This window comes from Reyranella sp., assembly GCF_004297405.1.
In the GTDB taxonomy this organism is placed as follows: Bacteria; Pseudomonadota; Alphaproteobacteria; order Reyranellales; family Reyranellaceae; genus Reyranella.
Map to the genome: position 1 here is coordinate 1 of NZ_SCVC01000011.1, position 54,677 is coordinate 54,677.

56 protein-coding genes (1 of these 56 running past the window's edge) are annotated in these 54,677 nt (G+C 65.3%); 27 read left to right on the forward strand and 29 right to left on the reverse strand.

Annotated elements, in window-relative coordinates; translation table 11 throughout:
- Positions 1–211, forward strand: a 211-nt coding sequence (locus EPO50_RS07860) for an OmpA family protein (RefSeq protein WP_296342704.1), incomplete at its 5' end; no start/stop codon positions are given.
- 85 nt (positions 212–296) lie between these two features.
- Here EPO50_RS07860 and EPO50_RS07865 read toward each other — a convergent pair.
- Positions 297–923: a hypothetical protein gene (locus tag EPO50_RS07865; RefSeq protein ID WP_296342705.1), complete on the reverse strand. Its 627-nt coding sequence runs from the start codon at positions 921–923 to the stop codon at positions 297–299.
- A 47-nt stretch (positions 924–970) separates the two neighbouring features.
- Between EPO50_RS07865 and EPO50_RS07870 the strand changes: the two genes are divergently transcribed.
- Positions 971–1,576: a glutathione S-transferase family protein gene (locus EPO50_RS07870; protein WP_296342707.1), complete on the forward strand. Its 606-nt coding sequence runs from the start codon at positions 971–973 to the stop codon at positions 1,574–1,576.
- A 2-nt stretch (positions 1,577–1,578) separates the two neighbouring features.
- On the opposite strand, the gene ybaL is transcribed toward EPO50_RS07870, so the two are convergent.
- The gene (ybaL, locus tag EPO50_RS07875) at positions 1,579–3,279 is read right to left on the reverse strand and encodes a YbaL family putative K(+) efflux transporter (protein ID WP_296342709.1); all 1,701 of its coding nucleotides are present in this window, start codon (positions 3,277–3,279) and stop codon (positions 1,579–1,581) included.
- Between the two features lie 117 nt (positions 3,280–3,396).
- On the opposite strand from ybaL, the gene EPO50_RS07880 reads away from it, so the two are divergent.
- Positions 3,397–4,362 carry a tripartite tricarboxylate transporter substrate binding protein gene (locus EPO50_RS07880; RefSeq protein ID WP_296342711.1) on the forward strand — a complete coding sequence of 322 codons (966 nt, stop codon included), beginning with the start codon at positions 3,397–3,399 and terminating at the stop codon, positions 4,360–4,362.
- Between the two features lie 21 nt (positions 4,363–4,383).
- The gene (locus EPO50_RS07885) at positions 4,384–4,515 is read left to right on the forward strand and encodes a hypothetical protein (protein ID WP_296342713.1); all 132 of its coding nucleotides are present in this window, start codon (positions 4,384–4,386) and stop codon (positions 4,513–4,515) included.
- Between the two features lie 15 nt (positions 4,516–4,530).
- On the opposite strand, the gene EPO50_RS07890 is transcribed toward EPO50_RS07885, so the two are convergent.
- From EPO50_RS07890 to EPO50_RS07915, 6 genes are all read right to left on the reverse strand, one after another.
- The gene (locus EPO50_RS07890; protein ID WP_296342715.1) at positions 4,531–5,700 is read right to left on the reverse strand and encodes a mandelate racemase/muconate lactonizing enzyme family protein; all 1,170 of its coding nucleotides are present in this window, start codon (positions 5,698–5,700) and stop codon (positions 4,531–4,533) included.
- A gap of 9 nt (positions 5,701–5,709) precedes the next feature.
- On the reverse strand, positions 5,710–6,915 hold the full coding sequence (locus EPO50_RS07895; RefSeq protein ID WP_296342717.1) for an MFS transporter: 1,206 nt from the start codon (positions 6,913–6,915) through the stop codon (positions 5,710–5,712).
- 26 nt (positions 6,916–6,941) lie between these two features.
- The gene (locus tag EPO50_RS07900) at positions 6,942–7,892 is read right to left on the reverse strand and encodes an SMP-30/gluconolactonase/LRE family protein (RefSeq protein WP_296342719.1); all 951 of its coding nucleotides are present in this window, start codon (positions 7,890–7,892) and stop codon (positions 6,942–6,944) included.
- 87 nt (positions 7,893–7,979) lie between these two features.
- A complete protein-coding gene (locus EPO50_RS07905; RefSeq protein WP_296342721.1) occupies positions 7,980–9,638 on the reverse strand; it encodes a hydantoinase B/oxoprolinase family protein in 1,659 nt (552 codons plus the stop codon).
- Complete coding sequence (locus tag EPO50_RS07910; protein ID WP_296342723.1) at positions 9,635–11,701, reverse strand: hydantoinase/oxoprolinase family protein; 2,067 nt, start codon at positions 11,699–11,701, stop codon at positions 9,635–9,637. The genes EPO50_RS07905 and EPO50_RS07910 overlap by 4 nt, the downstream gene beginning before the upstream one ends.
- Complete coding sequence (locus EPO50_RS07915) at positions 11,701–12,666, reverse strand: tripartite tricarboxylate transporter substrate binding protein (RefSeq protein ID WP_296342725.1); 966 nt, start codon at positions 12,664–12,666, stop codon at positions 11,701–11,703. Before EPO50_RS07915 ends, EPO50_RS07910 begins: the two co-directional genes overlap by 1 nt.
- 99 nt (positions 12,667–12,765) lie before the next feature.
- On the opposite strand from EPO50_RS07915, the gene EPO50_RS07920 reads away from it, so the two are divergent.
- Positions 12,766–13,170 carry a GFA family protein gene (locus EPO50_RS07920; protein WP_296342726.1) on the forward strand — a complete coding sequence of 135 codons (405 nt, stop codon included), beginning with the start codon at positions 12,766–12,768 and terminating at the stop codon, positions 13,168–13,170.
- Between the two features lies 1 nt (position 13,171).
- Here the strand turns inward: EPO50_RS07920 and EPO50_RS07925 are convergent, their stop codons facing one another.
- Positions 13,172–14,320, reverse strand: coding sequence for an aminotransferase class V-fold PLP-dependent enzyme (locus EPO50_RS07925; protein WP_296342729.1), 1,149 nt, complete (start codon positions 14,318–14,320; stop codon positions 13,172–13,174).
- 123 nt (positions 14,321–14,443) lie between these two features.
- Here EPO50_RS07925 and EPO50_RS07930 point away from each other — a divergent pair, with 123 nt between their 5' ends.
- The 4 genes from EPO50_RS07930 to EPO50_RS07945 all read left to right on the forward strand — a co-directional run bounded on the left by EPO50_RS07930 (position 14,444) and on the right by EPO50_RS07945 (position 18,809).
- Positions 14,444–14,689: a DUF1127 domain-containing protein gene (locus tag EPO50_RS07930; RefSeq protein ID WP_296342731.1), complete on the forward strand. Its 246-nt coding sequence runs from the start codon at positions 14,444–14,446 to the stop codon at positions 14,687–14,689.
- Between the two features lie 207 nt (positions 14,690–14,896).
- Positions 14,897–15,631, forward strand: coding sequence for a trehalose-phosphatase (gene otsB / locus EPO50_RS07935; RefSeq protein ID WP_296342733.1), 735 nt, complete (start codon positions 14,897–14,899; stop codon positions 15,629–15,631).
- Positions 15,628–17,427 carry a glycoside hydrolase family 15 protein gene (locus EPO50_RS07940; protein WP_296342735.1) on the forward strand — a complete coding sequence of 600 codons (1,800 nt, stop codon included), beginning with the start codon at positions 15,628–15,630 and terminating at the stop codon, positions 17,425–17,427. The genes otsB and EPO50_RS07940 overlap by 4 nt, the downstream gene beginning before the upstream one ends.
- Positions 17,412–18,809 (forward strand): trehalose-6-phosphate synthase, encoded by a 1,398-nt coding sequence (locus tag EPO50_RS07945; protein WP_296342737.1) that lies wholly within the window; start codon positions 17,412–17,414, stop codon positions 18,807–18,809. Before EPO50_RS07940 ends, EPO50_RS07945 begins: the two co-directional genes overlap by 16 nt.
- On the opposite strand, the gene EPO50_RS07950 is transcribed toward EPO50_RS07945, so the two are convergent.
- Genes EPO50_RS07950 through EPO50_RS07965 form a run of 4 tightly spaced genes read right to left on the reverse strand, consistent with a single transcriptional unit; the run spans position 18,806 to position 22,027 of the window.
- Positions 18,806–19,336 (reverse strand): GNAT family N-acetyltransferase, encoded by a 531-nt coding sequence (locus EPO50_RS07950; RefSeq protein ID WP_296342738.1) that lies wholly within the window; start codon positions 19,334–19,336, stop codon positions 18,806–18,808. The genes EPO50_RS07945 and EPO50_RS07950 overlap by 4 nt on opposite strands.
- Positions 19,303–19,917: a pyridoxamine 5'-phosphate oxidase family protein gene (locus tag EPO50_RS07955; protein WP_296342740.1), complete on the reverse strand. Its 615-nt coding sequence runs from the start codon at positions 19,915–19,917 to the stop codon at positions 19,303–19,305. Before EPO50_RS07955 ends, EPO50_RS07950 begins: the two co-directional genes overlap by 34 nt.
- A gap of 4 nt (positions 19,918–19,921) precedes the next feature.
- A complete protein-coding gene (locus EPO50_RS07960) occupies positions 19,922–21,301 on the reverse strand; it encodes a CoA transferase (protein WP_296342741.1) in 1,380 nt (459 codons plus the stop codon).
- Between the two features lie 12 nt (positions 21,302–21,313).
- Complete coding sequence (locus EPO50_RS07965; protein WP_296342742.1) at positions 21,314–22,027, reverse strand: alpha/beta hydrolase; 714 nt, start codon at positions 22,025–22,027, stop codon at positions 21,314–21,316.
- A 59-nt stretch (positions 22,028–22,086) separates the two neighbouring features.
- Between EPO50_RS07965 and EPO50_RS07970 the strand changes: the two genes are divergently transcribed.
- The 3 genes from EPO50_RS07970 to EPO50_RS07980 are packed head-to-tail and all read left to right on the forward strand — an operon-like array spanning position 22,087 to position 25,534.
- Complete coding sequence (locus EPO50_RS07970) at positions 22,087–22,359, forward strand: FeoA family protein (RefSeq protein WP_296342743.1); 273 nt, start codon at positions 22,087–22,089, stop codon at positions 22,357–22,359.
- 3 nt (positions 22,360–22,362) lie between these two features.
- The gene (feoB, locus tag EPO50_RS07975) at positions 22,363–24,246 is read left to right on the forward strand and encodes a ferrous iron transport protein B (protein ID WP_296342744.1); all 1,884 of its coding nucleotides are present in this window, start codon (positions 22,363–22,365) and stop codon (positions 24,244–24,246) included.
- A gap of 4 nt (positions 24,247–24,250) precedes the next feature.
- On the forward strand, positions 24,251–25,534 hold the full coding sequence (locus EPO50_RS07980; protein ID WP_296342745.1) for a PepSY domain-containing protein: 1,284 nt from the start codon (positions 24,251–24,253) through the stop codon (positions 25,532–25,534).
- Here the strand turns inward: EPO50_RS07980 and EPO50_RS07985 are convergent.
- The 4 genes from EPO50_RS07985 to EPO50_RS08000 form a co-directional block, all read right to left on the reverse strand.
- Complete coding sequence (locus EPO50_RS07985) at positions 25,531–27,270, reverse strand: glycosyltransferase family 39 protein (RefSeq protein WP_296342746.1); 1,740 nt, start codon at positions 27,268–27,270, stop codon at positions 25,531–25,533. The two genes, EPO50_RS07980 and EPO50_RS07985, sit on opposite strands and share 4 nt — an antisense overlap.
- 91 nt (positions 27,271–27,361) lie before the next feature.
- Positions 27,362–27,721: a DMT family protein gene (locus tag EPO50_RS07990; RefSeq protein WP_296342747.1), complete on the reverse strand. Its 360-nt coding sequence runs from the start codon at positions 27,719–27,721 to the stop codon at positions 27,362–27,364.
- Between the two features lie 9 nt (positions 27,722–27,730).
- A complete protein-coding gene (locus EPO50_RS07995) occupies positions 27,731–28,696 on the reverse strand; it encodes a tripartite tricarboxylate transporter substrate binding protein (RefSeq protein WP_296342748.1) in 966 nt (321 codons plus the stop codon).
- A gap of 98 nt (positions 28,697–28,794) precedes the next feature.
- Entirely contained in the window at positions 28,795–30,225 is a 1,431-nt protein-coding gene (locus tag EPO50_RS08000; RefSeq protein WP_296342749.1) for an amidase, read from the reverse strand.
- Here EPO50_RS08000 and EPO50_RS08005 point away from each other — a divergent pair.
- Genes EPO50_RS08005 through EPO50_RS08020 form a run of 4 tightly spaced genes read left to right on the forward strand, consistent with a single transcriptional unit; the run spans position 30,224 to position 33,054 of the window.
- Positions 30,224–31,039, forward strand: a complete 816-nt coding sequence (locus EPO50_RS08005) for a TSUP family transporter (protein WP_296342750.1) — start codon at positions 30,224–30,226, stop codon at positions 31,037–31,039. The two genes, EPO50_RS08000 and EPO50_RS08005, sit on opposite strands and share 2 nt — an antisense overlap.
- Complete coding sequence (locus EPO50_RS08010; protein WP_296342751.1) at positions 31,036–31,251, forward strand: hypothetical protein; 216 nt, start codon at positions 31,036–31,038, stop codon at positions 31,249–31,251. The genes EPO50_RS08005 and EPO50_RS08010 overlap by 4 nt, the downstream gene beginning before the upstream one ends.
- A complete protein-coding gene (locus tag EPO50_RS08015; protein ID WP_296342752.1) occupies positions 31,248–32,045 on the forward strand; it encodes a crotonase/enoyl-CoA hydratase family protein in 798 nt (265 codons plus the stop codon). Before EPO50_RS08010 ends, EPO50_RS08015 begins: the two co-directional genes overlap by 4 nt.
- 19 nt (positions 32,046–32,064) lie before the next feature.
- A complete protein-coding gene (locus EPO50_RS08020) occupies positions 32,065–33,054 on the forward strand; it encodes an NADP-dependent oxidoreductase (protein ID WP_296342753.1) in 990 nt (329 codons plus the stop codon).
- A 7-nt stretch (positions 33,055–33,061) separates the two neighbouring features.
- Here the strand turns inward: EPO50_RS08020 and EPO50_RS08025 are convergent, their stop codons facing one another.
- On the reverse strand, positions 33,062–33,874 hold the full coding sequence (locus tag EPO50_RS08025) for an enoyl-CoA hydratase-related protein (protein ID WP_296342754.1): 813 nt from the start codon (positions 33,872–33,874) through the stop codon (positions 33,062–33,064).
- A 134-nt stretch (positions 33,875–34,008) separates the two neighbouring features.
- On the opposite strand from EPO50_RS08025, the gene EPO50_RS08030 reads away from it, so the two are divergent.
- Positions 34,009–35,034: an alpha/beta hydrolase gene (locus EPO50_RS08030; protein ID WP_296342755.1), complete on the forward strand. Its 1,026-nt coding sequence runs from the start codon at positions 34,009–34,011 to the stop codon at positions 35,032–35,034.
- Positions 35,035–35,038: 4 nt separating this feature from the next.
- Here EPO50_RS08030 and EPO50_RS08035 read toward each other — a convergent pair whose 3' ends face one another.
- From EPO50_RS08035 to araD, 3 genes are read right to left on the reverse strand one after another with little or no spacing between them, the layout of a single operon-like run.
- Positions 35,039–36,004, reverse strand: coding sequence for a tripartite tricarboxylate transporter substrate binding protein (locus EPO50_RS08035; protein WP_296342756.1), 966 nt, complete (start codon positions 36,002–36,004; stop codon positions 35,039–35,041).
- 58 nt (positions 36,005–36,062) lie between these two features.
- Positions 36,063–36,782, reverse strand: a complete 720-nt coding sequence (locus EPO50_RS08040) for a ribonuclease activity regulator RraA (protein WP_296343389.1) — start codon at positions 36,780–36,782, stop codon at positions 36,063–36,065.
- Positions 36,783–36,789: 7 nt separating this feature from the next.
- Positions 36,790–38,544, reverse strand: coding sequence for an L-arabinonate dehydratase (araD, locus tag EPO50_RS08045; protein ID WP_296342757.1), 1,755 nt, complete (start codon positions 38,542–38,544; stop codon positions 36,790–36,792).
- A gap of 51 nt (positions 38,545–38,595) precedes the next feature.
- On the opposite strand from araD, the gene EPO50_RS08050 reads away from it, so the two are divergent.
- The gene (locus EPO50_RS08050; protein ID WP_296342758.1) at positions 38,596–39,288 is read left to right on the forward strand and encodes a GntR family transcriptional regulator; all 693 of its coding nucleotides are present in this window, start codon (positions 38,596–38,598) and stop codon (positions 39,286–39,288) included.
- Here EPO50_RS08050 and EPO50_RS08055 read toward each other — a convergent pair.
- Complete coding sequence (locus EPO50_RS08055) at positions 39,285–39,776, reverse strand: GFA family protein (RefSeq protein ID WP_296342759.1); 492 nt, start codon at positions 39,774–39,776, stop codon at positions 39,285–39,287. The two genes, EPO50_RS08050 and EPO50_RS08055, sit on opposite strands and share 4 nt — an antisense overlap.
- Before the next feature lie 13 nt (positions 39,777–39,789).
- Complete coding sequence (locus tag EPO50_RS08060) at positions 39,790–40,155, reverse strand: hypothetical protein (RefSeq protein ID WP_296342760.1); 366 nt, start codon at positions 40,153–40,155, stop codon at positions 39,790–39,792.
- 46 nt (positions 40,156–40,201) lie between these two features.
- Between EPO50_RS08060 and EPO50_RS08065 the strand changes: the two genes are divergently transcribed.
- Positions 40,202–40,990 (forward strand): SDR family NAD(P)-dependent oxidoreductase, encoded by a 789-nt coding sequence (locus EPO50_RS08065; RefSeq protein WP_296342761.1) that lies wholly within the window; start codon positions 40,202–40,204, stop codon positions 40,988–40,990.
- Between the two features lie 67 nt (positions 40,991–41,057).
- On the forward strand, positions 41,058–41,558 hold the full coding sequence (locus EPO50_RS08070) for a hypothetical protein (RefSeq protein ID WP_296342762.1): 501 nt from the start codon (positions 41,058–41,060) through the stop codon (positions 41,556–41,558).
- Between the two features lie 12 nt (positions 41,559–41,570).
- Here EPO50_RS08070 and EPO50_RS08075 read toward each other — a convergent pair whose 3' ends face one another.
- From EPO50_RS08075 to EPO50_RS08085, 3 genes are read right to left on the reverse strand one after another with little or no spacing between them, the layout of a single operon-like run.
- Complete coding sequence (locus EPO50_RS08075) at positions 41,571–42,455, reverse strand: DMT family transporter (RefSeq protein ID WP_296342763.1); 885 nt, start codon at positions 42,453–42,455, stop codon at positions 41,571–41,573.
- Complete coding sequence (locus EPO50_RS08080; protein WP_296342764.1) at positions 42,452–43,525, reverse strand: LLM class flavin-dependent oxidoreductase; 1,074 nt, start codon at positions 43,523–43,525, stop codon at positions 42,452–42,454. The genes EPO50_RS08075 and EPO50_RS08080 overlap by 4 nt, the downstream gene beginning before the upstream one ends.
- Before the next feature lie 18 nt (positions 43,526–43,543).
- Positions 43,544–44,521, reverse strand: a complete 978-nt coding sequence (locus tag EPO50_RS08085) for a tripartite tricarboxylate transporter substrate binding protein (protein ID WP_296342765.1) — start codon at positions 44,519–44,521, stop codon at positions 43,544–43,546.
- 127 nt (positions 44,522–44,648) lie between these two features.
- Between EPO50_RS08085 and EPO50_RS08090 the strand changes: the two genes are divergently transcribed.
- Both EPO50_RS08090 and EPO50_RS08095 read left to right on the forward strand, forming a co-directional pair.
- Positions 44,649–46,340 carry an amidohydrolase family protein gene (locus EPO50_RS08090; RefSeq protein WP_296342766.1) on the forward strand — a complete coding sequence of 564 codons (1,692 nt, stop codon included), beginning with the start codon at positions 44,649–44,651 and terminating at the stop codon, positions 46,338–46,340.
- Positions 46,341–46,611: 271 nt separating this feature from the next.
- A complete protein-coding gene (locus EPO50_RS08095) occupies positions 46,612–48,495 on the forward strand; it encodes a DEAD/DEAH box helicase (protein WP_296342767.1) in 1,884 nt (627 codons plus the stop codon).
- Here the strand turns inward: EPO50_RS08095 and EPO50_RS08100 are convergent.
- Entirely contained in the window at positions 48,492–49,421 is a 930-nt protein-coding gene (locus EPO50_RS08100) for a 3-hydroxyacyl-CoA dehydrogenase family protein (protein WP_296342768.1), read from the reverse strand. The two genes, EPO50_RS08095 and EPO50_RS08100, sit on opposite strands and share 4 nt — an antisense overlap.
- A 79-nt stretch (positions 49,422–49,500) precedes the next feature.
- Here EPO50_RS08100 and EPO50_RS08105 point away from each other — a divergent pair, with 79 nt between their 5' ends.
- The 3 genes from EPO50_RS08105 to EPO50_RS08115 are packed head-to-tail and all read left to right on the forward strand — an operon-like array spanning position 49,501 to position 51,501.
- Positions 49,501–50,277, forward strand: a complete 777-nt coding sequence (locus EPO50_RS08105) for an enoyl-CoA hydratase/isomerase family protein (RefSeq protein ID WP_296342769.1) — start codon at positions 49,501–49,503, stop codon at positions 50,275–50,277.
- A 4-nt stretch (positions 50,278–50,281) separates the two neighbouring features.
- A complete protein-coding gene (locus EPO50_RS08110) occupies positions 50,282–51,088 on the forward strand; it encodes an SDR family NAD(P)-dependent oxidoreductase (RefSeq protein ID WP_296343392.1) in 807 nt (268 codons plus the stop codon).
- Between the two features lie 17 nt (positions 51,089–51,105).
- Positions 51,106–51,501: a DUF423 domain-containing protein gene (locus tag EPO50_RS08115; protein ID WP_296342770.1), complete on the forward strand. Its 396-nt coding sequence runs from the start codon at positions 51,106–51,108 to the stop codon at positions 51,499–51,501.
- Between the two features lie 2 nt (positions 51,502–51,503).
- Here EPO50_RS08115 and EPO50_RS08120 read toward each other — a convergent pair whose 3' ends face one another.
- Both EPO50_RS08120 and EPO50_RS08125 read right to left on the reverse strand, forming a co-directional pair.
- The gene (locus EPO50_RS08120) at positions 51,504–51,986 is read right to left on the reverse strand and encodes a CinA family protein (protein ID WP_296342771.1); all 483 of its coding nucleotides are present in this window, start codon (positions 51,984–51,986) and stop codon (positions 51,504–51,506) included.
- Between the two features lie 4 nt (positions 51,987–51,990).
- Positions 51,991–52,335, reverse strand: a complete 345-nt coding sequence (locus tag EPO50_RS08125; protein ID WP_296342772.1) for a DOPA 4,5-dioxygenase family protein — start codon at positions 52,333–52,335, stop codon at positions 51,991–51,993.
- An 85-nt stretch (positions 52,336–52,420) separates the two neighbouring features.
- Between EPO50_RS08125 and EPO50_RS08130 the strand changes: the two genes are divergently transcribed.
- Entirely contained in the window at positions 52,421–53,545 is a 1,125-nt protein-coding gene (locus tag EPO50_RS08130; RefSeq protein WP_296342773.1) for an acyl-CoA dehydrogenase family protein, read from the forward strand.
- Positions 53,546–53,554: 9 nt separating this feature from the next.
- Positions 53,555–54,677 carry the 5' portion of an acyl-CoA dehydrogenase family protein gene (locus EPO50_RS08135; RefSeq protein WP_296342775.1) on the forward strand. The gene runs 101 nt beyond the window's last position, so only the first 1,123 of its 1,224 coding nucleotides appear in the window; its start codon is at positions 53,555–53,557; its stop codon lies beyond the right edge, outside the window.

Consider the following 54,677-nt stretch of genomic DNA (forward strand, 5'->3'; position numbering starts at 1 on the left):
GACGGGCCACACCGATACGTCGGGCTCGGAGCAGTACAACATGGCGCTGTCGCTGCGTCGTGCGAACGCTGTGAAGGACGCTCTGGTGCGTGAAGGCGTGCCGGCGACGGCCATCGCGGTGATCGGCCGTGGCGAGCAGGGCCTGCTGGTTCAGACCGGCCCGAACGTCCGCGAGCCGCAGAACCGCCGCGTCGAGATCGTTGTCCAGTAACCTGGATCGTATTGGAACATGAACGAGGCGGCCCTCACGGGCCGCCTTTTTCTTTGCCGGCGTCCAGGATTACTCGCATCGCCGCTCATTGCTCCCAGTTGAGCACCATCTCGACCACCACCGGGTTCACTTGGCGCATGGCGGCGTCGGTCGACAAAAATTCGACGTCGCCATTCACCTTTTCGAGTGCACCGGGCGGCGCGTCCGGCCCGTGATCAAAGCCGAGGGACAGCATGCAACCACCGATCGGGTGAGCCAGCTTGCCGTCATGCCAGCCGACGGCACGGCCGCCGAGGTCCCAGCCGAATCCGGTGATGCTGAACGGCTTGCCGTTCATGGCCTCGATCTCTTCCAGAGTGGCGCCGAGAGCGACCGGTTTGTCGGGTAGTCCGACAATGGCGATACGCCAGGTCGAGCCAGCACGGAAGAACACCGTGGCCGGCTGGGCGCGTGCCACAGCGTCGCGCCAGAGAATGTCGATGCGCTTGGCATCGTCACCGGCAAAAACCACGGTCCCCGGTTCGGTGTAGCCTTCGCCAATCGGGATGTCCGCACGAGTGACATTGGCAGCGCCGAAGGCGGCGGCGACGGTGTTCTCATCGGCATCACGGGCAAATGGCCCAGTGCAATCAAGTGCTGGCAGTGCTTGCGCCGCAACTGGCGTCACGGCAACGACACAGAGGAGGCTGGCAAGAAACGACAATCGGGACATATCTCTTTCCAAGCGCCATATTTGCGGCGGCCGCAGGGAGGTACAGCATGACCGACGAAATCGTCTTCTATCACAATCCGCGCTCGCGGGCGCAGATGGTGCACTGGATGCTCGAGGAAGCCGGCGCGCCCTATCGCATCGTGCCCATCGACTTCGAAAAAGGTGAGCACAAGACGCCGTCCTTCCTGGCGCTGAACCCGATGGGCAAGCTGCCGACCATCGTGCATCGCGACACGGTCGTGACCGAGACAGCGGCGATCATCGCCTATCTCGCGGATACGTTCCCTAAAGCTGGTCTGGCGCCGGCGTTGAGCGATCCGTCTCGCGGCACTTACTATCGCTGGCTGTTCTTCGGAGCCGGCTGCTTCGAACCGGCTCTGCTCGACGAGATGATGAAGCGGCCAGCGCCGCCGCAGAAGACGGCCGTCGGCTGGGGCAGCTATGGCGAGGTCGTGGCCGCTTTCAAGACGGCCCTGGCTAAAGGACCTTATCTGCTCGGCGACAAGTTCAGCGCTGCCGACGTATATGTCGGATCGCAGATTCGCTGGGCCATGATGTTCGGCGCGCCGGGGCTGAAGGGCGAGAAGGTCTTCGACGACTACGTCGCGCGGCTCAACGCCCGGCCCGCCTTGCAACGTGTGAGCGGCCAGTAGAGTTAAGCTGACGTCTTTTCGACGACGTCTCCGCGAGGCCGTTCGAGCATGCGGTGGGCGATCTCGGTCTCGCCCAGCACGACGAGATTGGCGCCCAGTCGATCGAGGTGCTCCACGGCGGCGTCGGTATGCGCCCGCGCCAGGATATCGATCGTCGGGTTGGCGAGGCGCGCCTGCTGGATTACCTGGCCGGCCTCGAAGGGTTCGGGAATCGTGACATAGAGACGTCGGGCGCCGGCAAGATTTGCTGCGGCGAGGACGGCCGGGTCAGCCGCGTTGCCGCGACTGATTTCGGCGCCGTCGTTGCGGGCCCTGGTCGACGCAGTTTCACCTGCCTCGATGACCAGCACCTTTGCGCCATCGCGGACGAGGCCGGCGCCGACCAGAGACCCGACCCGCCCATAACCGATGACGACGTCATGTCCGGAGAGGGTGGTCATGACCGGCGTGCTCTCGGCCTCGGCCTCGTCGGTGGCAGTCGGCGGTTCGGGCGAGGCCGAGGTGCCAGAGGCCCCCTTCTTGTCGCGCTCCCACTTCTCCAGCACGGCAAAGACGAGAGGGTTCAACATGATCGAGATGATGGCGCCCGCCAGCACGAGGTCGCGCGCTTCTTTAGGTACCATCTTCAGATCGATGCCGAGTCCGATCAGGATGAAGGAGAACTCGCCGATCTGCGCCAGGCTGGCAGACACGGTGAGTGCCGTCGACGTCGGATAGCGAAAGGCGCGCACGATCAGATAGGCGGCGGCCGATTTGCCGACGATGATGATCGCCACGGTCGCCAGCATGGCGAACGGCGCGTCGATGAACACGGCCGGATTGAGCAGCATGCCGACCGAGACAAAGAACAGGACGGCGAAGGCGTCGCGCAGCGGGATCGCCTCCTCGGCAGCCTGCTGGCTGAGGTCGCTTTCGCCCAGCACCATGCCGGCAAAGAAGGCACCCAGCGCGAAGGACACGCCGAACAGCTTGGCCGCGCCATAGGCGACGCCGAGCGCGATGGCATAGACGGCGAGCCGGAACAGCTCGCGCGATCCAGTGTGCGCCGTGTGGTGCATCAGCCAAGGAATGACCCTCCGCCCGACGATTAGCATCACGGCCACGAAGATCGAGACCTTTGCCAGAGTGACCAGCAGGGAGAAGAGGATGCGGGTCGCGGGCACGTCCTCGCCTGCGGTGACGACCGCGACCGCCGGCAGCAACACCAGCGCCAGCACCATGGCGAGGTCTTCGACAACGAGCCAGCCGACGGCGATGCGACCGCGGGTACTGTCGAGGATGTGACGGTCCTGCAACGCCCGGATCAGGACCACGGTGCTGGCCACCGACAAGGTCAACCCGAAGACGAAGCCCGCCTGCAGGCCCCAGCCGAGCGCCCAGGAGAGGCAGGCGCCCATCAGGGTGGCGACGGCAATCTGCCCGACGGCGCCAGGCACCGCGATACGCGCCACCGACAGCAGGTCCTTCAGCGAGAAATGCAGCCCGACACCGAACATCAGGAGGATGACGCCGATCTCGGCCAGCTCGGCTGCGAGTGCTGGATCGGCCGTGAAACCTGGCGTGTAGGGGCCGACCATGACGCCGGCCAGCAGGTAGCCGACCAGGGGCTGGATGCGCAGCCGTTGAGCGATGAGACCAAAGATGAAGGCGAGCATCAGACCCGCAGCGATCGTGGCGATAAGCGGCGTCTGGTGCTCTGGCATCCCGGTTTCTCTCCTCGATGGGTGGGCCTTATTCCGATGTGGCGCGATAAGACGAAAATTGCAATCAGTCTGAAGGGGCGAGCGAAACGCGCGCGGAACTGTGGGAGGAAAATCGAGATGACGACCCTGTTACGTCGTGCGCTGCTGGGCGGGGCAATGGCATTGCCGTGCCTGCCCGCGTGGTCCCAGAATTTTCCCAGCAAACCGATCCGGTGGATCGCGCCGTTCGCCGCCGGCGGCAATTACGACCTGACTTCACGACTGGTGGGCGAGGCGATGGGGCGTCGGCTTGGCCAGACCGTGATCGTCGACAATCGTCCTGGCGCGGGTGGCATCGTCGGCGCCGAGGCCGCGGCCAATGCCCCGGCGGACGGCTACACGGTGGTGATGGGCAGCTTCAGCGTGCTCTTCGTCGCGCCCTATCTCGCGGGCAAGCCGTCGATGGTGCCTCTGTTCACGCCGATTTCTCTGCTGAGCACGGTGCCCATGATCATCGTAGGCAAGCCCGGTGGCCGCTTCGCGAACATCCGTGCCGCACTCGCCGAGGCCAAAGCTAAGCCGGGCACGGTCAGCATCGGCCACGCCGGCAACGGCACGACCAATCACATCGCCATCCTGCGCCTCCAGGTGAATGAAGGCGTGCAGTTCAACATCATTCCCTACAAGGGGTCGGGACCGGGCCTCAACGACCTGATGGCCGGCCAGATCGACCTCTACATGGATCAGCTCACGACATCGCTGCCGCACATCAAGTCGGGCAAGCTGATCGGCATGCTGGCGATGAGCCCCGATCGCGTGCCGCAGCTCCCTGACATGCCGTCGCTGAAGGACATCGGCAGCAAGCCGTTCGACGGCGGCACGACGGCAGGCCTTCTGACCCGGGCCGAAACGCCGAAGCCGATCCTGGAGACGCTGAATGGCGCCGTCGTCGGTGCGCTCAAGGAAAAGGCCGTGGCCGACAAGCTTGCCGAACTCGGCGGTGTCCCCCGGCCGACGACGATGGCCGAGTTTGCCGCCTACATGAAGGACCAGGAAGCAAGCGTTAGCGAACTTGTGAAGTCGGGCCTGTTGAAGCCCGAATGAGCGGGTGCCATCGTCGATGGCATGAATCGCGTTCGTTCCTTCTTGTCCTTTGCGGTCGCGTTGCTGGTGCTGGCCGTGGGTGGTTGCACGCTCGACACGAAGCAGCCGAGTGGTTGGCAGGGCGGCGGCGGCTGGGACAACTTCCGCGCCTGACCGCAGCCTGATCGTTCAGCTGGCGGGCAACAGTTCTTTCATCACCGACCACAGCTCGGCCTTGCGCTCGAAGCCGATGCCTGGCGCGTCGGGCATCGTCACGCGGCCATCGACAACCGGACAATCGTCGGCAAAGCCGCCGAACGGCGCGAAAACCTGCGGATAGGATTCGTTGCCGCCACACTGCAGGCCGACCGCGATGTTGAGGGCGAACTGGTGGCCGCCATGCGGCACGCAGCGGCGCGGCGACCAGCCGTTGGCCTTCAGCATCTCGATCGTGCGCAGATACTCGACCAGGCCGTAGGAGAGGGCGGGATCGAACTGCAGGATATCGCGGTCGGGCCGCAGGCCGCCGTGGCGGATCAGGTTCCGCGCATCCTGCATCGAGAAGAGGTTTTCACCAGTGGCCAGCGGCGGCGCGTACTGCGTCGCGAGTGCGGCGTGTGCCAGGTAGTCGAGCGGATCGAGGGGCTCTTCGTACCAGCGCAGGCCCATGTCCTGGATGGCACGGCCGAATGCGATGGCGGTCGGCAGGTCAAACTTGCCGTTGACGTCGACCGCCAGCCTGTCGCCGCTGCCGACGAGCTTCAGCACCGCCTCGATACGCTTCAGGTCCTCGGCGAGCGGCACACCGCCCACCTTCATCTTCACGCAGGAATAGCCGAGGCCGAGATAGTGTTTCATCTCGTCCCTCAGCCCGTCGAGGTCCTTGCCAGGATAGTAGTAGCCACCGGCGGCATAGACCCAGGCCTTCTCATCGGCCTGACCGCCATTGTAGCGATCGGCCAGCAGCTTCCAGAGCGGCACGCGCTTGGCCTTGGCGACGGCATCCCACAGCGCCATGTCGAGCACGCCGACCGCGACCGAGCGTTCGCCGTGCCCGCCGGGCTTTTCGTTGGCCATCATCGCGGCCCAGCACTTGGTGGGATCGAGCAGGCCTTCGGCATCGACCAGTGAGTCGGGCTTGGCCTGGTTCAGCCGCGGGATGAAGCGTTCACCCAACAGCCCATGCTGGGCATAGCGGCCGTTGGAGTTGAAGCCGAAACCCACCACCGGCTTGCCGTCGACTTTCACGTCGGTGACCACCGCCACGACCGAGGCCGTCATCTGGCTGAAGTCGATATAGGCGTTGGCGATGTTGGAGCGGATGGGCGAGACGATGTCGTGGATGGCGACGATACGCATGATGGCTCCTCAGGCGTAGACGTTGCGGCGATTTTGCCGGAACAGCAGCCACCAGGCGACGACACCGTTCAGCAGGTTCCAGGCGATACCGTTGAGGAAGGCGGCGCGGTAGGAGCCGGTCATGTCGAACAGCACGCCGCCCATCCAGCCACCCAGGGCCATGCCGACCAGCGTTGACGATACCGCGAGACCTACCCGGAAGCCTGCTTCCTTGGGCGGAAAGTACTCGCGCACGATGATGGCGTAGGACGGCACGATGCCACCCTGGAACAGGCCGAACAGGGCGGAGGCGACGTAGAGCGAGTTGAGCGAATCGTCGATCAGGTAGAAGACCAGCGCCACGCATTGCAGGGTCGAGCCCAGCAACAGGGTCTTGATGCCGCCGACCCGGTCGGCGATCCAGCCCGAGGCGATGCGGCTGATGATGCCGAAGCCTAGCATCAGCGACAGCATCTCCGCGCCGCGCGCCACGCCGTAGCCCAGGTCGGCGCAGTAGGCGACGATATGGACCTGTGGCATCGACATGGCGACGCAACAGCCGATGCCGGCGACGATCAGCACCGCCTGCAAAGCGTTGGGCGAGAGGCCGAGCGAACGAGGCGAATGGGCGGCGACGCCGGCGCTGCCGTCGGCGGCATGCTGCAGAGGTGGCGGGCGACGCAGCACGAAGGCCAGCGGGACCATCACCAGCAGGCAGATCGCAGCAGCCATCCAATAGGCGGCGCGCCAGCCATGGTCTCGGATCAGGAATTCGATGATCGGCGGCCAGATCGTGCCGGCCAGATAGTTACCCGAGGCGGCGATGGCAACGGCCATGCCGCGGCGTTTCTCGAACCAGTGCGAGACGTCGGCGACCAGTGGCGCAAAGGTCGCTGCACCGCTGAAGCCGATGAGTATCTGCGCGGTGGCGAAGAGGGGGAGCGACGTGGCTGCAGGCGCCACGGCAAAGCCCACCGACAGGCCGATTGCGCTCAGCACGGCAGTGATGACGATGCCACGCTTGTCGACCAGCTTGCCCATGACGACACCGCCGACGAAGAAGCCGAGCGTGTTCAGCGTGTAGGCAAAGGAGATGTCGGCGCGCGATACGCCGAGATCCTGCTGCACCGAGGGCAGGGCGACGACCAGGCACCACATGCCGATGCCGCCGACCGTACTCAGCGTGACGCTGGCGACAAGACGCCACCAGGCGTAACTCGAATCTACTCCGGACATGGATCTACTGACGCTCCCGAAACCGATTAACCACCCAGCGCGCCCTGGGTGTTGACGTAGAGCGCGTAGAGCGAGTGGCTCGCGGCCATGAACAGACGGTTGCGATAGCGTCCGCCGAAGCAGAGGTTGGCGCAGCGTTCCGGCAGATCGATATGGCCGATCGGCTTGCCATTGGCATTGAAGACACGTACGCCGTCGAGTTCGGGCGAGCCCATGCCCCAGCCACACCACAGGTTGCCGTCGACATCGACGCGGAACCCGTCGGGCGAGCCGCCCGGGCCGGCATCGATCAGCACCGAGCCCTTGCCGAGCTTGGTCTCGTTGCCGTCGCCCAGCACGTCATAGGTCAGGATGGTGCGATGCGGTTCGGCGCGTGACGCCACGACATGGAGCTTCTTCTCGTCGGGCGAGAAGGCGAGGCCATTGGGGCCGGCAATGTCATCGGCCATCACGGTGAGCTTGCCGGTTGTGGGATCGAGACGATAGACGGCCGGCTTGTTCTCGCTCTCGGCCTTGTGGCCCTCGTAGTAACCCAGGATGCCGAACGTCGGATCGGTGAACCAGATGGAGCCGTCGGACTTCACGACGACGTCGTTCGGCGAGTTCAACGGCTTGCCGTTGTAGGAGTCGGCCAGCACCGTGATGGCGCCGTCATACTCGAAGCGTACGACGCGCCGGGCATCGTGCTCACAGGCGATCAGCCGGCCGCGGCGGTCGCGCGTGTGGCCGTTGGCGTTGTTCGACGGCTTGCGGAAGATCGAGACGGCACCCGTTTCCTCGTCCCAGCGCAGCACGCGGTTGTTGGGAATGTCGCTCCACAGGAGGTAGCGGCCGTCACCGAAATAGACCGGTCCCTCGGCCCAGCGGCAGCCGGTGTAGAGACGCTCGACCGACGCCAGCACCAGCCGATACTGGTTGAACGACGGATCGAGCACGCGCACCGCCGGATCGGGGTAGCGCTCGCTGGGCTGCCACATCTGGGTTTCCTCTTTTCCCTTTGAGGGGAAAGACTACAACCTCAGCGTCACAGCGAGGGACAAATTTTTCTGGCAGCGGCCCCTACGTCAGTCGTTCTCGATGCCGTAGGCCGTCTTTGCTTGCTCCGTGCTGACGAGACCCAGCTTCACGTCGCGCTTCACGGCCTCACGGTCGCGTTTCTTCGGATCGCCGAAGCCACCACCGCCCGGCATCTCGACGACCAGGCGTTCGCCCGCCGGAATGGTCTGGAAGCCCTTGGCCTTGAGTTCCTGGCCTGAAGCCAGGGAGAGACGGCCGTTGCCGCCCGATTGGCCGCCATCGCGGCCACGCGCCGGATGCTTCACGCGCTCGAACGTGGCGAAGATGCCGAAGGGTGCGCCCTCGCGATGCTCGACTTCCATCACCTGGCCGAGGCCGCCGCGCTGCTGACCCGCGCCGCCGGAATCCTGGCGGTACTCCTTCTTCCAGACGACCACCGGCGCGATGGTTTCGGTGATCTCGACCGGCACGTTGCGCACGCCGGACGGAAAGGGCGTTGCCGACAGTCCGTCGAGTGTGGGGCGCGCACCGGCGCCGCCGGAATGGAAGGTCGTCACCATGAAGGGGCGGCTGTTGCCGATCGTGCCGGTCATGCCGTGGCCGGCGCCGAGCTTCAGGTTCCAGAGATTGCTGGTGCCCTCGGCTGGCACCTGGCCTGGAATCACCTGATGCAGCGCATCGAAGCAGACGTCGGGCAGCATATGGCCAATCGTGCTGCGCGCGTTCACGGCGGCTGGGAACAGCGCGTTGACGATGGTGTTCTCCGGCGCCGTGACGAGGATCGAGTCGAGCGTGCCGGCATTGTTGGGAATGGTCGGCGCCACAACGCATTTGATGCCGAAGGCCGTGTACGCCTCCGTGTAGCACATGGGCGAGTTGATGCCGTAGATCGACGAGCCCGAGGTGCCGGCATAGTCGACCGAGATATGGTCGGCATGGATGGTGACGGCAGCGTGCAGGTCGATCGGCGCATCGTAGCCGTCGATCCGCATATGGCCCTTCCAGGTGCCGCGCGGCAGCCTGGCGATGGCCGCCACCATGCCGGCCCGACTCTTGTCGATGATGTGCGCGCCGAGTTCGTCGAGATCGGCGATGCCGTGCTCAGCCATCATGTGCGAAAGCCGTTGCTCGCCGATGACGTTGCAGCCGATCAGCGCGTGGATGTCGCCCTCGACCTGCACCGGCTCGCGCACGTTGGCGCGCACAATGCGCATCACGCTCTCGTCGATCCGGCCTTCGCGCATCAGCGGCAGCAGCGGCAGGAACAGGCCCTCGTGGAACACCTGCCGGCCGTCGGGCGACTGGCCGAGGCCGCCGATATCGACGACGTGCGTCGTGCAGGAGAAGAGGGCGACCAGCTTGCCGTTGTGGAAGGCCGGCGAGGTGACGACGATGTCGTAGAGATGGCCGGTGCCCTTCCACGGATCGTTGGTTACGTAGGCGTCCCCCGGCTTCATGGTCTCGACCGGGAATTCGCGGATGAAATGGATGACGCTGCGCGCCATCGAATTCACATGGCCTGGCGTGCCAGTGACGGCCTGGGCCAGCATGCGGCCTTCCAGGTCGAACACGCCGGCCGAGATGTCGCCGGCCTCGCGGGCGCTGGTCGAGAATGCGGTGCGTACTAGAGCACGCGCTTGCTCCTCGACGACGGAGAGGAGGCGGTTCCACATCACCTGCAGGCGGATATCCGTTGGAGTGCTCATGCGCGATCCTCCAGTACGATCTGGCTCACGGCGTTGAGGCGGGCCGTGAAGCCCTTGGGCACAACGGTCGTCGTGCCATCCTCGACAATCAGTGCCGGCCCGTCGAGCGTCATGCCGGGCTTCAGCGCGTGCCGCTCATGGATCGCGGCCTGCTCGCGCACACCACTGGCCGGATCCAGCACCTCGCGATGGCCCGATGGCGTCGGCGCGGCAAGGACGGCGATTGCCTTCGCCGGCGCCGGCAACGGCCGGTCGGTGGCGAGCGACAAGGTCCAGGTCAGCGCTTCGACCTCGAGCTTTGGAATGGCACGGCCGAACACGGTTTCGTAGGTCGCCTCGAAGCGTCGACGCAGGTCGCGCACTGCGTCGGCGCCGAAGGCTTCGTTGGGAAGCGGTACGGCGATCTCGTGTCCCTGTCCGCGATAGCGCATGAACGCCTGCCGATGCTCGACCAGCTTTTCACCCGGCGCCGCAGGCTGCACCACGGCTTCGGCCTCCAGGCGCATGGCGGCGAAGAGCTCGTTCAGCATCTTGGCGTCGAACATGTCCAGGCGCACATGGCGCGTGCGCACCACCTCATAGGCGATCGGCGCGCGCAGGAAGCCGAAAGCCGAGCCGACACCGGCACCGACTGGCACGATCACTCGCTTCATGCCGAGCTTGCGGGCCAGCCGCGCGGCGTGCAGCGGCGCGGCGCCACCGAAGGCGATCAGGTCGCGATCAGCAGTGTCCTTGCCGTTTTCGACGGCGTGCACGCGAGCAGCGCTCGCCATCGTCTCGTCGACGATTTCCGCGACGCCGGCCGCCGCGCCCTGCGCATCGGTCTTGAGCGGGCCGGCCAGCGACTGCAACGCCGCCTCGGCCTTGTCGCGATGCAGGGGAATGGCGCCGCCCGCGAAGCGCTTGGGATCGAGACGACCGAGCGCAGTATCGGCATCGGTAACGGTGGGCTCGGTCCCGCCGCGGCCGTAGCTCGCCGGGCCGGGCACACTGCCGGCGGAGTCGGGGCCGACCTGGAGGCGTCCAAGTGCATCCAAGCGCGCGATCGAGCCGCCACCGGCGCCAATCTCGACCAACTCGATGACGGGGATACGCACCGGCAGGCCGGAGCCTTGAATGAAGCGGTAGGCGCGCGCGACCTCGAACTGGCGCGAGCGCTGCAGTTCGAGGTCGTCGAGCAGGGTGAGCTTGGCGGTCGTGCCGCCCATGTCGAAGGCAACCGCTTTGCGGGCATCATTCTCGGCCGCGACGGTACGCGCCAGGATGGCGCCGCCGGCAGGGCCGGACTCGACGAGCCGCACCGGATAGCGCCGCGCCGTCTCGACGGTGGTGATGCCGCCCGAGGACATCATGAGCAGCAGCGGTCCGGCGATGCCCTCGCGCTTCAGGTCGGTTTCGAGCTGGCCGAGATAGCCTGCCATGCGCGGCAGCACATAGGCATTGGCGATCGTGGTCGATGTGCGTTCGTATTCGCGGATCTCGGGACAGACTTCGCAGGACAGTGAGATCGCGACGCCCGGCAACTCTTCGGCCAGGATTGCGCCGGTGCGGCGCTCGTGCGCTTCGTTAGTGAAGCTGTGCAGGAAGCAGACGGCGACAGCTTCGACCTTCTCCTTCCGGAGTTCGGCGGCAACGGCGCGTACGGCCTTCTCGTCGAGGGCGAGCAAGACGGCGCCATCGGCAGCGACGCGTTCGGGCACACCGAAGCGCAGGTCGCGCGAGACCAGCGGCTCGGGCCGCTCCATGTAGATGTCGTACTGCTCAAAACGATGTTCCCAGGCCATCTCGAGCGAATCGCGAAAGCCCGCCGTCGTCACGAGTGCCGTACGTGCACCTTTGCGCTCGATCAGCGCATTGGTGGCGAGCGTCGTGCCATGCACGACCAGGGTGACATCGCCCGGCCGGCATTTCGCTTCCGCGAGGATGGCGCGCACGCCCTCCAGCACGGCACGTTCCGGCGCGTCGGGCGTGGTCAGGATCTTGGTGGCATGGGCTGCTGTGCCGGTTTCCAGCACGACATCGGTGAAAGTGCCGCCGATATCGACGGCCAAACGCGCGGACATTATTCGTCGAGCTTGATGTTGCCCTTGCGCACCACGTCGCCCCATGTGACGGAGTCGCGCTTCAGGAAGGCCACGTAATCGGCCGGGGAGAGTACGGCTGGGGTAAGGCCGTTCTCGTCGTACTTCTTCTTCACGTCGGGCTCGGCCAGCACCTTGGCGATGGCGGCATTGAGCCGGTCGACGATCGGCTTGGGCGTGCCGGGAGGCGCTGCGAGGCCGTACCAGTTTTCAGCCTGATAGCCCTTCACCGCTTCGGCCATGGCCGGCGTGTCGGGCAACACGGGCCAGCGCTCGGGCGAGGTGACGGCCATGGCGCGTGCCTTGCCGCTGCGGATCAGGCCCAGGGTTGCAGGATCGCCGAAATAAGCATCGACGATGCCGGCCGCGAGATCGTTCAGTGCGGGCCCCGTGCCGCGATAAGGCACATGCACCATCTTGAGCCCGGACATCTGCGTGAAGAGTTCACCCGCGAGGTGCTGGCTGGTGCCGATGCCGCCGGAGGCCCAGCGCAGCTCCTGGCGTTTCGCCAGCTCCATGAACTCCGGAAGCGTCTTCGCCGGCAGCTCGTTGCGCACCGCCACGATGAAGGGCATGCGCACCAGCCGCGTGATTTGCGTCAGCGCCTGCGGATCGTAAGGCATCTTCGCCCGCAGATGCGGGCCTGCGGTGAGCGTGCCGGCACCTGTGAGCGAGAGCGTGTAGCCGTCGGGCGGGCTGTGCGACATCGCCTCGACGCCGATGATGCCGCCGGCGCCACCCTTGTTCTCGATCACGATGGTCTGGCCGAGTTCCTTGGACAGCGGCTCCATCATGAGCCGTGCCGTCAGATCGACGCCGCCACCGGGCGGGAAGGGGACGATGATCTTGATCGGGCGTTCGGGATACTTGCCCTGTGCAACAGCGCTGCGCGCAACGAACGGTGCCGCGAATGCCGCGGCCAGCACCTGTCGACGAGAACTACGCATAGCGATCCCTTCCTGCGCCCCGTCACGAGCTTGACAGGCAGGCATTGTTACTTCAACACTTTACCAGATGGTTAACTATATATCGGAAGGCCAAACCCCATGGCGAAAGCATATGCAGGTGGCTGCCATTGCGGCGCCGTACGCTTCGAGTGTGACCTCGATCCTGCTGCCGAGACCAGCCGCTGCAGCTGTTCAATCTGCGCCAAGGGTCGATTCTGGAAAACAATTGCAAAGAAGGATGCTTTTCGCCTCGTGAAGGGCGCTGACATGGTGACGGAGTACGGCTTCGGTAGCGGCATCATCCGTCACTGTTTCTGCCGGCGATGCGGCATTAAGCCCTTCGGCCGCGGCAACATGGAAGTGCTGGGAGGCGTCTTCTATGCCGTCAACGTAGCTTGCCTAGACGGTGACGCACCGCTGCAGTTCGCGGCGCGCGAGATCGTCTTCCAGGACGGCGCGAACAACGACTGGTCGCAGTCACCCGCGGAGACGCGCCACCTCTGAGCTAGAGCGCCACCTTCTTGAACACTTCGACGAAGCGGTCGACATCCTGCTCGTCGTTGTAGACGTGCGGGCTGATCCTGAGACGGCCGAGCCGTGGCGCGGCGTAGACATTCTCGGCCGCGAGCTTTTGCGGCAGATCCGGCGCCATGCCTTTGGGGAACTGCAGGCTGAGCACATGCGGTGCCCGCAGCTTCTTGTCGATCACATGCACGCCCGTGTTGGCGAGCCCGTCGGCCAGCCGGTCGGTGAGCATGGAAAGCCGCGCCGTGATCGGCTCGTTACCCCAGCCCGCCATCATTTCCATACCGAGGGCCGCCATCTCCATGGAAATGAAATGGTCGCGCTCGCCCATGTCGTAGCGCCGTGCACCGTCGGCATAGGCAAGGTCGCGGAAGTAGATCGTGTCTTCGGCGGCGACCGCCTTGCGCGCCGGCGCGGTCTGTTCCAGCGGCACGCCGTTCTGATGTCGTTTGGCGACGTACATGAAGGCGCGGCCATAAGGCCCCAACACCCACTTGTAGGTCGGGAAGATCAGGAAGTCGGGATCGAGCGCCTTTACGTCGATGCGGCGGATGCCGACATCGTGCGTTGCGTCGACCAGCAACGCAGAACCCTTGGCCTTCGCGGCCTTGGCAACGCGCGGCATGTCGAGGGCGCCACCATCCGACCAATGCACCGAGGAGATCGAGACTAAGCCGAGCGGCGCGGCGTCCTTGCGCTCGATCGCTTCGAGTACAGCCGAGGTCCAGTCGCCGTCGGCTGGTTGCTGCACGGTCTCCACGGTGAAACCGGCGGCTTCCGCCCGGCTCATCCATTCCAAGACAGGTGACGTGTGGTCGTCCTGCAGCACCAGCACGCGGCTGCCGCGCGGGACCGACATCACCTTGCCCGCGGTCGAGACGCCGTACCCGACGGAAGGGATGAGTGCGACATCGACGGGATCGGCGCCGATCAGAGCTGCGGCCGCTTTGCGCGCCCGCTCGTACTGCTGGCTCTGGAAGGTGCCCGCGAGTTTCCAGGGCTGTCCCTTGCGTCCAACGGCGGCGCGTCCCGCATCCTGCACGGCGATGGGCAGCGGACTCCACGAGGCGGCATTGAAGAAACAAACGTCGCGCGGGATGTCGAACAGGGTGCGTTGGCAGGGAAGCATGGACCAAGTCTCCGATGGTTCGCAGAAGGTGAGACTAGCGCGGCTTTCTCATTACCTTCCATGTAATTGAGAGCACGGCTTGCGGCGCGCATCTTTGCCTCATGAGACCCAAGGAGGGTTCAGATGAGCGTCCAGTCCCGCAACAGCTTCGTCCATCAGCCACACAGTCTCGCCACGCCGGCCACACCGCGGTCGACCCTGACCATGCGCATGGTAACGATGTTCGCACTATGGCGCGGACGGATCGAGGCACGGCGCTACTTGGCCGAACTCGATGCACGTAGCTTGCGCGATGCCGGCATCTCGCCCGCAGCGGCAGCCTATGAATGCGGCAAGCCGTTCTGGCAGAAGATGGGAACACTTCGCTAACCATTCTCGCCGTTCGCCACAATCTCGCCACACGACCGCTGCTTTTTCGGGAACTACCCCCGTCCTGAGACGTTGATCACCTGCGCTTAAGGCGCGGCTGCTCACTCGGGACGGCCCCCGAACCCGGCGTGCAGTGGTCAAAGGCCCTTCGCGCCCCAAAAGACAATCCGGCGCAGAGGGGTTTTGATGGCACCTGATTTCGACCGTATGACTGCATTGTTCCTCGATCTCGACGGCACGCTCCTTGAGATTGCGGCGACGCCTGAGACGGTCGTGGTGCCTCCCGCGCTTCCGGTCCTGCTGGACCATCTTCGTGCCTTGCTGGGCGGCGCGCTGGCGATCGTCAGCGGCCGGTCGATCGTCACCATCGATCAACTCCTGAAGCCATTCAAAAGTGCGGCCGCCGGCGAGCACGGCGTTGGATTACGTTTCGATGACGGAACCACCGAGGAGATGCCGGCTGGTCTTGCTGTGCCGGAAGCCTGGCGCGATTCGCTTCGAACGTTGGCGGAGCGGTGGCCGGGTATCCTCATTGAACCCAAGCAGCATGGATGTGCAGTCCATTACCGCCTCGCGCCAGAACGCCACGACGATGTGTGGAAGGCCGTGCGCGCCCTCGTGCCGGACGATCATCCTTTGTTCAGGCTCATCCCGGCGCGCGAGGCTGTCGAAATCGGTCCGCGTGCGACCTCGAAAGGTTTTGCGGTCGAGCGCCTCATGGCAGGCAGTCCGTTCCGTGGCCGTCGTCCGATCTTCGTCGGCGACGACTTCACCGATGAAGCCGGCATGAGCGCGGCCCGCCGCTTCGGTGGCGAAGGCTTGCGAGTCGCGGAGATGTTCAAGGGCGATCCGGCTTTGGTGCGTGGCTGGCTCGCCAATAATGCTGAGCGCCTGGGCGGTCGTCCTCTGCCTCAGCGGATGTCAGCTGGAGCTTCGGCATGAGCAGTCTCGATCTTGGTGTCATCGGCAACTGCTCCATTGCGAGCCTGATCGACCGCAACGGCCGCCATGTCTGGCACGGGCTGGGTCGGCTCGACGGCGATCCGGTGTTCAACGCCTTGTTGGGCGGCAACGATCCGCAGACCGGTTTCATGGACGCCGTTGTCGAAGGTGCCAAGGAAAGCCGTCAGCGTTATGTGCCCAACACAGCGATCCTGGAGACCACCATCGACGGGGCTGGTGGTTCGATGCGCATTCTGGACTTCGCGCCGCGCTTCCGTCGCTTTGGCCGCATGTTCCGGCCGCCGATGCTGATCCGGCGTCTCGAGCCGGTGGCCGGGCGGCCGCGCGTGACGTTGCGTCTGCGGCCGAGCTTCGACTATGGCGCACAGAAAGCGCAAGTCACGGTCGGCAGCAATCATATCCGCTTCTATGGCGATACGGCGGTGCAACGCCTCACGACCGATGCATCACTGAGCTACATCCTGCACGAGACGGAATTCTCCCTCGATCGGCCGATGACCCTGATTGTCGGCGCCGACGAGAGTATCACCGACAATGTCGACGCGCTGTCGCGCTCGTTCCTCAGCGAGACCGAGGTCTACTGGCAGACCTGGGTACGTGACCTCAACATCCCGTTCGACTGGCAGGTCGCGGTGATCCGCGCGGCAATCACCTTGAAGCTCTGCAGCTACGAGGATACCGGCGCGGTGCTGGCGGCGCTCACCACCTCCGTGCCCGAGGCGGCCGGCACGGTGCGTAACTGGGATTATCGCTTCACCTGGTTGCGCGACGCTTTCTTCACCGTGACGGCCCTCAACCGGCTTTCGGCTACGCGCACCATGGAAAGCTACGTGCGCTTCATCGTCGACGTCGTCGAGGCCGGCAGCACGCGCGGCGAGGTGCACAACGTTGCGCCGCTGTTCCCGATCGCACCCGGCACGGACACCACGGAGCGGCTGGTCAAGACGTTGCCGGGCTACCGAAACTACGGGCCGGTGCGCATCGGCAATGCCGCGGTGGGTCAGAAGCAGAACGATGTCTACGGCTCGATGGTGTTGACGGCGGCGCAGATGTTCTGGGACGAGCGCCTACCGCGTCAGGGCGATGTCGAGCTCTATCGTCAGCTCTGCGCCGTCGGCAACGAAGCCCATCGTGCCGCGCTGACGCCTGACGCGGGCCTCTGGGAATATCGCGAACGCGAGGAGGTGCACACCTTCTCGGCGGCCATGTGCTGGGCCGCCCAGCACCGTCTCGGCCTGATCGCCCGCCGCGTCGGGCTCGACGGGGAGTCGCGCGAATGGCTCGCCAAGGCGGGTGTGCTGCGCCAGGAGATCCTGCAGCGCGCCACGACACAGGAAGGCTGGTTGTCGGGCGTGCTCGACCGCGACATGGCCGATGCTTCGAGCCTGGTGTTTCCCGAGATCGGTCTGGTGCGTTCCGACGATCCCCGCTTCCACGCCACGCTCGACATGGTGAGCCGCAAGCTGATGCGAAACGGCTTTTTGATGCGCTACGTCGAGGCCGACGACTTCGGTCAACCGTCCAACGCCTTCCTGCTCTGTACCTTCTGGTACATCGACGCGCTGGCGAGCGTTGGCCGACGCGAGGAGGCACTCGAACTGTTCAACAACCTTTTGGCCCGGCGTAACCACGTCGGGCTTCTGTCGGAGGATGTCGATCCGCGGACCGGCGAGCTGTGGGGCAACTTCCCGCAGACTTACTCGCAGGTCGGGCTGATCCTGTCGGCAATGCGGCTCTCGAGGAGCTGGGAGGAGGGGCTATGGCACGCCTCGTAATCGTCTCCAATCGCGTTCCCATTCCCAAGGCACGGGGCGCTACGGCGGGCGGCCTCGCGGTCGCCCTGCGCGATCTGCTGACGCCCGGCACCATGTGGTTCGGCTGGAGCGGGCGGCTTTCGGCCGATCCATCGCTGCAGCCGGCGATCGTCGAGGCGCGCGGTGTGACCTATGCCACCGTCGACCTCACGGCCGAGGCGCATCGCGGCTTCTACGTTGGCTTCGCCAATGGTGCGCTGTGGCCCTTGCTGCATTTCAGGCTGGGCCTGATGCATTTCCGTCGCGAGGATTATGAGGGCTATCTCGCTGTCAATCGCGCCTTCGCGACTTCATTGGCGTCGGTCCTGCAGCCCGACGACACGGTGTGGGCGCACGACTATCACCTGATCCCCTTTGCCCGCCTGTTGCGCGAGCAGGGCTTCAACGGCCGGCTGGGCTTCTTCCTGCATGTGCCGTTCGCACCACCGTCGATGCTGGAGGCGATGCCGGTGGCGCGCGAGCTGGTGGCGGATCTCTGCGCCTACGATCTCGTGGGCTTCCAGACCGAGGAACATGCGCGCGACTTCCGAGACTGCGCGCAACGCATGCTGGGGGCAGCGGTCGAGGGTGAATGGATCCGGCTGAACGGCCGGCGGCTGCGCGTCTTCGCCGATCCTATTGGCATCGACGCCCAGTCGTTCGCCCAGGAGGCAGAACGATCTGCTGGCGACAAGCTCGTGCAGCGCGTGTTCGGCAGCTTGTCCGGGCGCGCGCTCGCCATCGGCGTCGATCGCATGGACTATTCCAAGGGGTTGCCGCATCGCTTCGAGGCGTTCGGACGGCTGCTTGAAAAGCACCCCGAGCACAAACGCAAGATCCACTTTCTGCAAATTTGCCCGCGCTCGCGCGAAGAGGTTGACGAATATCGCAAGCTGCGCGTCGAACTCGACCGGCTGGCCGGGCGGATCAACGGCCGGCATTCGGACTTCGACTGGACGCCGTTGCGTTATTCCACGCGCACCGCGCCGCGTGCGACCCTGGCGGGCCTATATCGCATCGGTCGCATTGGCGTCGTGACGCCGTTGCGCGACGGCATGAACCTGGTGGCCAAGGAGTTTGTGGCGGCCCAATCTGATGAAGATCCGGGCGTGCTGGTGCTGTCGCAGTTCGCCGGCGCCGCGCAGGAGCTCACGGAGGCGTTGATCGTGAACCCGTTCGATCCCGATGCCATCGCTGACGCCATGAACATGGCGCTCATCATGCCACTGTCCGAGCGCAAGGAGCGCCATGTCGCGTTGAAGGAAAAGGTGATGCGCACGACGGCGGAGGCTTATTGCCGGCGCTTCATCGATGCTCTCGAGGCACGGCCGGTCGCACGAACGGCAGCGGTTGCTGCAGCCTAGGCGTCGATGTCGAAAGCTCGCGGATAGACGACCCGTCCGTCTGCGCCGGACAGGGCGCCGGGCACCAACTCCAGCGCCATGAAGGCGTCACCCGAATAAGGCGCGGCAAGCGGCTTGGTGACCGCCGCGGAAAAGCCGAAGCGTGGATAGTAGTCGGGATGGCCGAGCACGATCACCGCCCACCATTCGCGCTGACGAGCGAGGGCAAGCCCATGATGGATCAGCTCGCTGCCGATGCCGCGCCGTTGCCGACCGGGAAGAACGGCCATCGGTGCGAGAGCGAGGGAAGGGATCATCTCCGCGCCGATCGTGACCTTGAGCGCGCTGAACAGGATGTGTCCGACAATCTCGTCCGCTTCGACGGCGACGAGTTCGATGGTCGCCAGCCTTGCCTTGCGCAGGTCCTCGACGATCTTCGCTTCGATGGGGCCGCCGAAGGCCGTGTCGTTCAGGCGGCGGATTGCTTCGTCGTCGGCTGGTTTGCGTTCGCGGATCACCACATCGTGGCCGCAGCCCGGCCCGGCCATTCGCGGTCGTACTTCTCGCCGCCGACCCTGTCCTGGCTGAGTGCCGCCAGAATCTGGCCGGCGCTGGGCAGCGACTTGGGATCGACATGACGCTCGGGGTTCCAGAGTTCAGAGCGCACCAATGCGCGGGCGCACTGGAAGTAGACGGCTTCGACCTCGATCACGGTGACCGAGCGCGGCGCTTTCTCATCGACGGCGAAGGATTCGAGCAGCCCGGGCTCGACACTGAGATGGGCGCGGCCGTTCACGCGCAGTGTGTTGCCGATCCCCGGGATCATGAACAGCAGCGCCACCCTGGGATCGCGCACGATGTTGCGCAGCGAGTCGATCCGGTTGTTGCCGCGCCGGTCGGGCAGCATCAGCGTCTTCTCGTCGTGCACGCGGACGAAGCCGGGCTTGTCGCCGCGCGGCGAGCAGTCGAGCCCCTCGGCGCCGGAGGTCGCCAGTGCAGCATACGGCGAGGCTTCGATATAGGCGCGGTAATGCGGTGTGATCCAATTCACTTCCTTGACGGTCGCGGCTTCGGCTGGCTTGCCGTAGATCGCTTCGAGTTGGGCTTCTGTCTTCAGAATGTCGGACATGGGGTCATGAACTCCACTGTGCAGATGATGAGCCGAGTGGCTCGGCGGGCCTCGCGAAGTAAGCGGGCGTGGTGCCGAGCTGGACGACGGGCTTCAGGTGGCGCAGTCGGCCCAACGGTCCAACGCTTTCTGTGAGGAGAGGCAGCAGGTCGCCGTCGGGCAGTTCGGCGACACCTTTTGTGGCGTCGACCGTGCCGAGGTTCGCGAGCCAGTGCGCGACCTGGACCAGCGACACGCGCACCAGCCAGGAGCCGCCCTGTTCGACGCGGCGGGCCAGCGCAACCATTGCGCCCAGAGCACCGAGGTAACCGGCGATATAGTCCAGCGCCTGCACGGGCATGTTGCGCGGCTTGTCGAGCGAGCCCTGCGTGGCGGCGAGGCCGGTGACGTTCTGCACGATCGAGTCGAAACCGCGCCGCGACGCCCACGGGCCTTCGTGACCATAGGCGCAGAGACTGACGCAGACGATACCGGGCTTGAGAGCCGCGACCTGTTCCGGCGAAAAGCCGCGGCCGGCCAGCGTGCCGGGGCGATAGCCTTGCGTGAAGATGTCGGCCTCGCGGAGCAGCACTTTCATGGTCTCGACGCCGGCCGGCGTCAGAAGGTCGATCCAGGCACAACGCTTGCCGTGGCCGGTGTCCATCAGCAACTCGGACTGATAGGGCAGGTGGGGCGCTGCGACATGCAGCACGTCGGCGCCATTCTCTGCCAGCACGCGGCCGCTGGTCGGGCCGGCCAGCACGCGCGTCAGATCGAAGGCGCGCACGCCGGAAAGCGGACGATCGCCCTGCGGCAAGGGACGCGCCGGCGCTTCGCCGATCTTCACGATGTCGATCAGCGGTAGCTTGGAAATCGCGATGCCGTGCGGATGGGCGTTCCATTCCTCGCGGCTGCGCGTCAGGCCGCCGACGCAGCCGCCCTCTGCAATCGCTTCCTCGATCGCCAGTCCTTCCCACTGGGCGACGGCCTCGGCCAGCGCCTCGCGTGTATCATCCTTCGCGCCGGCGATTCGCAAGGCGCCTGCGCGGTGATGCGGATGGTTCGTGTGGATGAACATGTGCCGGCCGTCGCGTGTCGGGTAATGGCCGGTGAGCGGATCCCACGACACGGGCTTCTCGCCATTACGCAACACATAGGTGTTGGAGCGCAGTGACGCGGCGGCGGCGTGCGTATCGACGCTCACCGACTGCGGCATGCCGGTCTTCAGCCTCCAGAGATCGGAGATGGCAAGACCGACCGCGCCGAGCGCGGCCGATCCTGCCTGGCCGATCCGCCAGGGCGTGACGAATATCGGATCGCCACTGCCGGTGATCGAGAGCCGATCGTCGCTACGCTTCTCACGGCCGAGTTGGCGCAGGATCGAGTAGGCGAGATCGGCGCTCATGTGACAGTCCCCTTACGCAGACGCCATGATCTTAGTCAGCAGCGTCATCAGCTCCTGCGGGCAGGTGATGTGTGGATTGTGGCTGGCGTCCATCTCGTCGCAGGTCCAGCCGGCCTCGCTGCGGGCGCGATCGGCGAACTGGCGGAACGCATCGCCCGGCATGTTGCGCTTGGCATAGATGAAGTGACGCGGTGGTGAAGCCTCCGTCGATTCGAGCTTGATCTTCTGTTCGAAGGTCTTGATCGGCTGCGGCCGACGACGCGGGCTGGCCCAGGCGACATCCTCGGGCGCGGTGTCGGGCGGCATCGGATTGACGGTAAGCTTCCAGCCGTCGCCGTCTTTCTCGGCACCTTTGCGCATGTTGCCCTCGGCCTTGGGACCGACGAGGTCGAACAGGCTCTGGCCGTCCTTCGGCACGAACGCATCCAGATACACGACGCGTGCAATACGGCTGCGTGCCTTGTCGACGACGCCCGTCGCGACCATGCCGCCATAGGAATGGCCAAGCAGGACCACGTCTTTCAGGTCCTCGAATTCAAGAACACCGACAACGTCCTGGATGTGTGTCGAGAGGTCGACGGTCGGCGCTGCGAGGTGGGCACGGGCGCCGAGGCCAGTATAGGTCGGCGAAAAGAACTCATGCCCGGCGGCGCGCAACAGGGGGCGCATCTTCTTCCACGCCCATGCCGCCGACCAGGCGCCATGCGCCAGAACGATGTTTGCCATGCTTCTACTACCTCCTGCTGGCGAGCCAACTTCTTCAATGCTATTACGACTTACTCGCAATGAATACTCATCCAACCATAGCACTTGGCGCTGCCCGCGTGGGCTTCCGTGGCCGCATACATGCGATCGACGCAGAGCGTGGCGGCGCTGGCCTGCCGGCTGCCGAACTCGAACGTCGTCTGATCGAATTGGGCTTCGTCGAAGGCGCCGCCGTCGAGCTGCTGCATCAGGGCTTGTTCGGCGGTGATCCCATCGCCGTACGTATTGCCCACACGACCATCGGGCTGCGCCGTCGCGAGGCGATGGCGATTCTCGTGAGTGCGGAGATTTAAGTCTTGTCCGATGTTTCGCCTGCGCTTCCGTCGCCCGTCATCGCTCTGGTCGGCAATCCCAACTGTGGCAAGACGGCGCTGTTCAATGCCCTGACGGGCAGTCGCCAGAAGGTCGCCAATTATCCCGGCGTGACGGTCGAGAAGAAGGTCGGGCCGCTCGTCACGCCGGCCGGCCGTACCGTGCGCATTGTCGACTTGCCTGGCACCTATTCGTTGCGCGCCCGTTCGCCTGACGAGGAGATCACGCGCGACGTCGTGTTGGGCCACGCGCAGAAGGACGTGACGCCCGACCTGATCGTCTGCGTGGGCGATGCTTCGAACCTTCGATTGGCGTTACGGCTGGCGCTCGAACTGAAGCAGGTCGGCCGTCCCGTCATGTTGTCGCTCAACATGATGGATATTGCACGCCGCCGCGGCATCGAGATCGACGCCGACCGCCTGTCGCGCGAGCTGGGCGTGCCCGTCGTGAGCTCGGTCGCGGTGCGCCGCAGCGGCACGGACGCGCTCCTGGCCGAGATCGACCGTCAGATTTCAAAGCAGCAAGCAGCCGGGACATCCGAGTGGCGTGCTCCGGATGCCGGCGCTCTGCGTGGCGCCCAGCGCGAGGCCGATCGCATCCTGGCCGCAGTGGTGCGCGGTCCCGGTAATCCCGACAGCCTCACCAGCCGCGTCGACAAGATTCTTCTGCATCCCGTCGCCGGGCTGATCATCCTGCTCGCGATCCTCTTCGTGATGTTCCAGGCCGTGTTCGCCTGGGCCGAACCCGGCATGGATGCGATCGAGGCTGGCTTCCAGTGGCTCGGTGGCCTCGTCGAGCACTTGCCACTGCCTGACTTGGTGAAGAGCTTCCTCAAGGACGGGCTGATCGGCGGCGTCGGCAGCGTGATCGTCTTCCTGCCGCAGATCGTCATCCTGTTCTTCTTCATCCTCGTGCTCGAAGATCTGGGCTACATGGCGCGCGCGGCGTTCCTGATGGACCGCATCATGGGCGGCGCCGGCCTGCATGGCCGCGCCTTCATCCCGTTGCTTTCGTCCTTCGCCTGCGCCATTCCCGGCATCATGTCGACGCGCGTCATCGACGATCGTCGCGATCGCCTGACGACCATCCTGGTGGCGCCGTTGATGACCTGCTCGGCGCGCATCCCGGTCTATACGCTGATCATTGGCGCCTTCATTCCCGCCCGCGAGGTCTGGGGCTTCGTCGGCCTGCAGGGATTGGTGATGTTCGGGCTCTATACGCTCGGCATCGTCGGCGCACTCACCGTGTCGTTCGTGATCAAGCGCTTGATCTGGCAGGGCAAGCCGGGCGAGCCGTTCATGCTCGAACTTCCCGACTACAAGATGCCGCAGGCGAGAAGCCTCGCCATTGGCCTGTGGACGCGGGCGATGATCTTCCTGAAGCGCGCCGGCACGATTATCCTGTCCATGATGGTGCTGATCTGGGTGCTCGCTTCCTTTCCGCAGCCACCGGAAGGCGCGACCGACCCGGCCATCGACTACAGCTTTGCGGCAATGATCGGCTCGGCGATCCAGCCGCTCACGGCGCCACTCGGCTTCAACTGGCAGATCAACGTTGCGCTGATCCCCGGCATGGCGGCACGTGAGGTCGCTGTCGGCTCGCTAGGTACTATCTATGCCATCAGCGGCGGTGAGGAGGCTGCGGACCAGATCGGCCAGGCGCTGAGCAGCCAATGGAGCCTTGCCACCGCCCTCGCATTCCTCGCCTGGTACGTATTCGCGCCACAATGCGCTTCGACCCTGGCCGTCATCCGTCGAGAAACCGGCGGCTGGAAATGGATGTGGGTCACCTTCTTCTACATGCTGGCGCTGGCCTACGTCGCCGCGCTGGTGACCTATCAGGTTTCCCGAGCTCTGGGGGCGGGATAGGGCAATGGCCGCCGCTCCGAAACCGCAACGCCGCACGTTTCGGTATTGGCTGCAACAGATTCATCTCTGGGTCGGGCTCATCCTGCTGCTGCCGCTCGTCATGATGGGCGTGACGGGCGCTGTGCTGGTCTATGCGCACGATATCGAGCATCTGTTGGGGCAGGGCGAGCCCGATGCTAAGACCGTAGGCGAATGGCGCTCGCCGGCCGAGCTGATCGAAGCGGCTAAGGCCGCGACCACCGATCCCGGCCGCATCCCGATCGCCGTGCGCTGGCCGACGGAGTTCGGTGAACCTGCGGCCGTTCGGCTGTCGCGTCCCGGCATGGCGAACGAGCGGCCACAGTTCCGTGGCCAGCAAGGCGGTGGCCAGCAGCAGGGAGCGCAGGCGCAAGGCCGTGTGCCGACGCAGAGCCCGTTCGCCGGCAGCCTCCAGATCCTGATCGATCCGGTATCGCTACAGATCATTGAGACGCAGCAGGCGATGACCGGCTGGGTTCGCTTCTTCCACGACCTGCATGGCCATCTCCTTATTCCGGGCGGGCTGGGCCGTGAACTGGTCGGCTGGCTGGGCGTGGCGCTTCTCCTGCTGGGCTGCTCCGGTCTCTATCTCTGGTGGCCGCGGCCGGGCCAGTGGAAGGCGGCCTTCATGGTGCGTCGCAAGGCCAAGGGGCTGCGCCTCAACCGCGAGCTTCACGGTGCCGTGGGCATCTGGACTCTCGTGATCTTCATGCTGGTGAACTTCACCGGCGTCTATCTCGCCTTCCCGCAGCAGATCTCGGCCGTCGTGAACAGCGTCTGGCCGGGCCGCGACATGCGTGCGGCGATGTTCCAGGCGCGGGTCGAGCCGATGCGCGGCACGCCGGCAATGGGCGTCAACGAGGCGGTCGAACTGGCCAAGTCCCGCGTGCCCGATGCACGCTTCCTGAATGCGTTCCTGTCGATCCGCCCCGATCAGGCGATGCGTATCGGTTTCGTCCGGCCGGGCCATGAGACAGGTGCGCCGGTCATCACGGTGATCATCGATCCCTATCGCAAGGCAGTGATCGACGTCTTCGATCCCAAGACCATGTCGACCGGCGAGACCATCGTGGCCTGGCAGCGGGGGCTGCACTACGGCCTCGGCCTCGGTGGGATCTACAAGTTCCTGGTGTTCGTGTCGGGTGTGATCATCCCGATCTTCGGCGTCACAGGGTTCCTGATGTGGTGGATCAAGCGTCGCAACCGCCGCGCCGGCGAGAAGGCGAAGCAAGCAATCCTGGCGGCGGCTGCGGCCAAGGCAGCCGACTAGCGTGGGCGCGGCTGCGGCGCCAGATCGTAGAGCGTCAACAGGCGGCGCGGATCCGGTGGCAGGGAACGCCATAGTGTGGAGTCGACCAACGTGCCGTGGCGAATCACCCAGGCTTCGAAATCGGCAGGCCGTCGCGCCGTTCCCAGCAGAACGTACCGCACCTCGCCACGCTGTACGCGCGCAGCAAACGCCTCGACGGTCATGATCGGATCGTTGCCGAGATAACCGCCGAATGGCAGCACCGGCTCGCCGGTGCGGATGATGAGCGGCGCGGCCAACAGAGCTGTCGGCGTGGCGGCGAGAAAGCGCGCCGTGCCGCGACGCTCCTTCAGGAAGGCGATCAGCTTGGGGTCGTCGGTCAGGGTTCGATAAGTGCGTGACAGGATCGGGCCGCGGCCGTCGTCCAGGCCAAGCCAGCGCGGCAGGCTGGCCGAGGGCAGGATGAGATTGCCCGGCGCGAAGATCGGGCTGAGCGCCCAGAAGACTGGGAGGATCGACAGGGCGATGGCACCGATGACGGCCGGCGGCCGTTTGCCCCGGAAGAGAGTCCCAGCGGCAGCGAGCAGCGCCACAGCGGGAAAGCCCATCCAGGGGCTGAGCCAGCTCAACGTTCCGCCGGTGATATAGGCCTGCCAGAGCGCGGTCGCCGCCAGGCCCAGGGCAAGAAAGCGCGGCCCTCGGCGCCACAGCTCGTAGCAGCCGACGCCGGCAAGGGCGGCAAGCGGCGGCGCCAGGGTGACGAGATAGTAGATGTGAAAGATACCGCCGGCAGCGCTGTAGACGATGCCGTAGGTCAACGCCCAGACCGACCATAGCGCGACGGCCGCACGCCGACGGCGCCATGTCAGGATCGCACCCAGGACGGCGAGTGGCAGAGCCCAGGCGAACTGGCCTGCGAGCATGGGCTCGGCCAGTCGCAGAGGGCCGACGGGAACGGCGTCGTAGGCCACGAAGCGTCGAGGCTGTGCTGCCTCAGGTCTTTCGGGAGCTGTACGCACAAAGCGCTCGAGTCCGTTGTGCCGAACGATCAGCTCGAGCATCGAATTGCTCTTGCTGCTGCCGGCGACCGGCCGGTGCTCCGCTGGCGTCAGGTCGAAGGCAATGGCCCACGACAGGGCGACGACGGCGAAAGTGGCGGCACCGGCCGCCAGCCAACCCAATCGCTGTCGCCAGTCGAGCGTGCCGTCGAGCCACCAGCCGGCCAGGAGAGCGGGGCCACAGATCAAGGCAGCCAGCATCTTGACGTTGAAGGCCAGGCCAAGTGTCGCCATGGCGAAGACGAAGGAGAGGCCGCGGCCACGTAAGGCGAGCCACGCCGCCAGCAGCAGGAAGAGCACCAGCCAGGAGTCGGTGTTGTTTGATCGGTCCGTTGCAACGGCGATAGGCGTTAGGGCGAGCAGGAAGGCGGCGAGGAAAGCCGCGGCTCGGCCGAAGCGGCGCACCAGCGCGTAGAGCAGAGCCATCGAGGCGATACCGGCCAGTGCCTGCGGTAGATGGAGTGCCCAGCCGTCGTAGCCCAGCAGGCGCGCCGACACGGTCTGGATCCAAAAGGCGAGCGGTGGCTTGTCGAGGGAAACGAGACCGGCCGGGTCGAAGGCGTTGTAGAAGAAGAGGTGCAGCCCCTGCAGCATGCTGCGCACGCCGGCGGCGTAGTACTCGTTGCCGAAGCCGTTGGTTTCGAGCCGCCACAGCCGCAGGATCGCCGCGAGCACGAGGATGGCGGCCAGCGTCGCCATCTCTGTTCGTCGCCCGATCCTCATCATCTCCGCATCATCACCATCGTTGTTGTCCGAAACGGTTTACGCAGAAGGAGGTGCGATCATCCTCTTACGTCGGCAGCGGGCCTTTGAAGACGAAGAAGGCGCCGGCACAGATCAGCGCGAAGCCCACCATGTGATTGAGCGTGAATCGTTCGCCGAGATAGAGCACCGAGAAGACGGCGAACACGCTGAGCGTGATCACCTCCTGCATGGTCTTTAGCTCGGCGGCCGAATAGGCCGCGTGTCCCCAGCGATTGGCCGGCACGGCGAAACAATACTCGACGAAGGCAATGCCCCAACTCGCCACTACCACCAGCCACAACGGCCTGTCGGTGAACTTCAGATGTCCGTACCAGGCAAACGTCATGAAGACGTTGGAGATCAGCAACAGGACGATCGGGGCGATGGCAGGGGGGAGCCAGGTCATTGCTTTGCGTTACTCCGCTTTGATGCCGAGTTTCTTGATCAGAGGGACGACAGTCTTGTCCTCGGCATCGAACATGGTCGCTGTTTCCTGCGGCGTGGTGGGATAGGCTTCGGCCGTGAGCTCGGCGAAACGCTGCACGACGGCCGGATCCTTCAGCACCTTGACCATCGCATCGTTGAGCTTAGCCACGACGTCGGGCGGCATCTTGGCCGGACCGAACAGGCCGGTGAAGGTCGAGAAGGTGAAGTTCTCGAGACCCTTTACGCCGCTTTCCTTCATGGTCGGCACGTCGGGAAGCTGCGGCACGCGCTTGTCGGATGAAACAGCGATGGCGCGCAACTTGCCGGCCTTGATATGGCCGATGGCGGCGTTGAGCTGGTCGACCTGGGCCGTGACCTGGCCCGCGATCACGTCCAGCGAGGCTGCTCCGCTGCCCTTGTAGTGCACGATCGTGTACTTGCCGCCGGTCGCCTCGCCGATAAGTTCGATCGCGAGATGGTTGGTCGTGCCGACACCAGAATCAGCGACGGCAAACTTGCCGTCGCGACCCAAGGCGATGAAATCCGCCATGGTCTTGATCGGCGAATTCGGCGTCACGACTAGGACGGCCGGCACGCGCTGAATATGGCTGATCGGCGTGAAGGCAGTGCGCCAATCGTAAGGCGCGTTGCCATAGATCGCCGGAACGGCGACCAGGGAATTGGCCGAGACCAGCAGGGTCGTGCCGTCGGGGGCGGAGCGGGCAACGACATCGCTGCCGATCATGCCGCTGGCGCCAGCCTTGTTTTCAACGAGGACGGTGACACCCAACACTTCGCGCAGCTTATCGGCGATGATGCGCGCCGTGACGTCGATGTTTCCGCCCGGCGCATAGGGCGCCATGATCTTGATGGGCTTGTCGGAGACTTGGGCGTGGGCCGGCATGGAGCCGACGGCCAGGCCGAACAAAGCTAAGGCGATTGCGACCAGACGCATGAGTTTCCTCCCGGTTTCTTTGCGCCGAGCCTAGAAGAAGGCTCACTGTGGCGCAAAGACCGATGGAGGTCGTGGCTATTCCGACCAGTGGCTGGAGATCACATCGACGGCCGGTGCTGTGCCCAGGGCTGCGCGTCTTCGAAGAGTGCGCCGAGCCGCAGGACGTCGGTCTCCGCGCCCCACTTGCCGACGATCTGGACCGAGGTCGGCAGCCCGTCGGCGCCGAAGCCCGAGGGCAGCGCCAGCGCGGGATGGCCGGTGAGGTTGAACGGGTACTGGTAGGAGGTCCAACCCTGCCGGGTGATGCCGCACTTCACGCCGTCGATGATGACTTCGTCGTTGGCGGCGTCGTGCGTCACGTCGAGGGCGGTGCGTGCGTTGGTCGGCGTTACCAGGAAGTCGTAGCGCGCCAACAGCGACTGGATCTTGCGGAACAGTGCTGTGCGCGCGAACTGGGCATTGCGGAAGTCGGCCAGCGTAAACTGGCGACCGCGATCCATGAACGCCAAAGTCACAGGGTCCATCTGGTTCTGCCACTTGGGCAGATACTGCGCGCAGAACACGGCGAAGTTCGCCTGGTAGAGGACGCGGCCCTCGTACTCGATCCAGTCGATCTTTTCGGTCACTTCCTCGACCACCGCGCCCATCGCCTCCCAGGCCGCGAGCGAGGCACGCGTGTTGGTCCGCACGTCGGCAGCGATCCGCGGGTTGGCCGTGAGCTCGATGTAGCCGATACGCACACCCGAGAGATCGCGGCCGGCGAGCTTGGGCGACAGCGGCTGTTGCGACGGGCCGGAGAGCGACCAGGGGTCCTTGTCGCTGGGGCCAACCAGCACGGAATGCATGATCGCGGCATCGGTGATCGTGCGCGAGAGCGGCCCGGCAAAGACATTGTTGCCGAAAGCATCGCGTGTGGTGTCGGCTGGCACGGCGCCGAGTGTCGGCTTCAATCCCACGAGGCCGCTGCACGAGGCGGGGCCGCGGATCGAGCCTGCACCGTCGGTGCCGAGCGAGATCGGGCCGAGGCCCGCGGCAACGGCCGCCGCGCCACCACCACTGGAACCACCCGACGTGCGGTCGAGGTTCCAGGGGTTGCGCGTGATGCCGAAAGAGGGGCCGTCGGTCAGGCCCTTCACGCCGAACTCCGGCGTCGTGGCCTTGCCGACCACGATGGCGCCGGCGGCGCGCAGGCGCTGCACCAGCACGTCGTCGGCCTGGGCGACGTTATCTTCGAAGATCGCGGAGCCGTGGCGGGTGGGCACGCCTTTGACGTCGACCAAGTCCTTGATGCTCACCGGAATGCCGTGCAGCGGTCCGAGCTTTTCGCCACGCGTGACGGCTTCCTCGGCCTTCTTGGCGTCGCGTCGCGCCTCCTCGGCCATCACCACGCGAAAGCAGTTGAGCTTTGGTTGGGCGCGGTCAATCGCTTTCAAGAGGACGTCGACATATTCGACGGGCGAAAGTTTGCGATCGCGGATGAGGGCGGTGGCCTTTGCGGCCGGCGTGAACAGGAGATCGGTGTCGGACATGGCGCGCACCTTATCCGGTCCTCGACACCTTCTGCCACGTGCGCTACGCCGCACGGCGATGTTTACGCTTCCCGTGCTGGCCGCTCTGGCGGTCGTGGCCGTCGTGACCTCGTTCATTTCCGGGATCTTCGGCATGGCGGGCGGGATGCTGTTGATCGGCTTCCTGCTGCTGTTCCTGCCGGTGCCGGTCGCCATGGTGTTCCACGGTGTCATCCAGATCGCGGCCAACAGCTGGCGCGCGTGGTTGTGGCGCCATCATGTGAAGTGGAGTGTCGTCCTGCAGTTCGGCGCCGGTGCCGGAGCGTCACTGATCGTCTTTTCTTTCTTCGATTTCGTGCCCGACAAGGCGCTGGTGCTGATGGCGGTCGGCCTGATGCCGTTCATTGCCTTGGCCGTGCCGCAGCGCATCGCCCCCAATATCGAGCGGGGCGGCCAGGCCTTCCTGGCGGGCGTGATCGGCGGGGCCATCCAGCTCGTGTCGGGCGTGACCGGTCCGCTGCTCGATATCTTCTACGTCCGCACGGGCATGTCGCGGCAGGTCAATGTCGCCACCAAGGCCGCGGCGCAGGTGCTGGGCCATCTCACCAAAGTCACCTATTTTGCCATGGTGATCGAAGGGCCCGCCGGTCGCGACCCCGAGCAATGGATGGTAATGGGCTATGCCGCCTGCTTCGCCATTCTGGGCACGACCCTGTCGCGCAGTTTTCTCGATCGCATGTCGGACCGGCAGTTCTATCATTGGACCCGCCGCGTCATCCTGGGGCTCGGTGCGGTTTACGTGGCGCAGGGAGTCTGGCTGATGGCGACGCGATGAGCGAAGAGAAGAAAGTCGATGTGAAGGCAGAGGTGCGGGCGTTGCTCGACCGGCTGCCCGACGATTGCAGCTATGCCGACGTGCAGCGCGGCATCGCCGTGTTGATGTGGCCCAAGCAAGGGGACGGCAGTCTCGCGCCGCCCAAGCGACTTGAACCTGAAGAAGTGAAGCGCCGTCTGCGCGAATGGCTCAAATCGGAGAACGAAAAATGAAAGACCGCGTCTCGATCGACCTGAAGGATGGCGTCGCCGACGTCCGCCTGATCCGCGCCGACAAGATGAACGCGCTGGATAACGCGATGTTCGAAGGCATCATCGAGGCCGGTACCAAGCTGGCGACCATGGAAGGCCTTCGCTGTGTCGTGCTGTCGGGCGAGGGCAAGGCCTTCTGCGCTGGTCTCGACATGGGGAGCTTCGCCGCGATGAAGCAAGACGGCGTGCCGGGCGTGCGCGACCTCGCCAAGCGCACCCATGGCATCGCCAATCGGCCGCAACAGTGTGCCTGGCTGTGGCGCGATCTGCCGGTACCGGTGATCGCGGCCGTGCATGGCGTGGCGTTCGGTGGCGGCTTCCAGATCGCGCTGGGCCCGGACATTCGCTACGCCACGCCGGATGCGCGGTTCTCCGTGATGGAAATCAAGTGGGGCCTGGTGCCCGATCTCGCCGGCACGCAGCTCATGCGCCATCTCGCGCGCGAGGACGTGGTGCGTGAGCTCACCTACACGGGCCGCATCTTCAACGGTGTCGAGGCGCAGCAGATGGGCTTCGTGACGCGCGTCGTGGACGATCCGCGGGCGGCAGCGCTGGAGACGGCAAAGGAGATCGCCTCCAAGAGTCCCGACGCGATCCGGGCCAACAAGCGCCTGTTGAATGCAGCGGTTGCCATCGATGCCGCGGCGGGCCTGATGATGGAGTCGGTCGAGCAGCAGAAGCTGATCGGCTCGCCCAACCAGGTCGAGGCCATCATGTCCAACCTTCAGAAGCGTGCTGCGAACTACAAGGACTGACGCCCGGGAGGAATAATCCATGAATCGCCAGTGGCTCTACGCCAAGCAACCGGCCGGCAAGATCGGCAAGGACACGTTTCAGTGGACCGAGACGGCCATCCCCAGCCCGCGCTCGGGCGAGGTGTTGGTGCGTACGCGCATGCTGTCGCTCGATCCCGCCAACCGCGCCTGGATGATGGGCAAGACCTATCGCGACGCGCTGGAGCCGGGGCAGGTGATGAACGGCTTCACCATCGGTGAGGTCGTCGAGTCCAACGCGCGTGAGTTCAGCAAGGGCGATATCGTCGAAGGCGACTGGGGCTGGCAGGATTACGCCGTGCGGCCGGCGCGTCGACTGACCAAGCGCACGGTCAAGGCGCCGCTGGAGATGCTGATCGGGCCGCTCAGCGTCACCGGCCTCACGGCCTATTTCGGCCTGCTCGAGGTCGGCCGGCCCAAGCCCGGTGACACGGTGCTGGTCTCAGCCGCGGCGGGTGCCGTCGGCACGATGGTGGGCCAGATCGCCAAGCTCGTGGGCTGCCGAGTCGTCGGGACGGCGGGCGGCCAGGACAAGTGCGACTGGATCGTGCGTGACCTCGGCTTCGATGCCGCGCTCGACTACAAGGCGGGCGGCGTGCGTCGCGCGCTGGCGGCGTCCTGTCCCGACGGCATCGATGTCTATTTCGACAATACCGGTGGACCGGTGCTCGACGCGGCGCTGTCGCTGATGAACCTGCGCGGTCGCATCGCCTGCTGTGGGAACGTCTCGCAATACGATGTCGAGAAGCCGGGACCGGGGCCCATGGCCGTGCCGGGGCTGGTCGTGACCAAGCGGCTGCGGATGGAAGGCTTCATCGTGATGGACTTCTACGATCAGCGCGCCGAAGCCGAGACGCGACTTGCCCGCTGGGTTGCCGACGGCAAGATCAAGGCCGTCGTCGATGTCGTCGACGGCCTCGAGAAAGCGCCCGAGGCGCTGATCGGCCTGTTCGAAGGCCGCAACAAGGGCAAGATGGCGGTGCGCGTCTAGCGACGCGTCACTTGCCTTTGAACACCGGCTTGCGCTTTTCGACGAACGCCTGCACCGCTTCCTTGTGATCGGCGGTGCGGGAAGCCGAAACGAGGCGCTCGGCCTCGCGATGGAGCGCGGTCGGGTAGTCGATGTGCAGCGCGTCGTCGAGATTGTCCTTCATGCTGCGCATGGCAACACCCGGCCCTTCGGCCAGAGACTTGGCGAAGGCGAAGGCTTCGTCCTGCAGCTTGGCATCGTCGACGATGCGGTTCACCAGCCCGATGCGCTCGCAACGCTCGGCGTCGACGCGCTCGGCGGTGAACATCAGTTCGCGCGCCCGCGAGGAGCCGATGGTCCGGGTGAGCAGCCAGGAAATGCCGTAGTCACCGGACAGACCGATCTTGGCGTAGCCAGTGCTGACGAACGCCGACTTGGCGGCGATGCGGATATCGCAGGCGAGGGCGATGGCGAGACCCGCACCGGCGGCCGCACCTGGAAGGGCGGCAATCGTCGGCTTGCGCACGGCAACCAGCGCACCAGTGAGGTGGGCCTGACGCCAGCGCAGGTCGGCGAGGCGTTCCTCGTAGCTCATCTGTCCGCGCGGGCCGCGGCCACCCATGCCCTTTACGTCGCCGCCGCTGCAGAACGCCGTGCCGGCGCCGGTGATCAACAGAGCCCCGACATTGGGGTCGTCGCCACGTTCCTTGATCTGCGTGCGCAGCGCTGGCGTCAGCTTGTCAGACATCGCATTGCGCGCTTCGGGGCGATTGAGGGTGATCAATGCCACGCCGTCGCGCACGCTGCACAGGAGTTCGGTCGTGCCGGTATCGATTTCCATGGGATCCTCTCTTTCCGCGACATTCCCGATCATCGAATACACCGTCAAGACGGCTTGGCCATTGGCAGCCGTAGCGAGGTGATTGGCAGGCGGAACTGGTTGCCGGCTCCGCGGCTTCGCAGCAGAGTTGCGCCATGACATTTCCGGTAACCGAACACACTCTCAAGACCGCCCGTCACACGACGGGCTATCTCGCCTGCGGCCGCAAGGATGCGCCGCTGCTGATCTTCGTCCATGGTTGGCCGGAGCTATCGCTGTCGTGGCGGCATCAGCTTCCGGCCTTCGCGGCCTTGGGTTTCCGCTGCATCGCGCCGGATATGCGCGGCTATGGCCGCTCCGACACCTACTCGCGGCACGAGGACTTCGCGCAGGAAGAGATCGTGGCCGACATGCTGGAGCTGCTGGCGTCGCTCGGCTGTGAGAAGGCGGTGTGGATCGGTCACGACTGGGGCAGCCCGGTCGTATGGAACCTGGCGGCGCATCACCCCGACAAGACTGTCGGCGTCGCGAGCCTTTGTGTGCCCTATCTCGCCGAGGGCTTCACCCTGGACGCGATGGTGCCGCTGATCGATCGCACACTTTATCCGGCGGAGAAGTTCCCGGCCGGGCAGTGGGACTATCAGTTCTTCTACGAAGAGAGCTTCGGCAAGGCCTGCAAGGGCTTCGAGGCCAACGTAGGCAATGTCGTGAAGGCGCTGTTCCGCAAGGGCGATCCCACCCGCGTCGGCAAGCCGGCGCCGACCTCGATGGTGCGTGTGGCTGGCGGCTGGTTCGGCGGTGGCGCGTGCCCCGATGTGCCGCGTGATGCGGATGTGCTGACCGAACAGGACATGGATGCCTATACCGCGGCGCTCACGCGCAACGGCTTCTTCGGGCCGGACTCCTGGTACATGAACCACAAGGCCAACGGCGCTTATGCGAAAAGAGCGAAGAACGGCGGCAAGCTGTCGATGCCGGTTCTCTTCCTGCACGGCGCTTACGACACGACCTGCGAGACCATGCAGTCCAAGCTCGCCGATCCGATGCGGCGCGATTGCGCCGATCTCACCGAGGTCGTGGTGCAGTCCGGCCACTGGATGGCGCAGGAGAAGCCGGTCGAGGTGAACGCGGCTCTCGCCAAATGGCTGGCAGCGAAGCTGCCGGATTACTGGAAGAGTTGACCGCCTATTCGGCGGTGATCTTCCCGGTGTCGATCACGTTCTTCCAGCGGGCGATCTCGTCCGTCAGGAACTTCTTGAACTGCTCGCCGTTCGTGGCGACGACCTCGAAGCCGATCGCCTCGAACTGCGGCTTGATGTCCGGCGCTTGGGCCGACGCGGCCAGCTCGGCTTCGAGCTTGGCGCGCACCGCCGGGGGCAGTCCCTTCGGCGCGGCGGCGGCCTGCCACGAATAGACCTCGAGGTCCTTCACGCCGCCTTCGGCCATCGTGGGGACGTCCGGCAGCGTCGGATTGCGCTGGCCGCTGGTCACGCCCAGCGCCTTCAGCTTGCCCGACTTCACGTGCGGGGCGATGGCTCCCAGGTTCTGGAACGACACATTGGCATGACCTGCGATCAGGTCGTTGATGGCCGGTCCGCCGCCCTTGTACGGCACGTGGGTGCCGGTGGTGCCGGTCTTCTGCAGGAACAGCGCCGCGGTCAGATGATCCGACGAGCCGGTGCCCGATGAGGCGAACGTTACCTTGTTGGGATTCTTCTTCAGATAATCGACCAGCTCGGCGACGGTGTTGGCGGGGAAGTTCGGGTTCGCGACCAGCACGTTGGGCGTGCGGACCGCGACGCTCAGCAGGTCGAAGTCCTGCATCGGATCGTAGCGGAGATCCTTGAAGAGGGCGGGGTTGATGGCGAACACGCCGATCGAGCCGATCAGGATCGTGTAACCGTCGGGCTTGGCCTGCTTCATTGCAGTCGCGCCGATCGAGCCGTTGGCGCCGCCCTTGTTTTCGATGACGACGGACTGGCCCACACGCTCCGCCATCTTCTTGGAGACGAGCCGCGCCGTCACATCGGAGGAACCGCCGGGAGGGAAGGGGACGATGACGGTGATGGGTTTGTCGGGATAGTCGGCGGCCTGCGCCGGCAGGCCCACAAGGGCTGCCAGGATGAAGGCCACAATGCTCAATGTTCTCATGTTCATTTGCTCCCTATGTAGATCGTTACTGTTCTTCTCTTGTGCGCCGGCCGTCCGTTCAGCGGCCGTTTGCTTTACGCCACGCCGCGAAGTCGTCGAGGGACTTTTCGTCGGTCGCCGGATAGAGGCCGAAGATGCCCTGGCCGGCATTGACCCGCTCGGTGACGAAATCCTCGTAGGCCATCATCTCGAAGGCCTCGTCTGTGATCTCGTCCGCAAGATGCGCGGGGATCACGATCACGCCGTCGCCGTCACCGAGGATGACGTCACCCGGAAAGACCGGAGCGTCGCCACAGCCGATCGGCACGTTGATGTCGATTGCCTGATGCAGGGTGAGATTGGTCGGCGCGCTGGGCCGTTGATGATAGGCTGGAAAGCCCAGCTTGCCGATCTCCGCGGAATCACGAAAGCCGCCATCGGTCACGACGCCGGCAACACCGCGCTTCATCAGACGCGTCACCAGGATCGACCCGGCCGACGCGGCGCGCGCATCCTTGCGGCTGTCCATGACGAGTACGGCGCCGGGTGGGCAATCCTCGACCGCCTTGCGCTGCGGATGGCTGCGGTCTCGGAAGACCGAGAGCTGGTTCAGATCCTCACGCGCCGGCATGTAGCGCAGGGTGAAGGCTTCACCGACCAGCACCGGCTGGTCAGGCGAGAGCGGATGCACGTTCTGAATGAACTGATTGCGGAAGCCGCGCTTGAACAAAGCGGTGGCCACCGTCGCCGTGCTGATCGTGCGGAGCTTGTCGCGGGTCGCCGCGGTCAACGCCATGATGTGCTCCTCAGTAGATCGACGGTTCGCCGACGGGCGCGCCGAAGCCGGTTTCGAGGAAGTCGAAGTCGCAGCCCTCGTTGGCCTGCTTGATGTGCTTGGTGAACATCCAGCCATAGCCGCGCTCGTAACGCGGTTCGGGCTTCTTCCAGGTGGCGCGGCGCCGGGCCAGCTCGTCGTCGGAGACGTTCATGTTGATGGTGCGCTTGTCGACGTCGAGCGAGATCATGTCGCCGGTCTGCACCAGCGCCAGAGGCCCGCCGATGTAGGATTCCGGCGAGACGTGCAAGATGCAGGCGCCGTAGCTGGTGCCGCTCATGCGGCTGTCGGAGAGCCGCACCATGTCGCGCACGCCCTGCTGCACGAGCTTCTTGGGGATCGGCAGCATGCCCCATTCCGGCATGCCCGGGCCGCCTTGAGGACCGGCGTTGCGCAGGATCAGCACGGTGTCTTCCGTGACATCGAGATCGTCGCGATCGATCGCGGCTTTCATCGAGGGATAGTCGTCGAACACCAGGGCGGGACCTGTGTGCTTCAGGAACTTCGGTGCGCAGGCCGAGGGTTTGATAACGCAGCCGTCGGGGGCCAGATTACCCTTCAGCACAGCGAGCGCGCCCTCGGCATAGATCGGGTTCTGGACCGTGCGGATCACGTCGTCGTTGTAGATCTCCGCACCCTTGATGTTTTCGCCGAGCGTCTCGCCGGTCACGGTCAGGGTATCGACATGCAGGTGATCGCGGATCTGCTCCAGCAGGCCCGGCAGGCCGCCGGCATAGAAGAAGTCTTCCATCAGATATTTGTCGCCGGAGGGCCGGATATTGGCGATCACCGGCACCGTGCGGCTGGCGCGCTCGAAATCGTCGAGGCCGATATCCTGGCCGGCACGACGCGCCAGCGCGATCAGATGGATGATGGCATTGGTCGAGCAGCCCACCGCCATCGCTACGGTGATGGCGTTCAGGAAGGCCTCACGGGTCAGGATCTTCCTGGGTGTTAGGTCCTCCCACACCATGTCGACGATGCGCCGGCCGCTCTCCGATGCCATGCGGATATGGTTGGCGTCGGCGGCGGGGATCGACGAGGCACCGGGCAGGGACATGCCGAGCGTCTCGGCCATCGCCATCATGGTGGCGGCCGTGCCCATGGTCATGCAGGTGCCGTAGCTGCGCGCGATGCCGGCTTCGACATCGACCCAGTCGGAGTCGGAAATCTTGCCGGCGCGGCGCTCGTCCCAATATTTCCAGGCATCAGAGCCCGAGCCCAGCACCTTGCCCTTCCAGTTGCCGCGCAGCATCGGCCCGGCCGGCATGTAGATCGCGGGCAGGTTCATGCTTATCGCGCCCAACAGAAGAGCGGGCGTGGTCTTGTCGCAGCCGCCCATCAGCACGACGCCATCCACGGGATGCCCGCGGAGAAGCTCCTCGGCGTCCATCGCGAGCAGGTTGCGGTAGAGCATGGTCGTGGGCTTGAGGAAGCTCTCCGACAGCGAGAGCGCGGGCAGCTCCATCGGGAAGCCGCCGGCCTGCAGGATGCCGCGCTTCACGTCGTCGACGCGGCTCTTGAAGTGCATGTGGCAAGGCTGGGCTTCCGACCAGGTGTTGAGGATGGCGATGACCGGCTTGCCCGCCCACTCCTCGGGCGCGTAGCCCATCTGCATGGCGCGCGAGCGGTGGCCGAAGGCGCGCAGATCGTCCGGCGCGAACCAGCGCGCACTGCGCAGGGAGGCTGCATCCCGGACTTGCTTGTTTGTCTTGTGCTCGGCCATCGTATTTCCTCCCATAGTGAGCTAATACATTAGTGCATCAATGGTCAAGAAATGCCGAATATGACCAGTTCCCAGCGTCTCGATCGCGACCGCCAGGCCGCCCCGCAGGTCTTCGAACGGCTGCGCGAAATGATTGTTTCGCTGGTCCTGCCGCCGGGGGAGACGCTGTCGCGCACCAAGCTCGCCAAGGAGTTCGGGCTGAGTTCGACGCCGATCCGCGACGCGCTGATGCGGCTGAACGAGGAAGACCTTGTCGATGTTTTTCCCCAGCACGCCACCGTGGTCAGCAAGATCGACGTCGAGGCCGCGCAGCAGGCGCATTTCCTCCGTCAGTCGCTCGAACTCGAGATCGTGCGCGCGCTGGCGCTGGCCCATGAGCCGGCATTGATCGAAGAGCTCAACCGCACCATCGCCCTGCAGCAGCATTTCGCTGCAACCGGCGACTTCGCAGCCTTCATGGCCTCCGACAACGATTTCCACTGGCAGCTCTACGCCGCGGCCGCCAAGCGTGAGCTCTGGAACCTGGTGCGCAGTCGCAGTGGCCATATCGACCGCCTGCGTCGCCTGCACCTGCCGACTCCCGGCAAGGCGCAGGACATTGTGCTGCATCACCAGATGATCGTGCAGGCGATCGAGACGAAGCAGCCGGAAGAGGCGCAACGGTCACTTCGCAAGCATCTCTCCGGCACCCTGGGTTATCTCGCGGAAATCCGCGCCAACCATCCGGCGTATCTACGCGACTAGCTCTTATTGGCGGCGCGCACGGCGGCGTGGCGCTCCAGGCTTTCCTTCGGCCACATCTTCTTCGCATCGTAGTATTCCGGCATCGCCGGCGTGCCGGCTGGCAGCACGACCCAGGGCTGCTTGCTCGTGGTGAAGATGTGGATGTCGGGCGGCAGGCGATCGGGGTCGTCGAGCGTGCCCACGCGCACGAAGCGGATGGCGGGCCCCGCGCCTGAATAGTGGCTCCAGACCGCGACATGGCAACTGGGACAGCGTGAAATCTTCTGGCCCCTGCCGCTGTTGGACGGCGTATCGATGACATCGACCGCGCCCGAGAGGATTTCAACGCGCGCGGTTTCGATCATGGCATTCAGCACGAAGGCGCTGCCGGTTTCGCGTTGGCACCAGCGGCAGTGACAGCAATGCACAAACATCGGCCGCGACGTCAGGCGATAGCGGACGTGGCGGCAGGTGCAGCCGCCGTCGAAGGTCTCGGTGTCACCGGCCATGATTGCCTCGCGATCAAGCCACAGGATCGAAGAAGCCGACAACAGACTGGAATTTGCCGTCCGCCGCGAGCGTGCAGAAATCGATGCCGGCGCGCAGGACCTTGCCGTCGGCCAGACGATTGCTCCACGGAAAGCGCAGCACCTCGTGATGGGCGTCGATCGGGCCGGTTCGCGAGATTCGTGCGCCGGGATTGCGGGCAACGACGCCGTCGATATGGAGGGCGAACGCTTCGATGCCGACGGCGCGTACCGATGGATCGACATAGAGCCCGCCGTCGATCAGCACCGATGAGAGGATCGAACGTCGTTCGGCACCATCCGCTGTATTCCACGCTGCGCAATAGCGGTCGACCAGCGTCTCCAGGGTTTCCTTGATCATTCGATGCTACTCTTCTCGCGGCAAGATTATCTATCGGGAGAGAATGATGGCCGGACGGCTGAAGGACAAGGTAGCGGTGGTAACGGGCGCGGCGCCGCGGGGCGAAGGCGTCGGCAACGGCATGGCGACGGCCATCCTGTTCGCCCGCGAAGGCGCAAAGGTCGTGCTGGTGAATCGCAGCGCCGAACGCGCCGAGGCGCTGGCCAAGCAGATCAAGGACGAGGGCGGCGAAGCCTCGGTATTCGCGGGCGATGTCGCCCAACTCGAGGCCGCGGAAGCGATGGCCGACTTCGCCATGAAGAAGTACGGCCGCCTCGACATCCTGCACAACAATGTCGGCATCGGTGGACCGGGTACGCCGGAGACGGTGACTCTCGAAACCTGGAACAAGGTGATCGAGGCCAATCTCACGACGACCATGCTTTGCACCAAGGCCTGCCTGCCGCGCATGAAGGAAGGCGGCAGCGGCTCCATCATCATGGTGTCGTCGATTGCGGGTGCACTCGGCCTGATGGGCAGTACAGGTGCGGTCGCCTATGCGACGGCAAAGGCCGGTCTGCATGGCTTCACAATGTCTGTCGCTGCCGACTATGCGACCCAGAACATTCGCGCGAACTGCATCATCGTCGGCTCCGTGCACACGCCGATGGTGGCGCATCTCGGCACCGAAGCGCGCGATCGACGCAAGAAGATGGTGCCGATGCAGGTCGAAGGTACCGCATGGGATATCGCCCATGGCGCGGTGTACCTTGCCTCCGACGAATCGCGCTGGGTGACGGGCGTAATGCTGCCGATCGATGGCGGACTGGTCGCGCTTCGCGCGTGGCCCAGATGAGCCACAAAGATAGGCCACAAAGATGAGCCACCAGTAAGTTGAGTACCAAGTAAAGGAGAGTCTCCCGTTGAAGCCTTCCATTCTTTCGTTCGCTTTTGGCGCGGCTCTGCTCCTGACGAGCATGGCTGCTGCCCAGACCGCCGCTCCGGCCAGCACCGTGGCCCCGGCGGCGCAATCGGCTCCTGCTGCTGCAGCGACGGCGATCCCCGACCTCAAGGGAACCTGGGTCGGCAAGGGCGAGGCGATCGTCGATGGGCCGGCGGGTCATCATCCGCCGGGCGTGACCGCCAAGCCGGCAAGCACGTACCGTTTGCGTGAGGAGACTTTCACGGTCCGCATCGAGGGGCAGGAAGGCAAGCGCGTGTGGGGAACCGTTGCGTCGTCGCAGCGCGTCGCCGAGCGCCTGATCGGTTCGGTCGCGGCCGATGGCAAGACGGTCTACTTCGTGACCGGTGAAGGCTACATCGACGGTGTCGTGATCAACGCCAACACCATGGACGTTTGCTACCGCCACGTTCTGCCGGGCTCGGCGGTCGTCGCCTGCAACCAGTGGGTTCGCCAGAAGTAGTGAACCACCCGGCTATCGCACCTGGCGCCTCTCGTGGTGCCAGGTGTAGAGGCCGCTGGCCACGATCACCGCAGCGCCGGCCATCGTCCAGCCGTCGGGAATGTCGCCGAACACCACGGCACCCAACACTGCTACGAACACCAGCAACGTGTAGCTGAACGGCTGAACGGCGCTTGCCTCAGCGTGGTCCAGCGCTTTGATCAGCGCGTAGTGAGCGAGCGCGCCCAGCAAGGCGATGGCCGTCAGCAACGCCCAGCCCTGCGCATCAGGCCACCTCCATTGCCATGGCCCGACGAGTGTCGTGACACCGAAGGCCACGAACGCCGACCAGACGAGCGTCGTGTCCGGCGAATCGGTGCGCGAGCACAGGCGGATGAGGATTTGATAGCCACCCCAGAGGGCGGCGCCCAGCAGGGGTAGCAGCAAAGCCCAGTCGAGTTCACGGAAGCCTGGCCGCACGATCAACAGGACGCCGACGAAACCCGCGGCGACCGCGACCCAGCGTGCCGGTCCTGCGCGTTCGCCAAGGAAGAGTGCGCCGAGAGCGATGACGATCAGAGGCGAGGTCGCGGCGACGGCATGCGTATCGGCCAGCGGCAGGTAGCGGAAGGCCAGCACGAAGACCGCGCTTTCGACCACGGCCAGCACGGCACGGCCACCCTGCAGCCAGGGCCGCGTCGTGCGCCACGCCGATTTGAGGCCGCGCCTGCGCACGACCAGCCATGCGAAGAGGCAGAAGACGGCGTACCGCGTCCACATCATCTGGCCGATCGGATAGTCGGCCACCATCCACTTGGTGATGGTGTCCATGCTGGCGAAGCCCAGCATGGCGAGCATGGTGTAGATCGCGCCGAGCGAGCTGTTGTTGCGCGCCGCCGCCGGCGCGTTGGCTGTCATTCGGCGGCAGCGACGCGGCGCGCCGGGGGACGGAAAGCGGGGATCACGCGTTCGGCAAACAGTTTCAAACTCTTCATAGCCTTCTCGCGCCCATAGTAGGGCGGGTAGTGCAGCAGCAGCGAGGTCATGCCGGTGCGTGCCTGCATCTCGCGCAGGCGTGCGGTTACCGTCTCGGCCGAGCCGTGCAGCAGCGTGGTGTTCAGGAGATCGTCGTAGGTGAGCTGTGCGCCCTTCTCCGAGACCGAGCCGAGATAGCCACCCGTGCCGCTGCCGCCGAAATGCGCGATATGGCGGACGATCGCTTCCTCGGTATCGGCGCGCGCTTCGGCATCCGTGTCGGCGATATAGACCCAACGCGCGATATCGATCTGACCGGCAGCGGGGTTCTTGCGCCGCTCTTCGCTGGCCTTGGCGAGCTCGCGCTTGTAGAGCGCCGTTTGTGCCGCCAGCGTCTCGATACCGGGCAGGGTCGAAAGCATCAGCCCGAAGCCGTTGCGGCCGCAATAGCCGATCGAGCGGTCGGTGCCACCTGCCATGTAGAGCGGCGGATGCGGCATCTGGACGGGCTGCGGCAGCATCTCGTAGGGCTCTGCGACGGTGCCGCTGAAGTACTTGCCCTTGTGGATGTAGCGGTGGCGATGGAAGGCATCGAACATCAGCCCGACGGCTTCCTCGACCATGTCGCGGCGGCCCTCGAAATCTTTGCCCAGCCCCTCGAACTCATACGGCCGGTAGCCCGAGCCGATGCCCAGCATCACGCGGCCGTTGGAGAGAATGTCGACGAAGTTCGCGTTTTCCACGACCCGGATCGGGTCATAGAGCGGCAAGGTGATCACGCCCGAGGCGAGCTTGATGCGGCTGGTCTTGGCTGCGAGATAGGCCATGTAGGCGAAGCAGTCCGGCATGATGCCGTAGCTCGTCGAGAAGTGATGCTCGGCTATCCAGGCCGTGTCGTAACCCAGCCGCTCCGCCTCGACGACCTCGTCGGTCGTACGCGCATGCACGTCGCGGTGCGGGTAGGGCTCTTCCTTCGGGTTGGGATGCGAGGTGAAGAGGACGCCGAATTCCATTCCGGGCTCCCTGCGGCTCTATTCGAGCTTGATGCCCGTATCCTTCACCACCTTCGCCCAGTTTTCGACCTCCTGTGCCCGCCATGTATCGCTCTGCGCGGGCTTGTAGAGGATCGGCTCGGCGCCGAGCTCCTTCAGGCGCGTCGCCACTTCGGGGATCTTCGTCGCCTTGTCGATCTCGACGTAGAGCCGCTCCAGAACTTCGGGTGGCGTGCCTTTGGCGGCGAGGAAACCCTGCCACGACCCGGTGACGAAATCCTTCAGGCCGGATGCTTCGCTCACGGTCGGCAGCTCGGGCGCCAGCTCGCTGCGCTTGGCGCTCGACACGGCAAGGCCGCGCAGCTTGCCGTTCTTCACATGGGGGAGCGTGGCGATCATGCCGTTGAACAGTGCATCGGCGTGGCCGCCCACAACCTGCTGGATCGCTTCGGCGCCGCCTTTCATCGGGATGAAGGTGAACTTGAGGCCGAGCCCGTGGGCGAAGCGCGCACCGGCCAGATGCGGCGCGCTACCCAGCCCCGCCGTCGCATAGTTGAGCTTGTCGGGATTGGCCTTGGCATAGGCAATCAGCTCGGGAACGGTCTTGTAGGGACGGTCGGGCGTCACGGCCAGCAGATGAGGCGAGTAGGCCAGCACCGTGACGGCGTTGAAGTCCTTGGCGACGTCGAACGGCAGCTTCATCACCGACGGTGAGATGGTGAGGTTGCCGAGATCAGTGAGGACCAGCGTGTAACCGTCGGGCGGCGACTTGGCGACCATGTCGACGGCGATGTTGCCGTTGGCACCGGTACGGTTCTCGACCACCACCGACTGGCCCAACGCGGCCTGCAGATGCGGCTGCAGCAGGCGGGCCAGGATGTCCGACGTGCCGCCCGGTGCGAAGGGAATGAGGATGCGGATCTGCTTGGCTGGCCATGCCTGGGCGCGCAGGGCAGGGGCGGCAATGCTTGCTGTCAGGGCAGCCGTAGCGGCGCCTATGAGATGGCGACGACGCATGATCTTCCTCCCGGTTTCGTCGACTTGATGTCGTTGCCTGCGATCCTATGACAGCAGCTATGCAATGGCCAGCAATTGACCGTCTGAGGTGAGGGCGTAGGCTCGCTGCAACCATCGGAGGAACGCCATGACATTCGACCTCGTCGTGAAGAACGGCATGATCGTCGACGGGTCCGGACTGCCGCGTTATCGCGGCGATGTCGGCGTCAAGGATGGCAAGATCGTCGAGATCGGACGGCTGAGCGGTACGGCGCGCGAGACCGTCGATGCCGAAGGCCACGTCGTGGCGCCCGGCTTCATCGATGGCCACACCCATATGGACGCCCAGATCTTCTGGGACCCGATCGGCACCAGCTCCTGCTTTCAGGGCGTGACCAGCGTCGTCATGGGCAATTGCGGCTTCACCCTGGCTCCTTGCCGCGAAGCCGAAGCCGATCTCGTGTTCCGCAATCTCGAACGCGCCGAGGATATCAGCCGTGCGGCGATGCTGGCCGGCATCAAATGGCGCTGGGAAACCTTCCCGCAATTCCTCGATGTGCTGGAGGCGCTGCCCAAGGGCATCAACTATGCAGGCTATCTCGGACACTGCGCGCTGCGCACCTACGTCATGGGCATGCGCGCCTTCACCGATGCCGCGAGCGAGGACGATCTTGCCCGGATGTCCCAGCAGGTGAGGGAAGCGATGGCGGCCGGCGCCATCGGCTTCTCGACGACCCGCAGCGTCAATCACCAGACCTCCGACGACAAGCCGGTGGCCAGTCGCCTCGCGACCTGGCACGAGTTCGAAACCCTCGTGAAGGCCATGGGCTCGGGCCTGGTCGAGGTTGCCGCCGAAGCAACGGGCGCCGCGACCCCGAAGGCACGCAAGTTCTACGAGGATCTGGCAACGCTCGCGGTCGAGAGCGGACGGCCGATGACCTTCGGCCTATTCAATACGCGCGCCATGCCGGGCGGCTGGCGCGCCACTTTCGACATCATGGACCGCGCGACCCAGCAGGGCGGGCGCATGTTCGCCCAGGTGCACAGCCGTGCGCTGAGCGTGCTGCTCTCCTTCGAGACACAGCTTCCCTTCGACAAGTGGGACGTGTGGCGCGAGATGCGCGCCCTGCCGCTCGCCCAACAGAAGAAGGCGCTGCTCGATCCGGAGATGCGCCGCCGCCTCGTCGAAGTCGCCTCGCGGCCCTACGAAGGGCCTGTCGTGCGCGGCACCGAGGCGCGGCCACCGGAATGGGAGTGGATCTTCGTCCTGGACAAGATGCAGGGCCCACACGTCTCGATGGCGGAGCTGGCGCGGCAGCGCAACACGCATCCGGTCGAACTCATGATCGACCTCGCACTCGAGCGCGACATGAAGTTCTTCATGATTCAGCCCATCGCCAACGAGAACCAGGCCGAAGCGCTGGAACTGATGAAGCATCCGCGTTCGGTCGTGACCTTCTCCGACTCCGGCGCCCACGTCACGCAGATCATGGACTCCTCGCTGCAGACGCATCTGCTCAGCCATTGGGTGCGCGAGAAGCAGGCCTTCACCCTGGAAGAGGCGGTGAAGATGATCACCTGCGATATCGCGACCCAGTTCGGCTTCCATGATCGTGGCCTGATCCGCGAGGGCATGGCGGCGGATCTCGTGGTGTTCGACGCCGACACGGTCGGCCCGCGCATGCCCGAGGTCGTGAACGACCTGCCGGCCGGCGCCAAGCGCCTGCGCCAGAAGTGCGATGGCATGCACGCCACCATCGTCAACGGCCAGGTGATGCTGCGCGACAACGAGCCGACCGGCGCGCTGCCGGGCAAGCTCCTGCGCAAGAAGCGCTCGTAGCGGAAGGTGCGTGCGGCCAGCGTATAGAGGCGCCACATTTTGGCCGCTTGACTTCGCTGCGCTGCACCATCATACACGCGCCAGCTCGCTTCCTTGCGGGCTTTACAGATTTCTCGCGATCGCGCGACGCGCCCCATGTCTTTGTGACGGCGCCTCATCCCGAGACAATCCCCAGGACAAGAGCCGTCCCAGCCGCGCGCGGGAACGGGCCAAAAGCCGCCACAGATGCGCGTGCCCGAGAAAGCATGCCGGCGGCAAGTTAGGATTTTTTGTGAGTGAAGTAACCTTTGCGGACCTCAAATTGGCCGAGCCGCTGCTGCGTGCGTTGAATGCAGCCAACTACACCGTACCCACGCCGATCCAGGCTCGCACGATCCCTGCATTGCTGCAGGGCCGCGACGTGCTGGGTATCGCCCAGACGGGTACCGGCAAGACGGCAGCTTTCGCGCTGCCCGTGCTGCAGCACCTCTCCGCGTCGAACGAGCGCGCCCAGCCCCGGAGCCCGCGCGCCCTCGTGCTGGCGCCGACCCGTGAACTGGCGGTCCAGATCGCGCGCAGCTTCGACACCTACGGTCGCGGCCTCGGCCTCAAGCTCGCCACCGTCGTCGGTGGCCTGGGCTATGGCCGTCAGATCGAGACTCTGGCGCGCGGCGTCGACATCCTCGTCGCCACGCCGGGTCGTCTGCTCGACCTGGTCGACCGCGGTAATGTGAAGCTCGGCCACGTGACGTTCTTCGTTCTCGACGAAGCCGACCGCATGTTCGACATGGGCTTCATCCGTGACGTGCGCCGCATCGCCAGCTCGGTCTCCAAGAACCGCCAGACGCTGCTGTTCTCGGCCACCATGCCGGGCGACATCGCCAAGCTGTCGTCAGAGATCCTGAAGAACCCCGAGAAGGTCGAGATCGCGCCGCAGGGCCGCACCGTCGATCGGATCGACCAGCGCGTCTACTTCGTGAACGCCGCCAACAAGCGGGCGCTGCTCAGCCATCTCCTGTCGGACAGCGCGCTCGAGCGCGTCATCGTCTTCACCCGCACCAAGCGCGGCGCCAACCGCGTCGCCGAGGCGTTGGAGGATCGTGGCGTGCGCTCCGAGGCCATCCACGGCAACAAGTCGCAGAACGCCCGTCAGAAGGCGCTCGAGAACTTCAGCCGCGGCAAGGCGCGCGTGCTGGTCGCCACCGATCTCGCCTCGCGCGGCATCGATGTGAACGGCGTGACCCATGTCATCAACTTCGAGCTGCCAGCGGATGCCGAGAGCTATGTCCATCGTATCGGCCGCACCGCGCGTGCCGGCGCCTCGGGCATCGCGATCTCGTTCTGCGACGGCAGCGAGCGCGGCCAGCTCAAGGGCATCGAGCGGCTGACCAATCAGCGCATCGCCGTCGTGCCGACGCCGGCCAACGAGGACATGCCGGCGGCACCGCCGCCGCGTGCCCGCACCGAGAGCGACGACCGTGACGAGCGCCGCGACGAGCGTCCGCGTGAGCATCGCGGCCCGCGTAGCGGCGGCCGTCCTGGTGGCGGTCCCGGCCGTCACCGTTCGTTCGGCGACCGTGCACACCACGATCGTACGCGCGGCGACCGTCCGCCGGCACATGCCGAGCATCAGTTCCGCGGTGGCGACTATCGCGACGCCCCCCAGGGCGAGCGTTCACACGGCGAACGCCCCCACGGTGATCGTCCCCAGGGTGATCGCCCCTACGGTGACCGTCCTTATGGCGATCGCCCGCGCGGCGACCGCCCGCACCATGGCCGCCCGCAGGGTGAGCGCTCCTATGGCGACCGTCCGCGTGGCGACCGTCCTCAGGGTGATCGCCCCAATGGGGATCGTCCTTACGGCGATCGCCCGCACGGGGATCGTCCCCAGGGCGACCGGCCGCGTTCGTTCGACGATCGTCCTCGCCACAATGGCGGCGGCCACCATGCCCATCGTCCTCACGGCGATCGTCCCCATGGGGATCGCCCGCAAGGTGATCGCCCCTACGGCGACCGCCCCCGTGGCGATCACGCGCACGGTGACCGGCCCCACGGTGATCGCCCGCAAGGCGATCGTCCCTACGGTGACCGTCCGCAGGGCCCGCGTCCCCAGTGGAAGGGTCGTCGCTTCGGCGGTGGAGGCGGTGGTGGTCGCGGCCGAGGCCGCGCCGCCTAGATAATTCCTTCCTCGCGGAAGATCTCCAGGCACTTGGAAAGAGCGCGCTCGTATCGGGCGCGCTCTTTTGCCATGGAGGCCTCGTCCCACGGGAAGAAACCGTGCTTGGTCTTGAAGCCGATACGACCCTCGTCGACGTTGCGCTGCAGGACGGGTGGCGGGCCGTCTGCGTTCGTAAGGTCGGGCCAGATGATCTTGGCGACGGCGCAGGTCGTGTCCCAGCCCGAATGCTCCTTCTGCGTGATCGGGCCGGCCGCGGCATAGCGGAAGCCGAAGGAGAGCCGCACGGTCGCGTCGATGTCCTCCGGCGAGGCCACGCCCTGCTCGATCAGCCATAGCGCCTCGCGCATCAGCGCACCCTGGATGCGGTTACCCAGGAAGCCGATCACGTCCTTCTTCACCTGTACCGGCCGCTTGCCGAGCGCGCGCATGATCTCGCCGACCTGTTCGGCCAGCGCCACGTCGGTGTGAACGGAGCGCACCACCTCGACGAGCGGGATGAGGTGCGCCGGCATGAAGAAGTGCAGGCCCATCATTCGGCTCTGCGTTTTCAGACCCTTGCCGATCTCGCTGATCGGAAAGCTCGATGAGTTCGAGGTCAGCGGCACGCCCGGCTTGGAGAACTTCTCCATGTCGGCGAAGAGCTTTTGCTTCAGCGCAAGATCTTCCGTGACCGTCTCGACGACGAGGTCGATTTTGGCCCAGGGTGCTTCCTCGAGCGTGGCCCAAGCGGCAAGGCCCGAAACGTCCTCCGGCTTGCCCATGGCTTTCAGAGCGCGGGCCGTTGCGGCAGGCAGGCCATCGCGTGTCGAGGCCGACCGCGACACGACGTCCACCTTCCAGCCGCCGGCCAGGAACATGGCGATGATTCCAACGCCCATTGTGCCTCCGCCCAGCACCAGAGCATGACGTTCGCTTTGCGGCATTTTGCGTCCTCCCGTATCGACGAAGGCCCCGGCGGCGGGGCAATATCCCGGCTCACTTATAGCCCCTGGGGGAATGATTATGAGCGGCACCTATAACGATATCGGCGTCAGCAGCGAAGGTCATGTCGGTGTCGTCGAGATTCAGCGGCCGCCGCACAACTTCTTCGACAATTCGCTGATCAACCAGATCGCCGACGCTTTCGAGGCGTTCGACCGTGACGTCAACATCCGCTCCTACGTGCTGTGCGCCCAGGGCAAGTCGTTCTGCGCCGGCGCCGATTTCCAGAACCGTCCGAGCACTGGCAGCGCGGCCGAGAGTGGCAAGCACCTCTACAAGGAGGCGACCCGTCTGTTCCGCTCCAAGAAGCCGAGCATTGCCGCTGTGCAGGGTCCGGCGATCGGTGGCGGTCTTGGCCTCGCGGTCATGCCGGACTTCCGCGTCACCTGCGCCGAGGCACGCTTCGCCGCCAACTTCACGCGGCTCGGTTTCCATCCCGGCTTCTCGCTCACCTTCACCCTGCCGCGCCTGATCGGCCAGCAGAAGGCCAACCTGATGTTCTATACGGGTCGTCGTATCGGCGGTGAGCAGGCCGTTGAATGGGGCCTGGCCGACGTGCTGGTGCCGCTCGCCGATGTGCGCAAGGCGGCAATGGACCTCGCCAAGGAGATCGCCGAGGGCGCGCCGCTCGCCGTGCAGTCGACGCGCGAGACCATGCGCCGCGGCTATGCCGATGCGGCCGAAGTCGCCACCGAGCGCGAGCTGGTCGAGCAGGACTGGAACCGCAAGACCGAAGACTTCAAGGAAGGCGTGAAGTCCTACGCGGAGAAGCGGGTCGGCAACTTCAAGGGCCGCTGAGACCATCATGGGACAGGTCTCGGGCAAGGTCGCCGTCGTCACCGGCGGCGCGTCAGGCATTGGCGAGGCCTGCGCCGAAACGCTGGCGCGCGAAGGCGCGTCGGTCCTCATCACCGATATCGACGACACTCTGGGGAAGGGTGTCGTCGAGCGCATCACCAAGGCGGGCGGCAAGGCGCACTATCAGCGTCACGATGTGCGCGATGAAGCAGCATGGCCCGGCATCATTGCCGACGCCGAGAAGCGCTTCGGCCGCCTCGACATCATGGTGGCCAATGCCGGTATCGGCGTCATGGCGCCGATCGAGACCATGACGCTCGGCGATTGGCAGCGTCAGCAGGCGATCAATCTCGACGGCGTGTTCCTGTCGATCAAGCACTCGATCCCTGCGATGCGTCGTGCCGGCGGCGGTTCGATCGTGCTGATGTCGTCGATTGCTGGTCTGCGTGGCGCGCCAGGGCTCGCAGCCTATTCCGCGACCAAAGGCGGCGTGCGGCTGCTCGCCAAGTCGGTGGCACTCGAACATGCCGCCGACAACATCCGTTGCAATTCGGTGCATCCCGGCATCATCGCGACGCCGATCTGGGGCAAGATCCCGACCGGCGCCGAAGGCAACCGCCGCAACGCCCCGATCGATCCCAAGGAGCGCGCCGCGATCGCTGTGCCGCTCACCCGCGTCGGCGAGGCGCAGGACATCGCCAACGGTGTCCTCTTCCTCTGCACCGAAGCCGCGAACTATATGACCGGTCAGGAAATGGTGATCGACGGCGGCATGACCGCCGGCGGCCGTGCCCCGCCGCGTCAGCAATAGCGAAAGAGCAACTGACCTTGGGCAACGCGGGTGCCAAAGGCTGGATCGTCGTGGCGGCGTTGAGCGCCGCTACTGCAATCGCCGTCGGTGCCTTCGCAGCCCACGGCCTCGATCTCGGAACCGAGGCCGGCCGCAAGGCACGGGACTGGCTGCAGACCGGCAGTCAGTACGAGATGATCCACGCGCTGGCCATCCTTGCGGTCGCCTCCCTGTCGGGGAAGCTGAACGGCAGGCTCGCGGTCACCGCTCAGGTGCTGTTCCTTCTCGGCAGCATCCTGTTTCCTGGCGCGCTCTACAGCCTGGCTTTCAATGGCCCGCGATGGTTCGGCGCTGTCGCGCCGATCGGCGGCCTGGCCTTCATCGCGGGTTGGATCAGCCTCGCTCTGGCCGCCCTGATGAAATCAGAGCGCTGATCTCAGGAAAGCTGTTCGTCCATAAGCTTGAGCGCTTCGGCTGCGAACGCCCGCATGTTGGCGACGCGATCGCCTGAGCCGGTGCGCAAGGTGCGCGCAACGTTGCCATTGGGGCCGACGACGGCAACGCAGGTATGGCCCGAGGGATCGCCGTAGGAATTGCCGGTCGGGCCGGCCGCGCCCGTTTCGGCCAGGCCCCAGGTTGTCTTCAACCGTTCGCGCACATGCTCGGCCGCCAGCAACGCCCAGGGCTCGGAAGAGGAGCGCACACCCGCACGCTTCTCGCGCGGCACGGCCAGGAAGGCATCGCCCGCCGGTCGCGTGTAGACCACGGCGCCACCCATGAAGTAGGCCGAAGCACCCGGCACGGCGAGCAGGGCGGCGGAGACGAGGCCACCGGCCGACGATTCGGAAATGCCGATCGTCTCTTTGCGTGCCTTCAGTTTCTCGCCCACCTTCTGGGCCAGCGGCAGAAGCGAATCCATGGGCTCAATTCCCTTTCGTGAAGATGTCGAGGACGAGCGGCTCCTGCCGGCCCATCCAGATCGCGCGATCGCGATGGTCCTCGAGATCGTGCCCGGTGTTGGGATGGATGAACACCGTCAGATCGCCGCGGTTCAGCGTCAACCATGAGAGCAACGGTTCGAACTGCTCGTTCTTGAAAGCGACCTGATAGCTGAAGCGCGGATGTGGTCCGACCGGCTTCTCGTGGAAGCGGCCCATCTCGATGGTGAAGTTTTTTTCGATCTTTTCGCGTAGCGCTTGGGCGGCCTCAGTCGACGCCGTGTCGAAATAGACGTGGGCGTGCCAGTCCTTGATTTGTAAGGTTTCCATGGTTGTCCCTATCTTAGCGCTCAACCCGCATGCCGGAACCCTAAGCCGTTCCCCGATGGGAGCAAGCTTGCTAGGCTTGGGCATCATGAACTTCGATTTTTCCGACGACCAGAAGCTGCTCAAGGAGCAGGTTCGCAAGTTCCTCGCCGACAAGTGCCCCACCAAAGTGGTGCGGCGCGTGCTCGACGGCAATGAAACTCATGCCGAAGATGTGTGGAAGGGCCTCGTCGATCTCGGCGTGCCGGCCACTGGCATCCCGGAAGCGTATGGCGGGCTCGGCCTGTCGCCGCTGGAGGTCTGCGTCATCGCCGAAGAGATCGGCCGTGCCGCGGCCCCCGTGCCGTTCGATTCGTCGGTCGTGCTCGCCACCGAGGCGTTGAAGCTCGCGGGCTCGGAAGCGCAGAAGAAGAAATGGCTAACGGCATTGGCCGAAGGCAAGGCGATCGGCACGCTGGCCATCGCCGAGGGCGCGCAGCCGCCCAAGCCGCGCAGCATCCGCACGACGTTCGGCAACGGCCGTCTCAACGGCAAGAAGGTGCCGGTGGCCGACGGTGAGGCCGCGACTTTTGCTATCGCCTTGGCCAACACCGGCGGCAGCGGCGATCGCGCCGTCTCGCTGGTGATCGTCGATCTCAGCCAAGCGGCGGTTGCGAAGAAGCGCGTCGAGACGATCGACCCGGCGCGTAAGCATGCCGAGCTCACCTTCACGGATGCCAATGCCGAGCTGCTGGGCGCCGAAGGCGAGGGCTGGCGTCTGCTCGAACAGCTCTACGACGCGGCGGCGGTCTATTTTGCCTTTGCACAGGTGGGTGGCGCCGAGGCTGCGATGTGGATGGCGCGAGACTACGCGTTGCAGCGTCAGGCCTTCGGCCGCGCCATCGCGTCCTATCAGGCGATCAAGCACAAGCTGGCTGATTGCTACGTCAAGCTCGAGCTGGCGCGCTCCAATGCCTACTATGGCGCGATGATGCTGACCGAGGGCGGCGCCGACCTGCCGCTCGCGGCTGCTGCGGCGCGCATCGCCGCGACCGATGCTTACGACTTTGCCGCCAAGGAGAATATCCAGACCCATGGTGGCATCGGCTTCACCTGGGAGGCCGACACGCAGTTCCACTACCGCCGCTCGCGCGTCCTGGCGCTGTCGCTCGGCGGTCCAATGGCCTGGAAAGACAAGCTGGTGAGCCGTCTCGAACAGAAGAACGCGGCCTAGGAGCGAACGATGGACTTCAACGATACCCCCGAAGAAGCCGCCTTCCGCAAGGAAGTGCGCACCTGGCTCGAAGCCAACGCGACGCGCAAGAGCGACGACACACAGAGCTTCCGCGCCCGCAACGACGATCCCAACCTGCTGACCAAAGCCAAGGAGTGGCAGGACAAGAAGGCCAAGGCAGGCTATGCGCGCATCACCTGGCCGAAGGAATTCGGCGGTCGTGGCGCCTCGCCGATCCTGCAGGTGATCTACCAGCAGGAAGAAGCCAACTATCTGGTGCCACTGGGCTTCTTCGACATCGGGCTCGGCATGTGCATCCCGACCATGATGGCCTATGCCAGCCCCGAGCATCTCAAGCGCTACGTGAAGCCCGCGCTGCACGGCCAGGAAGTGTGGTGCCAGCTCTTCTCCGAGCCGGCCGCCGGCTCCGACGTGGCTGGCATCCGCACCAAGGCCGAGCGCGACGGCGACGACTGGGTGATCAACGGCCAGAAGGTCTGGACCTCGGGCGCGCACTACTCGGACTTCGGCATCGTCATCACCCGCACCGATCCGAATGTGCCTAAGCACTCGGGCCTCACGATGTTCTTCCTCGACATGAAGAGCCCCGGCGTGGAAGTGCGGCCGATCAAGCAGATGTCGGGCGGTGCGAACTTCAACGAGGTGTTCTTCACCAACGTGCGTATTCCCGACAGCCAGCGGCTGGGCAAGGTGGGCGAGGGCTGGAAGGCCGCACTCACGACCTTGATGAACGAGCGTCTGGCCGTCGGCCTGCCCTCGGGCGGTCTCGATATCGACGAGCTGATGGAACTGGCACGCGACACCGACCTCGAAGACGGGCCGGCGATCCGCAACCAGTCGGTCCGCAGCAAGATTGCCGAATGGTACGTCCAGCAGCAGGGGCTGAAGCTGACGCGCTACCGCACCCTGACCGCGCTCTCCAAGGGCCAGACACCGGGGCCGGAATCCTCGATCATCAAGATCGTGGCCGCCCCCAAGATGCAGGATATGGGCGCCTTCGCCATGGAGCTGATGGGCCCGGCCGGCATCATGAAGGAGGAGATCCCGCACGCCGGCGGTTTCCAGGCGCAGTGGATCGGCGGTGCCGGCTTCCGCATTGCTGGCGGCACCG

Excerpts from the sequence above, each read along its gene's own strand:
- EPO50_RS07865 (WP_296342705.1), bottom strand. The coding sequence starts at position 923 with ATGTCCCGATTGTCGTTTCTTGCCAGCCTCCTCTGTGTCGTTGCCGTG.
- EPO50_RS07870 (WP_296342707.1), top strand. The coding sequence starts at position 971 with ATGACCGACGAAATCGTCTTCTATCACAATCCGCGCTCGCGGGCGCAG.
- ybaL (WP_296342709.1), bottom strand. The coding sequence starts at position 3,279 with ATGCCAGAGCACCAGACGCCGCTTATCGCCACGATCGCTGCGGGTCTG.
- EPO50_RS07880 (WP_296342711.1), top strand. The coding sequence starts at position 3,397 with ATGACGACCCTGTTACGTCGTGCGCTGCTGGGCGGGGCAATGGCATTG.
- EPO50_RS07885 (WP_296342713.1), top strand. The coding sequence starts at position 4,384 with ATGAATCGCGTTCGTTCCTTCTTGTCCTTTGCGGTCGCGTTGCTGGTG.
- EPO50_RS07890 (WP_296342715.1), bottom strand. The coding sequence starts at position 5,700 with ATGCGTATCGTCGCCATCCACGACATCGTCTCGCCCATCCGCTCCAAC.
- EPO50_RS07895 (WP_296342717.1), bottom strand. The coding sequence starts at position 6,915 with ATGTCCGGAGTAGATTCGAGTTACGCCTGGTGGCGTCTTGTCGCCAGC.
- EPO50_RS07900 (WP_296342719.1), bottom strand. The coding sequence starts at position 7,892 with ATGTGGCAGCCCAGCGAGCGCTACCCCGATCCGGCGGTGCGCGTGCTC.
- EPO50_RS07905 (WP_296342721.1), bottom strand. The coding sequence starts at position 9,638 with ATGAGCACTCCAACGGATATCCGCCTGCAGGTGATGTGGAACCGCCTC.
- EPO50_RS07910 (WP_296342723.1), bottom strand. The coding sequence starts at position 11,701 with ATGTCCGCGCGTTTGGCCGTCGATATCGGCGGCACTTTCACCGATGTC.
- EPO50_RS07915 (WP_296342725.1), bottom strand. The coding sequence starts at position 12,666 with ATGCGTAGTTCTCGTCGACAGGTGCTGGCCGCGGCATTCGCGGCACCG.
- EPO50_RS07920 (WP_296342726.1), top strand. The coding sequence starts at position 12,766 with ATGGCGAAAGCATATGCAGGTGGCTGCCATTGCGGCGCCGTACGCTTC.
- EPO50_RS07925 (WP_296342729.1), bottom strand. The coding sequence starts at position 14,320 with ATGCTTCCCTGCCAACGCACCCTGTTCGACATCCCGCGCGACGTTTGT.
- EPO50_RS07930 (WP_296342731.1), top strand. The coding sequence starts at position 14,444 with ATGAGCGTCCAGTCCCGCAACAGCTTCGTCCATCAGCCACACAGTCTC.
- otsB (WP_296342733.1), top strand. The coding sequence starts at position 14,897 with ATGACTGCATTGTTCCTCGATCTCGACGGCACGCTCCTTGAGATTGCG.
- EPO50_RS07940 (WP_296342735.1), top strand. The coding sequence starts at position 15,628 with ATGAGCAGTCTCGATCTTGGTGTCATCGGCAACTGCTCCATTGCGAGC.
- EPO50_RS07945 (WP_296342737.1), top strand. The coding sequence starts at position 17,412 with ATGGCACGCCTCGTAATCGTCTCCAATCGCGTTCCCATTCCCAAGGCA.
- EPO50_RS07950 (WP_296342738.1), bottom strand. The coding sequence starts at position 19,336 with ATGGCCGGGCCGGGCTGCGGCCACGATGTGGTGATCCGCGAACGCAAA.
- EPO50_RS07955 (WP_296342740.1), bottom strand. The coding sequence starts at position 19,917 with ATGTCCGACATTCTGAAGACAGAAGCCCAACTCGAAGCGATCTACGGC.
- EPO50_RS07960 (WP_296342741.1), bottom strand. The coding sequence starts at position 21,301 with ATGAGCGCCGATCTCGCCTACTCGATCCTGCGCCAACTCGGCCGTGAG.
- EPO50_RS07965 (WP_296342742.1), bottom strand. The coding sequence starts at position 22,027 with ATGGCAAACATCGTTCTGGCGCATGGCGCCTGGTCGGCGGCATGGGCG.
- EPO50_RS07970 (WP_296342743.1), top strand. The coding sequence starts at position 22,087 with ATGAATACTCATCCAACCATAGCACTTGGCGCTGCCCGCGTGGGCTTC.
- EPO50_RS07980 (WP_296342745.1), top strand. The coding sequence starts at position 24,251 with ATGGCCGCCGCTCCGAAACCGCAACGCCGCACGTTTCGGTATTGGCTG.
- EPO50_RS07985 (WP_296342746.1), bottom strand. The coding sequence starts at position 27,270 with ATGGCGACGCTGGCCGCCATCCTCGTGCTCGCGGCGATCCTGCGGCTG.
- EPO50_RS07990 (WP_296342747.1), bottom strand. The coding sequence starts at position 27,721 with ATGACCTGGCTCCCCCCTGCCATCGCCCCGATCGTCCTGTTGCTGATC.
- EPO50_RS07995 (WP_296342748.1), bottom strand. The coding sequence starts at position 28,696 with ATGCGTCTGGTCGCAATCGCCTTAGCTTTGTTCGGCCTGGCCGTCGGC.
- EPO50_RS08005 (WP_296342750.1), top strand. The coding sequence starts at position 30,224 with ATGGCGCGCACCTTATCCGGTCCTCGACACCTTCTGCCACGTGCGCTA.
- EPO50_RS08000 (WP_296342749.1), bottom strand. The coding sequence starts at position 30,225 with ATGTCCGACACCGATCTCCTGTTCACGCCGGCCGCAAAGGCCACCGCC.
- EPO50_RS08010 (WP_296342751.1), top strand. The coding sequence starts at position 31,036 with ATGAGCGAAGAGAAGAAAGTCGATGTGAAGGCAGAGGTGCGGGCGTTG.
- EPO50_RS08015 (WP_296342752.1), top strand. The coding sequence starts at position 31,248 with ATGAAAGACCGCGTCTCGATCGACCTGAAGGATGGCGTCGCCGACGTC.
- EPO50_RS08020 (WP_296342753.1), top strand. The coding sequence starts at position 32,065 with ATGAATCGCCAGTGGCTCTACGCCAAGCAACCGGCCGGCAAGATCGGC.
- EPO50_RS08025 (WP_296342754.1), bottom strand. The coding sequence starts at position 33,874 with ATGGAAATCGATACCGGCACGACCGAACTCCTGTGCAGCGTGCGCGAC.
- EPO50_RS08030 (WP_296342755.1), top strand. The coding sequence starts at position 34,009 with ATGACATTTCCGGTAACCGAACACACTCTCAAGACCGCCCGTCACACG.
- EPO50_RS08035 (WP_296342756.1), bottom strand. The coding sequence starts at position 36,004 with ATGAGAACATTGAGCATTGTGGCCTTCATCCTGGCAGCCCTTGTGGGC.
- araD (WP_296342757.1), bottom strand. The coding sequence starts at position 38,544 with ATGGCCGAGCACAAGACAAACAAGCAAGTCCGGGATGCAGCCTCCCTG.
- EPO50_RS08050 (WP_296342758.1), top strand. The coding sequence starts at position 38,596 with ATGCCGAATATGACCAGTTCCCAGCGTCTCGATCGCGACCGCCAGGCC.
- EPO50_RS08055 (WP_296342759.1), bottom strand. The coding sequence starts at position 39,776 with ATGGCCGGTGACACCGAGACCTTCGACGGCGGCTGCACCTGCCGCCAC.
- EPO50_RS08060 (WP_296342760.1), bottom strand. The coding sequence starts at position 40,155 with ATGATCAAGGAAACCCTGGAGACGCTGGTCGACCGCTATTGCGCAGCG.
- EPO50_RS08065 (WP_296342761.1), top strand. The coding sequence starts at position 40,202 with ATGGCCGGACGGCTGAAGGACAAGGTAGCGGTGGTAACGGGCGCGGCG.
- EPO50_RS08075 (WP_296342763.1), bottom strand. The coding sequence starts at position 42,455 with ATGACAGCCAACGCGCCGGCGGCGGCGCGCAACAACAGCTCGCTCGGC.
- EPO50_RS08080 (WP_296342764.1), bottom strand. The coding sequence starts at position 43,525 with ATGGAATTCGGCGTCCTCTTCACCTCGCATCCCAACCCGAAGGAAGAG.
- EPO50_RS08085 (WP_296342765.1), bottom strand. The coding sequence starts at position 44,521 with ATGCGTCGTCGCCATCTCATAGGCGCCGCTACGGCTGCCCTGACAGCA.
- EPO50_RS08090 (WP_296342766.1), top strand. The coding sequence starts at position 44,649 with ATGACATTCGACCTCGTCGTGAAGAACGGCATGATCGTCGACGGGTCC.
- EPO50_RS08100 (WP_296342768.1), bottom strand. The coding sequence starts at position 49,421 with ATGCCGCAAAGCGAACGTCATGCTCTGGTGCTGGGCGGAGGCACAATG.
- EPO50_RS08105 (WP_296342769.1), top strand. The coding sequence starts at position 49,501 with ATGAGCGGCACCTATAACGATATCGGCGTCAGCAGCGAAGGTCATGTC.
- EPO50_RS08120 (WP_296342771.1), bottom strand. The coding sequence starts at position 51,986 with ATGGATTCGCTTCTGCCGCTGGCCCAGAAGGTGGGCGAGAAACTGAAG.
- EPO50_RS08125 (WP_296342772.1), bottom strand. The coding sequence starts at position 52,335 with ATGGAAACCTTACAAATCAAGGACTGGCACGCCCACGTCTATTTCGAC.
- EPO50_RS08130 (WP_296342773.1), top strand. The coding sequence starts at position 52,421 with ATGAACTTCGATTTTTCCGACGACCAGAAGCTGCTCAAGGAGCAGGTT.